The organism is Atlanticothrix silvestris CENA357 (assembly GCF_016056295.1).
Lineage (GTDB): Bacteria > Cyanobacteriota > Cyanobacteriia > Cyanobacteriales > Nostocaceae > Atlanticothrix > Atlanticothrix silvestris.
This window is the reverse complement of record NZ_JAECZB010000022.1, coordinates 1-57,671: the sequence shown is the minus strand read 5'-3', so window position 1 is coordinate 57,671 and position 57,671 is coordinate 1. Positions and strand designations below refer to the sequence as shown.

General features: G+C 40.7%; 58 protein-coding genes and 3 pseudogenes (1 of these 61 running past the window's edge). 19 read left to right on the top strand and 42 right to left on the bottom strand.

The genetic code is table 11. The features are described from left to right. The 3 genes from I8751_RS11400 to I8751_RS11390 all read right to left on the bottom strand — a co-directional run. Window positions 1-60 carry the 5' portion of a DUF5331 domain-containing protein gene (locus I8751_RS11400; protein ID WP_214439274.1) on the bottom strand. Its footprint begins 696 nt before the window's first position, so the window shows 60 of its 756 coding nt (coding positions 1-60); it begins with the start codon at window positions 58-60; the stop codon falls past the left edge of the window. 30 nt (window positions 61-90) lie between these two features. Beyond that, window positions 91-957 (bottom strand): ferredoxin:protochlorophyllide reductase (ATP-dependent) iron-sulfur ATP-binding protein, encoded by an 867-nt coding sequence (gene bchL, locus I8751_RS11395; RefSeq protein WP_214439273.1) that lies wholly within the window; start codon window positions 955-957, stop codon window positions 91-93. 561 nt (window positions 958-1,518) lie between these two features. Next, entirely contained in the window at window positions 1,519-1,770 is a 252-nt protein-coding gene (locus tag I8751_RS11390) for a TIGR02450 family Trp-rich protein (RefSeq protein WP_214439272.1), read from the bottom strand. Window positions 1,771-2,053: 283 nt separating this feature from the next. On the opposite strand from I8751_RS11390, the gene I8751_RS11385 reads away from it, so the two are divergent. Next, a complete protein-coding gene (locus I8751_RS11385) occupies window positions 2,054-2,899 on the top strand; it encodes a hypothetical protein (protein WP_214439271.1) in 846 nt (281 codons plus the stop codon). A 31-nt stretch (window positions 2,900-2,930) separates the two neighbouring features. Here the strand turns inward: I8751_RS11385 and I8751_RS11380 are convergent, their stop codons facing one another. Next, on the bottom strand, window positions 2,931-3,170 hold the full coding sequence (locus I8751_RS11380; RefSeq protein ID WP_214439270.1) for a hypothetical protein: 240 nt from the start codon (window positions 3,168-3,170) through the stop codon (window positions 2,931-2,933). Window positions 3,171-3,641: 471 nt separating this feature from the next. Between I8751_RS11380 and clpB the strand changes: the two genes are divergently transcribed. After that, on the top strand, window positions 3,642-6,260 hold the full coding sequence (gene clpB, locus I8751_RS11375) for an ATP-dependent chaperone ClpB (RefSeq protein ID WP_214439269.1): 2,619 nt from the start codon (window positions 3,642-3,644) through the stop codon (window positions 6,258-6,260). 106 nt (window positions 6,261-6,366) lie between these two features. On the opposite strand, the gene I8751_RS11370 is transcribed toward clpB, so the two are convergent. The 6 genes from I8751_RS11370 to I8751_RS11345 form a co-directional block, all read right to left on the bottom strand. Continuing rightward, a complete protein-coding gene (locus I8751_RS11370; RefSeq protein WP_214439268.1) occupies window positions 6,367-7,701 on the bottom strand; it encodes a DUF2254 domain-containing protein in 1,335 nt (444 codons plus the stop codon). Then, complete coding sequence (locus tag I8751_RS11365; RefSeq protein ID WP_214439267.1) at window positions 7,698-8,702, bottom strand: mechanosensitive ion channel family protein; 1,005 nt, start codon at window positions 8,700-8,702, stop codon at window positions 7,698-7,700. Before I8751_RS11365 ends, I8751_RS11370 begins: the two co-directional genes overlap by 4 nt. Before the next feature lie 218 nt (window positions 8,703-8,920). After that, window positions 8,921-9,589, bottom strand: coding sequence for a glutathione S-transferase family protein (locus tag I8751_RS11360; protein WP_214439266.1), 669 nt, complete (start codon window positions 9,587-9,589; stop codon window positions 8,921-8,923). A 137-nt stretch (window positions 9,590-9,726) separates the two neighbouring features. After that, window positions 9,727-10,116 (bottom strand): tautomerase family protein, encoded by a 390-nt coding sequence (locus tag I8751_RS11355; RefSeq protein WP_214439265.1) that lies wholly within the window; start codon window positions 10,114-10,116, stop codon window positions 9,727-9,729. 4 nt (window positions 10,117-10,120) lie between these two features. Beyond that, window positions 10,121-10,708: a TetR/AcrR family transcriptional regulator gene (locus I8751_RS11350; RefSeq protein WP_214439264.1), complete on the bottom strand. Its 588-nt coding sequence runs from the start codon at window positions 10,706-10,708 to the stop codon at window positions 10,121-10,123. Between the two features lie 95 nt (window positions 10,709-10,803). Next, entirely contained in the window at window positions 10,804-11,958 is a 1,155-nt protein-coding gene (locus tag I8751_RS11345; protein ID WP_214439263.1) for an iron-containing alcohol dehydrogenase, read from the bottom strand. Here I8751_RS11345 and I8751_RS30050 point away from each other — a divergent pair. Further along, window positions 11,957-12,085 carry a hypothetical protein gene (locus I8751_RS30050; protein WP_263973499.1) on the top strand — a complete coding sequence of 43 codons (129 nt, stop codon included), beginning with the start codon at window positions 11,957-11,959 and terminating at the stop codon, window positions 12,083-12,085. The two genes, I8751_RS11345 and I8751_RS30050, sit on opposite strands and share 2 nt — an antisense overlap. Before the next feature lie 119 nt (window positions 12,086-12,204). On the opposite strand, the pseudogene I8751_RS11340 reads toward I8751_RS30050, so the two are convergent. Together I8751_RS11340 and I8751_RS11335 are read right to left on the bottom strand one after the other, a co-directional pair. Beyond that, window positions 12,205-12,618, bottom strand: a pseudogene (locus I8751_RS11340) (twin-arginine translocation signal domain-containing protein); the annotation flags it as partial. 749 nt (window positions 12,619-13,367) lie between these two features. Further along, window positions 13,368-14,516 carry an alanine--glyoxylate aminotransferase family protein gene (locus I8751_RS11335; protein WP_214439262.1) on the bottom strand — a complete coding sequence of 383 codons (1,149 nt, stop codon included), beginning with the start codon at window positions 14,514-14,516 and terminating at the stop codon, window positions 13,368-13,370. Between the two features lie 365 nt (window positions 14,517-14,881). On the opposite strand from I8751_RS11335, the gene I8751_RS11330 reads away from it, so the two are divergent. Then, a complete protein-coding gene (locus tag I8751_RS11330) occupies window positions 14,882-15,277 on the top strand; it encodes a DUF1499 domain-containing protein (protein WP_214439261.1) in 396 nt (131 codons plus the stop codon). Window positions 15,278-15,435: 158 nt separating this feature from the next. Here I8751_RS11330 and I8751_RS11325 read toward each other — a convergent pair whose 3' ends face one another. Then, window positions 15,436-16,521 carry a glycosyltransferase family 4 protein gene (locus I8751_RS11325; RefSeq protein WP_214439260.1) on the bottom strand — a complete coding sequence of 362 codons (1,086 nt, stop codon included), beginning with the start codon at window positions 16,519-16,521 and terminating at the stop codon, window positions 15,436-15,438. Window positions 16,522-17,450: 929 nt separating this feature from the next. Between I8751_RS11325 and I8751_RS11320 the strand changes: the two genes are divergently transcribed. The 3 genes from I8751_RS11320 to I8751_RS11310 all read left to right on the top strand — a co-directional run bounded on the left by I8751_RS11320 (window position 17,451) and on the right by I8751_RS11310 (window position 22,083). Then, window positions 17,451-18,176: an ABC transporter permease gene (locus I8751_RS11320; protein WP_214439259.1), complete on the top strand. Its 726-nt coding sequence runs from the start codon at window positions 17,451-17,453 to the stop codon at window positions 18,174-18,176. A 428-nt stretch (window positions 18,177-18,604) separates the two neighbouring features. Next, on the top strand, window positions 18,605-19,930 hold the full coding sequence (locus tag I8751_RS11315) for a hybrid sensor histidine kinase/response regulator (RefSeq protein ID WP_214439258.1): 1,326 nt from the start codon (window positions 18,605-18,607) through the stop codon (window positions 19,928-19,930). Window positions 19,931-20,235: 305 nt separating this feature from the next. Then, window positions 20,236-22,083: a bifunctional serine/threonine-protein kinase/formylglycine-generating enzyme family protein gene (locus I8751_RS11310; protein ID WP_214439257.1), complete on the top strand. Its 1,848-nt coding sequence runs from the start codon at window positions 20,236-20,238 to the stop codon at window positions 22,081-22,083. A 679-nt stretch (window positions 22,084-22,762) separates the two neighbouring features. On the opposite strand, the gene I8751_RS11305 is transcribed toward I8751_RS11310, so the two are convergent. The 3 genes from I8751_RS11305 to I8751_RS11295 all read right to left on the bottom strand — a co-directional run bounded on the left by I8751_RS11305 (window position 22,763) and on the right by I8751_RS11295 (window position 23,838). Further along, a complete protein-coding gene (locus I8751_RS11305) occupies window positions 22,763-23,254 on the bottom strand; it encodes an orange carotenoid protein N-terminal domain-containing protein (RefSeq protein WP_214439256.1) in 492 nt (163 codons plus the stop codon). A 183-nt stretch (window positions 23,255-23,437) separates the two neighbouring features. Continuing rightward, window positions 23,438-23,617, bottom strand: a complete 180-nt coding sequence (locus tag I8751_RS11300) for a hypothetical protein (RefSeq protein WP_214439288.1) — start codon at window positions 23,615-23,617, stop codon at window positions 23,438-23,440. 32 nt (window positions 23,618-23,649) lie between these two features. Further along, the gene (locus I8751_RS11295; RefSeq protein WP_214439255.1) at window positions 23,650-23,838 is read right to left on the bottom strand and encodes a hypothetical protein; all 189 of its coding nucleotides are present in this window, start codon (window positions 23,836-23,838) and stop codon (window positions 23,650-23,652) included. A 247-nt stretch (window positions 23,839-24,085) separates the two neighbouring features. Here I8751_RS11295 and I8751_RS11290 point away from each other — a divergent pair, with 247 nt between their 5' ends. Beyond that, window positions 24,086-24,589, top strand: coding sequence for an Hsp20/alpha crystallin family protein (locus tag I8751_RS11290; protein WP_214439254.1), 504 nt, complete (start codon window positions 24,086-24,088; stop codon window positions 24,587-24,589). 171 nt (window positions 24,590-24,760) lie between these two features. Here I8751_RS11290 and I8751_RS11285 read toward each other — a convergent pair whose 3' ends face one another. The 8 genes and pseudogenes from I8751_RS11285 to I8751_RS11260 form a co-directional block, all read right to left on the bottom strand. After that, entirely contained in the window at window positions 24,761-24,949 is a 189-nt protein-coding gene (locus I8751_RS11285) for a helix-turn-helix domain-containing protein (RefSeq protein WP_214439253.1), read from the bottom strand. A 387-nt stretch (window positions 24,950-25,336) separates the two neighbouring features. After that, a complete protein-coding gene (locus I8751_RS11280; protein WP_214439252.1) occupies window positions 25,337-26,359 on the bottom strand; it encodes an SDR family oxidoreductase in 1,023 nt (340 codons plus the stop codon). 382 nt (window positions 26,360-26,741) lie between these two features. Further along, window positions 26,742-27,062 (bottom strand): alpha/beta fold hydrolase, encoded by a 321-nt coding sequence (locus tag I8751_RS11275; protein ID WP_225894098.1) that lies wholly within the window; start codon window positions 27,060-27,062, stop codon window positions 26,742-26,744. Between the two features lie 9 nt (window positions 27,063-27,071). Continuing rightward, entirely contained in the window at window positions 27,072-27,221 is a 150-nt protein-coding gene (locus tag I8751_RS29590) for a hypothetical protein (RefSeq protein ID WP_225894097.1), read from the bottom strand. Beyond that, window positions 27,202-27,753 (bottom strand): general stress protein, encoded by a 552-nt coding sequence (locus I8751_RS11270; RefSeq protein ID WP_214439251.1) that lies wholly within the window; start codon window positions 27,751-27,753, stop codon window positions 27,202-27,204. The genes I8751_RS29590 and I8751_RS11270 overlap by 20 nt, the downstream gene beginning before the upstream one ends. A 247-nt stretch (window positions 27,754-28,000) precedes the next feature. Then, a pseudogene (locus I8751_RS29585) lies at window positions 28,001-28,207 on the bottom strand (high light inducible protein). A gap of 255 nt (window positions 28,208-28,462) precedes the next feature. Then, window positions 28,463-29,917, bottom strand: a complete 1,455-nt coding sequence (locus tag I8751_RS11265; protein ID WP_318780315.1) for an amidohydrolase — start codon at window positions 29,915-29,917, stop codon at window positions 28,463-28,465. Window positions 29,918-29,964: 47 nt separating this feature from the next. After that, window positions 29,965-30,528: a PEP-CTERM sorting domain-containing protein gene (locus I8751_RS11260; RefSeq protein ID WP_214439250.1), complete on the bottom strand. Its 564-nt coding sequence runs from the start codon at window positions 30,526-30,528 to the stop codon at window positions 29,965-29,967. 776 nt (window positions 30,529-31,304) lie between these two features. Between I8751_RS11260 and I8751_RS11255 the strand changes: the two genes are divergently transcribed. The 4 genes from I8751_RS11255 to I8751_RS11240 all read left to right on the top strand — a co-directional run bounded on the left by I8751_RS11255 (window position 31,305) and on the right by I8751_RS11240 (window position 35,714). After that, on the top strand, window positions 31,305-32,315 hold the full coding sequence (locus I8751_RS11255) for an ABC transporter ATP-binding protein (protein WP_214439249.1): 1,011 nt from the start codon (window positions 31,305-31,307) through the stop codon (window positions 32,313-32,315). Beyond that, window positions 32,316-33,128, top strand: a complete 813-nt coding sequence (locus I8751_RS11250; protein WP_214439248.1) for an ABC transporter permease — start codon at window positions 32,316-32,318, stop codon at window positions 33,126-33,128. A 160-nt stretch (window positions 33,129-33,288) separates the two neighbouring features. Continuing rightward, complete coding sequence (locus I8751_RS11245; protein ID WP_214439247.1) at window positions 33,289-35,010, top strand: GldG family protein; 1,722 nt, start codon at window positions 33,289-33,291, stop codon at window positions 35,008-35,010. Between the two features lie 80 nt (window positions 35,011-35,090). Beyond that, window positions 35,091-35,714, top strand: a complete 624-nt coding sequence (locus I8751_RS11240; protein ID WP_214439246.1) for a DUF4340 domain-containing protein — start codon at window positions 35,091-35,093, stop codon at window positions 35,712-35,714. A gap of 86 nt (window positions 35,715-35,800) precedes the next feature. Here the strand turns inward: I8751_RS11240 and I8751_RS11235 are convergent, their stop codons facing one another. Then, window positions 35,801-36,073, bottom strand: coding sequence for a hypothetical protein (locus tag I8751_RS11235; RefSeq protein WP_214439245.1), 273 nt, complete (start codon window positions 36,071-36,073; stop codon window positions 35,801-35,803). 307 nt (window positions 36,074-36,380) lie between these two features. On the opposite strand from I8751_RS11235, the gene purU reads away from it, so the two are divergent. Further along, a complete protein-coding gene (gene purU / locus I8751_RS11230) occupies window positions 36,381-37,235 on the top strand; it encodes a formyltetrahydrofolate deformylase (RefSeq protein ID WP_214439244.1) in 855 nt (284 codons plus the stop codon). Window positions 37,236-37,317: 82 nt separating this feature from the next. Here purU and I8751_RS11225 read toward each other — a convergent pair whose 3' ends face one another. The 7 genes from I8751_RS11225 to cysE form a co-directional block, all read right to left on the bottom strand. Next, window positions 37,318-37,872, bottom strand: a complete 555-nt coding sequence (locus tag I8751_RS11225; protein WP_214439243.1) for a (2Fe-2S) ferredoxin domain-containing protein — start codon at window positions 37,870-37,872, stop codon at window positions 37,318-37,320. Window positions 37,873-38,004: 132 nt separating this feature from the next. Continuing rightward, a complete protein-coding gene (nifT, locus tag I8751_RS11220) occupies window positions 38,005-38,208 on the bottom strand; it encodes a putative nitrogen fixation protein NifT (protein ID WP_214439242.1) in 204 nt (67 codons plus the stop codon). Next, window positions 38,183-38,470, bottom strand: coding sequence for a nitrogen fixation protein NifZ (locus I8751_RS11215; protein WP_214439241.1), 288 nt, complete (start codon window positions 38,468-38,470; stop codon window positions 38,183-38,185). The genes nifT and I8751_RS11215 overlap by 26 nt, the downstream gene beginning before the upstream one ends. Beyond that, the gene (gene nifV, locus I8751_RS11210; protein WP_214439240.1) at window positions 38,457-39,590 is read right to left on the bottom strand and encodes a homocitrate synthase; all 1,134 of its coding nucleotides are present in this window, start codon (window positions 39,588-39,590) and stop codon (window positions 38,457-38,459) included. The genes I8751_RS11215 and nifV overlap by 14 nt, the downstream gene beginning before the upstream one ends. 395 nt (window positions 39,591-39,985) lie before the next feature. Beyond that, entirely contained in the window at window positions 39,986-40,183 is a 198-nt protein-coding gene (locus tag I8751_RS11205) for a DUF2949 domain-containing protein (protein ID WP_214439239.1), read from the bottom strand. A gap of 172 nt (window positions 40,184-40,355) precedes the next feature. Then, a complete protein-coding gene (locus tag I8751_RS11200) occupies window positions 40,356-40,601 on the bottom strand; it encodes an Asr1405/Asl0597 family protein (RefSeq protein WP_214439238.1) in 246 nt (81 codons plus the stop codon). Between the two features lie 135 nt (window positions 40,602-40,736). Then, entirely contained in the window at window positions 40,737-41,483 is a 747-nt protein-coding gene (gene cysE, locus I8751_RS11195; RefSeq protein WP_214439237.1) for a serine O-acetyltransferase, read from the bottom strand. 711 nt (window positions 41,484-42,194) lie between these two features. Here cysE and I8751_RS11190 point away from each other — a divergent pair. Beyond that, window positions 42,195-42,467 (top strand): GlsB/YeaQ/YmgE family stress response membrane protein, encoded by a 273-nt coding sequence (locus tag I8751_RS11190; protein ID WP_214439236.1) that lies wholly within the window; start codon window positions 42,195-42,197, stop codon window positions 42,465-42,467. Between the two features lie 192 nt (window positions 42,468-42,659). On the opposite strand, the gene I8751_RS29580 is transcribed toward I8751_RS11190, so the two are convergent. Together I8751_RS29580 and I8751_RS29575 are read right to left on the bottom strand one after the other, a co-directional pair. Beyond that, complete coding sequence (locus tag I8751_RS29580; protein WP_225894096.1) at window positions 42,660-42,944, bottom strand: hypothetical protein; 285 nt, start codon at window positions 42,942-42,944, stop codon at window positions 42,660-42,662. Then, window positions 42,902-43,387, bottom strand: a complete 486-nt coding sequence (locus I8751_RS29575; protein ID WP_318780314.1) for a methyltransferase domain-containing protein — start codon at window positions 43,385-43,387, stop codon at window positions 42,902-42,904. Before I8751_RS29575 ends, I8751_RS29580 begins: the two co-directional genes overlap by 43 nt. A gap of 444 nt (window positions 43,388-43,831) precedes the next feature. Between I8751_RS29575 and I8751_RS11180 the strand changes: the two genes are divergently transcribed. The 3 genes from I8751_RS11180 (at window position 43,832) to I8751_RS11170 (ending at window position 46,672) form a co-directional block, all read left to right on the top strand. Beyond that, entirely contained in the window at window positions 43,832-44,806 is a 975-nt protein-coding gene (locus tag I8751_RS11180; RefSeq protein ID WP_214439235.1) for a cysteine synthase A, read from the top strand. 332 nt (window positions 44,807-45,138) lie between these two features. Continuing rightward, entirely contained in the window at window positions 45,139-45,465 is a 327-nt protein-coding gene (locus I8751_RS11175) for a (2Fe-2S) ferredoxin domain-containing protein (RefSeq protein WP_214439234.1), read from the top strand. Between the two features lie 181 nt (window positions 45,466-45,646). Beyond that, window positions 45,647-46,672, top strand: coding sequence for a DUF5331 domain-containing protein (locus I8751_RS11170; RefSeq protein ID WP_214439233.1), 1,026 nt, complete (start codon window positions 45,647-45,649; stop codon window positions 46,670-46,672). 258 nt (window positions 46,673-46,930) lie between these two features. Here I8751_RS11170 and rtcA read toward each other — a convergent pair whose 3' ends face one another. Together rtcA and I8751_RS11160 are read right to left on the bottom strand one after the other, a co-directional pair. Beyond that, window positions 46,931-47,974, bottom strand: a complete 1,044-nt coding sequence (rtcA, locus tag I8751_RS11165; RefSeq protein ID WP_214439232.1) for an RNA 3'-terminal phosphate cyclase — start codon at window positions 47,972-47,974, stop codon at window positions 46,931-46,933. A 156-nt stretch (window positions 47,975-48,130) separates the two neighbouring features. Continuing rightward, window positions 48,131-49,480, bottom strand: coding sequence for an FAD-binding oxidoreductase (locus tag I8751_RS11160; protein WP_214439231.1), 1,350 nt, complete (start codon window positions 49,478-49,480; stop codon window positions 48,131-48,133). A gap of 233 nt (window positions 49,481-49,713) precedes the next feature. On the opposite strand from I8751_RS11160, the gene I8751_RS11155 reads away from it, so the two are divergent. Continuing rightward, on the top strand, window positions 49,714-50,310 hold the full coding sequence (locus I8751_RS11155) for a Uma2 family endonuclease (RefSeq protein WP_214439230.1): 597 nt from the start codon (window positions 49,714-49,716) through the stop codon (window positions 50,308-50,310). Between the two features lie 122 nt (window positions 50,311-50,432). Here the strand turns inward: I8751_RS11155 and I8751_RS11150 are convergent, their stop codons facing one another. The 5 genes from I8751_RS11150 to I8751_RS11130 all read right to left on the bottom strand — a co-directional run bounded on the left by I8751_RS11150 (window position 50,433) and on the right by I8751_RS11130 (window position 56,551). Then, on the bottom strand, window positions 50,433-53,606 hold the full coding sequence (locus tag I8751_RS11150; protein ID WP_214439229.1) for an efflux RND transporter permease subunit: 3,174 nt from the start codon (window positions 53,604-53,606) through the stop codon (window positions 50,433-50,435). 213 nt (window positions 53,607-53,819) lie between these two features. Next, window positions 53,820-55,169 carry an efflux RND transporter periplasmic adaptor subunit gene (locus I8751_RS11145; RefSeq protein WP_214439228.1) on the bottom strand — a complete coding sequence of 450 codons (1,350 nt, stop codon included), beginning with the start codon at window positions 55,167-55,169 and terminating at the stop codon, window positions 53,820-53,822. Between the two features lie 120 nt (window positions 55,170-55,289). Continuing rightward, window positions 55,290-55,589, bottom strand: coding sequence for a nucleotidyltransferase family protein (locus I8751_RS11140; RefSeq protein ID WP_214439227.1), 300 nt, complete (start codon window positions 55,587-55,589; stop codon window positions 55,290-55,292). A 107-nt stretch (window positions 55,590-55,696) separates the two neighbouring features. Continuing rightward, entirely contained in the window at window positions 55,697-56,278 is a 582-nt protein-coding gene (locus I8751_RS11135; RefSeq protein WP_214439226.1) for a Uma2 family endonuclease, read from the bottom strand. Between the two features lie 60 nt (window positions 56,279-56,338). Next, window positions 56,339-56,551 (bottom strand): restriction endonuclease subunit S domain-containing protein, encoded by a 213-nt coding sequence (locus tag I8751_RS11130; protein WP_225894095.1) that lies wholly within the window; start codon window positions 56,549-56,551, stop codon window positions 56,339-56,341. Between the two features lie 219 nt (window positions 56,552-56,770). Here I8751_RS11130 and I8751_RS11125 point away from each other — a divergent pair, with 219 nt between their 5' ends. After that, a complete protein-coding gene (locus tag I8751_RS11125; RefSeq protein WP_214439225.1) occupies window positions 56,771-56,953 on the top strand; it encodes a hypothetical protein in 183 nt (60 codons plus the stop codon). Window positions 56,954-57,407: 454 nt separating this feature from the next. Here the strand turns inward: I8751_RS11125 and I8751_RS11120 are convergent. Then, a pseudogene (locus I8751_RS11120) lies at window positions 57,408-57,671 on the bottom strand (IS4 family transposase); the annotation flags it as partial.

Below are 57,671 nucleotides of genomic sequence, written 5' to 3'. Positions count from 1 at the left end.
CTGGAAGAATTGCAACCACTTTTGTCTTATTGAATCTGTAAAGCTATTGAAGAAAGCCATATTGTTCCTCATCCTGAGAACTTGATGATGTTATACAATCATCAAGTCTAGTTCCTCTTCTGAATTAGGAACCTGGGGTTTACCCGGATTTAGATAAAAATCGGATAACAAAGAGAACAATTCACGATCTGGTGAGTCGTTCGGTACAACTCCTTCTGGACGCGCCAAAATCTGGTCGGCGATGTTGAGGTAGTAATCGCAAACATAGCTCAGAGATGGATCAGACTCTGCCATTTCAAACAAAGTTTTACCCTTAACGCGAGAAACACGGATGTCTTCAATTAGAGGCAAAACTTCCAGAACTGGCATTGGTACGGCTTCTATATATTTCTCAATCAAGTCGCGCTTGGAAGTACGGTTGCCGATTAAACCAGCTAGACGCAGTGGATGAGTCCGGGCTTTTTCCCGCACTGAAGCCGCAATTCGATTGGCAGCGAATAAAGCATCAAAGCCATTATCAGTAACTATCAAGCAGTAATCTGCATAGTTGAGTGGCGCTGCAAAACCGCCGCACACAACGTCACCTAATACATCAAATAAAATGACATCGTATTCATCGAAGGCGTTGAGTTCTTTAAGTAATTTTACGGTTTCGCCAACTACGTAGCCGCCACATCCAGCACCTGCTGGTGGCCCACCTGCTTCCACGCAATCTACACCGCCATAACCTTTATAAATTACATCTTCAGGCCAGACATCTTCGTAGTGATAGTCTTTTTCTTGAAGAGTGTCGATAATTGTCGGAATCAAAAACCCTGTGAGGGTAAAAGTGCTGTCGTGTTTAGGGTCGCAACCAATTTGCAGGACTTTCTTGCCGCGTTTGGCTAGGGCGACTGAGATGTTACAGCTAGTTGTGGATTTGCCAATCCCACCTTTTCCGTAAACTGCTAGTTTCACTGTTGTTTGCCTCTTATAGTTTTTTGTCAAACTCGTGGCTCAAGCATTTGCCTTCACCTAGCCTCAGATGTCGGTATGAGGTACGTAAGTGTCATTATTGTCGAAATCACAGGGAAAAGAAAGGGGGCTGTAATCTCTAAAACGATTTTATTCGACTTATACAAGATTAAAAATGATTTTATTTAGACAAAAACCATTCAAAAACGCTAATTTAGTTTTTAAATCAATTAAAAATGTTTTTAGAAAACTTTTTTTATAAAAATAGTTACAAAAAAAAACGCTCTTAAATTGCTTGTAATATATGCTTTTCATAGATTTAGCTTATGCTTAGACAAATAGAAACCAAGGAAGATAAGCTGGATCTCAAGGTGATATGAGATCTTGGCAAACCCATACTGCAAATACTGCCGCACCTTTGTACAGAAGGATTTTCTTGGCAGGTTTTATTTAACTGTCAAGAATATATGATTGCTGTCTTTTAGATATCTGGGGCGATGGTGTAAAAAATTATTAATTTTGAAATATTAGCTCAATTTAATTAAAAGCTTTGACTGCAAGACATCAGGGGATCAAGTTAGAGTGTTCAATTTCTTGTAACGATTGCCAACCTGGCTGCCATTGGGAGCTGTCTTGTAATAGTTTGGCGTTGACCCAAAAGCGGACTTTGGGGTCACAGGCAGCGACCATTTCGGCATACACCCATTTACCTTGATTTTTACGGTTGACAACTTGAAAGTGTCTCCAGCCGTCTATTTTTTGCTGGGTTGTCCACTTAGAGCCAACTAGGTAAGGAAATTTCTGTTTTTTGGTCATTAGTCAAGCCTTCCCTTCGAGCATCACGCTGTATTTATTTTGACTTTTAACTTTTTACACCTCGGCTTCCCTACAGGACGCTTACGCGAACGCTCGGTGTAACCTTGAGCATAGTCGAAAGGTTACTTTTGACTTCCGCCTTGCGGTACTAGTTCTTAAAGACAATTATCTAGTCAAACTTACTGCCAGTGAAATCATGCAAAAAGCAGGTTTATGTTGTTAACATAAACTTGACAGGGAAAATTAGATTAATTCCTTCCTCAGCCAAAGATAATCGGCAACTATGGCATTAAATCTACCAATAATTCCAAATTGGGCAAAATTAGCTAGTTTCCTAGGTACATTACTGATTATTGTTATTAATGGTATTGTTGGAAACAGAGCAGACGAGTTTTTTCTCCAAGTACTACTACCATATTTAAAACAAACAATTAGGCTGGAATTGTGGTGGGCTGTTCTAGGCTTATTGATTGGTGTTTGCCCACTTTTAATTATCTTGAGGTACTACTATAAGGCTCATCAAATTGCAATCAAGTTGAACAAGTTGGATGAATCATTACTCTTGTTACTACCTGAATTATCAGCCAATCCTGACATTAACGAAGCTTTAAAGCGACTTTTTGAAGATTTTATTAGTAGAACGCTTGATGTGCTGCAACTTTTGGATGGTTGTGGGATTGCGGTTTATGCTCCTGATCCTAATGATTCAGATTTTTTGAATACTTGGTGTCAATTAGAATCACCCAATGAGAATAAAGAGAAAGCGCGTTTTTATATTGGTAGTGATACCAGCAGAAAAAGAGGAGTTGCAGGAAATACTTTTTTAGATAAAAATCGGAGAGTTGTACACTTAACCAGAAAAAATGGTGCTTGGCAAGCTGATAGTCATGAGTATGTTTTCTTAGTAGATAGTCGCAGCCGTCGCCGCCTGTCTTATAGAACTTTAATCACCATACCAATTAGCGGTGATGCCAATGATAATTTAGGTGTTTTGTGTCTCTATAGTAACAATATAACGGCATTTGACTCAATAGCAGTTCAAGATTTGTTGGTGGCGATCGCTGGTCGTCTGTCTGCTGCTATGCTACTCGCAAGAACTTATCGTGCCCAACCCATGACTACTATTTAGACATGAATTGTCAGTACTGTTAGCGAAATACTTAATTATGCTTTTGATTACCTGAACGGCAAGTTGACACCAAAAATTGCCATATTTTTGGCATAAAATGACTTCTGCTAGCTAATCCTAGAGTTACGGAACCATAGTCTGTGCCATATTTACGTTCGGCTTCTTGTAACTCAATATGGCTTATTTTGCCGCGCATATATTCTTTTGAGATATTGAGAAGAATAGATTGGCGTTCTTCAGCTGTTAAATTATGATGCCCTATAGCTTTCATCTTTGCCATTTACTGATATATACAGTTATTTAATGTATATTTTTTTATTTTAGGCTAGTTTTCATTTACTAGACTCATTTCTTAGCACAGAATTGTATTCTAACCAGAAATATTGCTTATTTACAATAATAATACATCTCAAATTCTATAATCTTAATATACTTATCAGTGATTACACAAGTAAATTTGCATATATCATTCTTAAATTTAATTGTCATACATCACCAATTACGTAAAGAAGGGAGTATATTTAGCTATTTAAGGTATAAAATATTGAATTTTGGCTTTGATTAATTATCCCTAGAAAAGAAAAATTGAACGTGAACGAAGAAAAGGTAATACTACTACTCCATGAAGACGTGAAGACCGATCCAGCTAGTTGTACGCCTATCCTTACAATTACCATATAAGAACAAGGCTGACTCTTGTTCTCTCTGCACTTATGCGTCTAGAGTGGTTCTCAATCAGCCTATGCAACCTACTAATCCCAATCAATTTACAGAAAAAGCCTGGGAAGCGATCGCCCATACCCCAGATATTGCTAAACAATACCAACAACAGCAGATAGAAAGTGAACACCTGATGAAGGCGCTGCTAGAACAAGAAGGTCTAGCTAGCAGTATTTTGACCAAAGCGGGTGTTAATTTACAAAAAGTCAGCGACCGCACCGAGCAATTTCTCCAACGTCAGCCAAAAGTCTCAGGTAACAGTACTTCCGTATACTTGGGTCGCAGCTTGGATACACTTTTAGATCGAGCTGACACATATCGTCAGGACTTTAAAGACGAATATATTTCAATTGAACACTTATTGTTGGCTTATGCCAAAGATGATCGCTTTGGCAAAGGTTTATTCCAAGAATTTGGTTTAGACGAAAACAAGCTCAAAAATATCATTAAAGAAGTTCGTGGGAGCCAGAAAGTGACCGACCAAAATCCAGAAGGAAAATATCAATCGCTGGAAAAATATGGGCGTGACCTCACAGAAGCTGCTCGTAAAGGTCAACTCGATCCAGTAATTGGGCGAGATGATGAAATTCGTCGCACTGTGCAAATTCTCTCTCGTCGCACCAAGAATAACCCTGTACTGATTGGTGAACCGGGTGTTGGTAAAACTGCGATCGCCGAAGGACTAGCACAGCGGATCATTGCTGGTGATGTACCCCAATCTCTCAAAGACCGCAAGTTGATTTCTTTAGATATGGGTGCTTTGATTGCAGGGGCAAAATTCCGGGGCGAATTTGAAGAACGCTTGAAAGCAGTATTAAAAGAAGTTACCGAATCCGGCGGCAATATAGTTTTATTTATTGATGAAATTCACACCGTTGTTGGCGCTGGTGCGACTCAAGGGGCAATGGATGCTGGCAACTTGTTAAAACCAATGTTGGCGCGGGGTGAATTGCGCTGTATTGGGGCAACAACTTTAGACGAATACCGCAAGTATATAGAAAAAGATGCGGCTTTAGAAAGACGTTTCCAGCAAGTTTATGTCGATCAGCCCAGTGTCGAAGATACTATTTCGATTTTGCGCGGACTGAAAGAACGGTATGAAGTTCATCACGGGGTGAAGATTTCTGATAGTTCTTTAGTTGCAGCCGCTACATTATCAAGTCGTTATATTAGCGATCGCTTCTTGCCAGATAAAGCGATCGATTTGGTAGACGAAGCCGCTGCCAGATTAAAAATGGAGATTACCTCCAAACCAGAAGAACTCGATGAAATCGACCGCAAGATTCTCCAATTAGAAATGGAGAAGCTATCTCTGCAAAAAGAAAGTGATGCTGCTTCGCGTGAACGCTTGGAAAGATTAGAAAAAGAACTTGCGGATCTCAAAGAAGAACAAAGAACCCTAAGCGCCCAATGGCAGTCTGAAAAAGATATCATCACCAAAATTCAGTCAGTTAAAGAAGAAATTGACCGAGTTAATGTGGAGATTCAGCAAGCAGAAAGAAACTACGACCTTAACCGCGCTGCGGAATTGAAGTATGGCAAGCTAACCAGCTTACATCGCCAATTAGAAGCGGTAGAAAACGAATTAGCAAATGCCCAAAGAACTGGCAAATCTTTGTTACGTGAGGAAGTCACCGAGGCTGATATTGCCGAAATTATTTCTAAGTGGACGGGAATTCCCATCAGCAAGTTGGTGGAATCTGAAAAAGAAAAACTACTGCACTTAGAAGATGAACTGCATCGCCGAGTGATTGGACAAGATGAAGCAGTTACAGCTGTCGCCGATGCCATTCAGCGATCGCGCGCAGGATTAGCCGACCCTAATCGTCCTATCGCTAGCTTTATCTTTCTTGGCCCTACAGGTGTAGGTAAAACCGAATTGGCCAAAGCACTAGCGGGATATATGTTCGACACCGAAGATGCACTGGTGCGAATTGATATGTCAGAGTACATGGAAAAACATGCTGTTTCGCGGTTAATTGGTGCGCCTCCAGGATACGTAGGTTATGAAGAAGGCGGACAATTAACTGAAGCGATTCGTCGTCGTCCTTATGCTGTGATCCTCTTCGACGAAATCGAGAAAGCGCACCCAGATGTATTTAATATCTTCCTGCAAATTCTCGATGATGGTCGTGTCACTGATGCCCAAGGTCGAAAAGTCGACTTTAAGAATGCAATCATTATCATGACCAGCAACATTGGTTCGCAATACATTCTTGATGTCGCCGGGGATAACTCCCACTACGACGAAATGCGCCGTCGGGTAATGGAAGCGATGCGAAATAGTTTCCGTCCAGAGTTCCTTAATCGGATTGATGAAATCATTATCTTCCACGCCTTAGATAAAAAGGAATTGCGGCAGATTGTGCTATTGCAAGTAGAAAGATTGCGGCACAGATTAGGCGATCGCAAAATGTCTCTCAGACTCTCGGATACTGCTGTTGACTTTTTAGCGGAAGTAGGATATGACCCTGTATTTGGGGCGCGTCCACTGAAGCGAGCAATTCAGCGGGAGTTGGAAACTCAAATTGCCAAAGCTATCCTGCGTGGCGATTTCAATGATGGCGATACCATATTTGTTGATGTACAAAATGAACGCCTTTCTTTCAGCCGTCTACCTGTTCAGGTCTTTACTAGTTAATCCCAGGCGGGTGGTCAAATTCTGGGTATGTCTCAGCAAAGCAGGAAAATAAGGGAAAAATTAGAATAAAAGAACGCTTATCCTCTTATTTCTCTTTTTTTCTGCTTTATCTATCTATCTCATGTTCTTGCTCCAAAGCTTGAAGTGCTTTATGATACTGTTCCTGGACATCCTGGCGGTCTTGCTCCTCTGGTAATCCCTCATGGCTACCTCGTTCAATCATGTCTGCATGACGACGCAAATTTTCTCGGTCTTGGGGGTTATGGGCGTAATTAGCAACAATAGTTATGGCTTCTAGTAGATGAATGGTGACTGCGGCATCAGAACGGCCGTACTGCCGAATTTGATTAAAGGCATCATTAACCATTCCTGCAAAAGTTATGGGTTCGGCAATCACTCGCAGTTTGTTGTCTTCATCATAGCGGTACGGTGAGGGAAATTCCCTTTGTACTAAATGGCATAATCCAGCGCAAAGTCGATCAATACAACGCATCGCTGTAAACGGATCGTTAATTCCAGGAGAAAGGGCGCGCATGGCAATTTCTACTAATTGATTAATGGGAAACGCTACATCCTGTTGTTCAGTGCGTTCTCTACCTAAAATAAATACCTGTTCAATTTGCTGAGTGAGTTTTCGATTCACTCGTTCACCAGGCCAAGCCATAGCCAACTCATTACCCTGGAATACAAACTTGCTTGGTCGAGACTTAATGTGAATTAAAAGATTGTGCTTAGTAGAAATATCCATTAATTTTTGATTATCAATTGCTTGGAGATAACCATCACCATTAGCTCTAATTGGGTAAGCCTGTAACTCGAAAGCAGTGGGAATTTCTCCTAGATGCAACTTGTGTTCTGGAGGATTAAGTCCAATTCTATTTGGAAATAGCCGATCAATTGCTTTATCTAGATCGTGACTAACACTTTCAATAACATGGGATGCTTGAATAATAGTTGATGCGTGATGAATAAAGTAAATTAGCACACCGATACTAACGATCGCTAGTATTAGACCGATTGTTACCGACAGATGGGGAACAAACAGATCATAATCTTCTCCATAAATAGTCCGCAGCACAATCAAGGAATAAATGAAAGTGGCAATAAATGTGCCTAAGACTAATTGATTACCTGTATCTCGCATAAAATTACGCAACAGCCGTGGCCCGAAATTGGCCGAAGCCAGTTGTAGAGCCACAATTGTGATCGAAAAGGCTGTAGCAGCAACGCTCACCATTGAACCAGCGATCACAGAAAGAACTGCTCGCGCTCCATCAGGGCCACCAGTGTAAATCCAACTTAAGCCATCAAAGCCGATTTGGCGGTCAAGGGTGATCATGGCAAACGCCAGGATGATTGCTCCTAGTGCGATGATTCCTGGCAAAAACCAGTAACTAGAGTGGAGTGCATCCCAAAGTTTTGCCAACTGCACGTTCTTCATGATTTGCTGTCAGATTTGTGGGGATCTACCTTGTTGTTGCCATTCTGCATTTGCACCAGTTGCTTGAGTGAACCACTGATGCTGCGTGGTTTGGGAACTTCGCTTTTACCTGCGGGCCAGCCTTCACGTTGACGAGAGCGATCGCCATCTGTCTCTTCGGTTTGGTCGTGGAATAAAACTTGTGTGGTAGGAAAGGGTAAGTCGATGCCGTTTTCTACAAGTTTGCGCTTGATTGCAGAGATCACCTGATCTCTTGAATCTAGAGAATCTGCCCGGCGCGGCGGACTAATCCACCACCGAGCGCGGATATTAACAGTGCTTTCGGCAAGTTCCATCACCAATGCATCAGGTGCTGGGTCTTTGAGTACAATATCTACACTGTGCATTGCTTCAAGCATTAACTGTTTTGTCCACTCCAGGTCATCGCCATAGCCAACGCCGATATCATATTCTAAGCGGCGGTTCTCGAAGGCAGTGTTCACCGTTACCGAATTGGTAAATAGCTCAGAATTGGGAATCACAATCCGGCGACCATCGTAAGTTCTAATGGTTGTAGCTCGTGTTTCAATATTTTCTACTGTACCTTCAAAATCTTTAAAAACAATTTGGTCATCGATTTGAAATGGCTCTGTCAACAATATTAAAATGCCAGCCAAGAAGTTTTGGAGAATATCACGAAAAGCAAAACCAATTGCGACCCCACTAATTCCCAATAGTTGCACTAAATCAGATGCCTTGATTGAAGGAATGACAATAGACAGGGCAATAAATAGACCAACCAGAATTGTAGCCCCTTGTGCTAATCGACCTAACACCATTCCCAGATTACGGGCTTGGCGGCGACCACGGGTCAAGCGCTTGACCAGTCTTTTAATTGACCTGCCAATAATTATAAATATTGTAAAAACAATTAATCCCAGCACAATATTGGGCAGCAGAATCAGGAAGTCGTTAGCCATCTTCTGCATTTTGTCCAAAAGTGCTGATATCTCTGCGTTCATCCAATTTCCTCACTCATCAGTCGTTGCTGATGATAGTCAAAAATGATGAATTTAAATTCCTCCTGAAGTCTGTATATTAGTGTTCTGTAAGATAGATTCTTGAAGCAATTCGTAATTCGTAATTCGTAATACTTGTCTTTGGTGAGAAGCAAGCTAGGTAATTAAGAAATTCAGATTTTATCTGGGTTTAATTGAGATAATTGGTATGGTGCGATCGCCTAATTTTTTATTTTGTTTTCTTGACTGAGCTTTCGTCTACGCATAATTCTCAAAACACGCTTGAATTTTTCAAAGTCTTCTTGATTTAATTCAGTTCTTTGCCATATTTCCCGCTGCATCAAACGCTCAAACCAATCTTTCAGTTTGGGATAATTATTAAAACTAAATCCCGACTTTGATAATAAAGACATATCTGTTCCGGCGACAATATCTGCTAAAGTCAACTGTTCGCTAGCAAAATAAGGACTATTTCCTAAACATTCTGTTAAAAAATTTAGGACTTTATCGATATGTTCTTTTGCTTGTAAAAGTTTTGGCGAATCTTCAGTTTCAAACATTAAATAAATTGCTTTTGGCAAGAGTTCATTTGTAACTGTCATTTGCACCATTCTGACTATGGCTAAAGCCTCAGCTTCTGTTGGTAATAACGCAGGTGTAGGATATTTAGTCTCTAAATAGTCCAAAATAGCCAGAGATTCTATTACTCGAAAACCTTGATCAACGATCACTGGAACATGATGAAATGGATTAATTGCCAAAAACTCCGATTGTAGTTGATCGCCGTTTAAGTTTAGTATAACTGACTCGAATGAAATTTCCTTTTCTAGCAAGGTTCTCCATACACGGCGAGCCATCGGTGAGCGCGGATTATAGTAAAACTTCAGCATGAATCATTGCTCCTAATATTGACAAACAAAAAGACCGAACGGTCTGTTAATGCCTAAAAAAATTTGCTTTTGGGAAATTCAGTTGTTATGAGTTACTTGTTGATAATATTTTATTGCAAATTTAATGTAACTAAATTTCAAACATCCACCTTGTAATTTAAGTTTAATTCATCACCAGTTAAACCCCGAATTCCCCAGTTAGCTGGAGACGTTTCAAAGATTGTAATTTCAATATCATTAACAGCGATATTTAAATTTTGATTAATATTCTTAATTAATCCATAAATTAAACGCTTTTTGGTTTCTAATGTGCGTCCCTCAAACATACTAATTTCAATGATTAAGTAATTTTCTGACCTATCTGATGGATAGTAAAAGTCAGTTTTATCCAGGGGAAAAAATCTCTGAAATCGTTTATCATGGGGAAGTTGCAACACCTCGATAATAGAGCTATGAATAATTTTTGCAAGCTCTGTTTTAATAGAGTTAAGTTTTTCTGCTAAACCGTAAACCTTAATTTGAACCATGAATTTAAAGGTAGCTTTCTATATATTGATTTAAATGATTAACTGCTCTTTGCATGTGAATAGAGTCTCCATAAAGCTTACTGATCATAATTGCTCCTTCTAAGGTTGCAGTTATAATAGTTGCCATTTCATCAGCATTAACTTCAGGGTGAATTTCACCCTTTGCAATTCCTGTTTCAATAATTCGCCGAATTAAATTTAGCCAAGAGTTCATCGCCTGTTGGGTTCGTTTTCGTAGCGCTGGGTGAGCATCATCACTTTCCACAGCAGTATTAAGTAATGGACATCCTCCTTGGATGGGTGGGTTGTCTGCAAAATTACTAAATACGCCAATAATTGCTTTTAAGCGCTCAACTGCATTACTTTTGCTACGTAAGGCAGATCTGTAATGCTTGCTGACACAAGCGATCGCAAAGTCAAAAGCTTGTAGTGCTAGCTCATCTTTACTGGGGAAATGATTATAAATTCCTCCTTTTTGCAATCCCGTTACACGCATAATGTCGGACATAGACGAGCCAGCATATCCCTGTTGGTTAAACAGTTCGGCGGCTTGTTGAAGAATCCTGGTTTTTGTGTGTTCGCCTTTAGACATAAAAGGTTTACCGACCGATTGGTCTGATTGATTTTAATACGAACTTTGTTTGAGAGTCAATAGCAGGCAAAATGCCTGCTAGAAGTTATAAATTCCTAAGCACAAAGAGTCAAAATCTTCTCGACAACCTCAAGACTGACATCTTGCTGTTCACCCAAAGGAACAAAACCACGTTTTTCAAAGCGCTCAATAATCACGGGAATCGTGTCTAGTCCGACACCATAATCAGACAAACGAGTTTGTACACCAACAGATTCAAAGAAGTTACGAGTTTTAGCGATCGCTTCCGTAATTCGTTCTTCTTCGGAACCATCAACAAGATTCCAGACTCGTTGTGCATACTGTAGAAGTTTTTGCCATTTGCGATCGCGTCTAATTGAGAGAGTGCTGGGTAAAACAACAGCTAAAGTTTGAGCATGATCTAAACCATGCACTGCTGTTAATTCGTGACCAATCATGTGGGTTGCCCAATCTTGGGGAACTCCTGCGCCAATTAATCCATTTAATGCCATCGTCGCGCACCACATCACATTCGCCCTAGCATCATAATCTTGCGGATTAGCTAAGGTTTTTGGACCTTCTTCAATCAGCGTTTGCAGGATAGATTCAGCCATCCGGTCTTGCAATGGCGCATTGACTGGATAAGTCAAATACTGTTCCATGACATGGGTGTAAGCATCGACAATACCATTGCTAATTTGTCTTGGAGGTAGGGAAAAAGTTGATTCTGGGTCGAGAACAGAAAATCGGGGAAACACTAAGGGACTAGCAAAGTAGAGTTTTTCTTGAGTTGCTCCTTTAGTGATAACCGAGGTCGGATTCATTTCCGAGCCGGTTGCTGGTAGAGTTAACACAGCACCAAAAGGTATAGCAGTTTTTATAGACGCTTGCTTGGCCAAGATATCCCAAGGGTCGCCTGCAAAATTAACCGCAGCGGCAATAAACTTAGTACCATCAACAACCGAACCACCACCAACGGCTAGTAAAAAGTTTATACCCTGACTCCGCACCACTTCAGCTGCTTTTAATAGTGTTTCTAAGTGGGGGTTGGGTTCGATACCGCCAAATTCAGTGACATCAAAGCCAGCCAACGCAGACTTCACCTGGTCATAAACACCATTGGTTTTGATGCTACCCCCACCGTAGGTCATGAGGATTTTGGCATCAGCAGGAATTTCGCCGCTAATATGGGCGATTTGACCCTTGCCAAACAGGATTTTGACTGGGTTGTAAAAAACAAAGTTTTCCATGAGTGATCAGACAAGGGAATCGGATTTTACCTTGAGTATTGTAATCACTTTCTTTATGTTCTCACCTGTACCCTTAGTTAAGGTGGTGTTTTTGATTTGCGATGAGTTGCAGGCGATCGCTATATAGCTTTTAACCACTACGACGGGTTATATTTTTCGATACCGAGAAATCCGGTTGAGAAAGTGATCCATACTTCGTTCTGCCAGAGCAGCAATAGTCAGTGAAGGATTTGAGCAAGCAGTTGAACCAGGAATAAGCGAACCACCTCCAACACCTGCGCCTCGATAGGCATTGATACCATTACCTCTTTTGACATCGAGAACGCCAGTATATACATCAATGGGAACTTCTGGAACTGGTGCGGGTAAAACTGTAGTGGAACTCAACCACGCAGCACGACCATCTGGGTTATCTGTTGTAGCGAAAGTATCACCTGCGTCAGTAATTCGCCATCGTCGCCCCCGTTCCAGTACTATTGTTTCAATTCCTGCCTGACCAAGGCGCAATGATGCGACTGCGCCACCAAAACCACTACCAATCACTATCGCCTCAACATACTCGTCAATACCAGTAGCAGAAGTACGAATAGCGGATACACCTACGCTGGCCGCCGCCGCCGATGCCTGAAGAAATCGACGACGATTTAGCATTTGGGACATGTTTTATCTTTCTCCTAATTTTTTGCTTGCCATGTTTGCGCGATTGTAAATCGTAGGTAGTTAGTCCAGCGACTTTGCAATTTTTGGTAGTCGCAGGCAAAAATTTTCAATTTGGGAAATTTGAATTGATTTACAATAATCATTACTACGAGTATCAGGTTAATACCCAGTAAGCAACACTGCTTATTTAAGTAGAATTATGGGTATTTTTTGTTAAAGAAAAGGTTAAGCTTCGGCAATGTGTTGACACGAACGCTTGACTGTTTGATGAAATGATCACTTTCTCAGCTATTATGCCTTTAAATTACACAGTCACTTCCTAAGTTTGTTAATTGCTGATCGTTAACAGTCAAGGCTTCGGCTTCGCTCAGCCTTGACCCTGAGCGCAGTCGTTCGCGTAGCGTCTCGCAGAGAAGGGTCAACAATCCATACGAAAAGATGTGCAACTTAGATGCATGACAGCTAAATTTGATCAACAACACTATACTTTCAACCTCAAGGGGTTTGGAAATAGGAACAAATATCCTTTAGGCTGAGTTAATGTATTTTTTCACAGAGAATGTGACAAATGAGCGATCCACAGAAGAACCATATCAAGATTGATCCGGCAACCCTCGTTTTAATTGTGTCTGTTCTGATACTTCTGCCTCTGCTGATTACTGGCTTTTTCTTTCAATGAGGTTGACAGTTTACGAGTTGAAAATGAAATAGGTGCGTTATTGCTGTTAACGCACCTAATCAAGCTCAAATTATTTTGGTAAAACTAGCCGTAGTGCTGCTAAGAGTTGGTCAACGCTTTCTTGACGGCTGTTAAAACCCATCAATCCTACTCGCCAGACTTGACCAGCGAGTTCGCCTAGACCGCCGCCAATCTCAATATTATATTCATTCAGTAACTGTTGAGCGATCGCTTTACCATCTACTCCTGCTGGAATACGGACTGTGGTTAGGGTTGGCAGTCGGTACTCCCGTTCAACATGCATACTCAGTCCCAAGTCTTCTAAACCTTCCCAGAGATACTCTACATTTTTTTGATGACGCTGCCAGCAGTTTGCTAGTCCCTCTTCTGCCACCAAACGTAGGGCTTCCCGTAGACCATAGTACAGGTTAATGGGTGCTGTATGATGATATGTGCGTTCTTTGCCCCAATACTTACTCAGCAACGACATGTCCAAATACCAGTTTGCCACTTTTGTACTGCGTTGCTGTAACTTCTCAACTGCACGCGGACTCATGGTAAAGGGTGAAGCACCAGGAGAACAACCCAATCCTTTTTGGCTACAACTATAAGCCAAGTCAACTCCCCAAGCATCCAAAAATATCGGGACACCACCAAGACTTGTTACCGTATCTACCAATAACAAAGTGCCAAACTCACGACACAGTTCACCAACTCCTTCTAAAGGTTGACGTGCGCCTGTGGAAGTTTCGGCATGAACTAAAGCCAAAATCGTCGGACGATGAGTTTCTACAGCAGTGCGGAGTTCATCTAATGTGAAGACTTGCCCCCACGGTTTGTTAATAGTTCGCACATCTGCACCATATCGTCCAGCCATATCTACGAGGCGATGACCAAAGTAACCAGCTACACCAATCAAAACTACATCACCGGGTTCTGTGGCGTTGGCAATGGTTGCTTCCATAGCGGCTGACCCTGTACCGCTGACTGCAATGGTCAGGGGGTTTTCTGTTTGCCAGACATATCGCAACAAAGATTGAATTTCATCCATGAGTGCCAGGAAAGCTGGGTCAAGATGCCCAACTGGTGAGGTATTCATCGCCTGGAGTACTGCGGGATGGGCATTTGAAGGCCCTGGCCCTAAAAGTAACCGCGATGGAATTTCTAAAGGTTGGAGTTGCAAACGCTGAGTGTCATTAATTGAGATTGTTGGCATCATAATTAGGTTCTAGCCTAGACGATACTTACCGGATCATAGAGCGATCGCATCACCAATGTTTTAGTCAAACTTTTGTTTATAGGAAAAAGCTATATCTAGCAACAAGCTGATGCACGTCTTTGCGATAAAGCTTTACAGTGAAGTTAAAGGGGGAAATAATAGCTCCACATCACAGCATAATGAGCCAACGATTTCTGAATTTACTTGCGTAGGTAGGGAACACAAAAGAAGTGATATGAGGTTTACTGAGTTTTTTCACGCAATCAAACCTGAGTCCCATAGATAAAATTTATAACTTATCGTTTATAATTCAAACTTAATATAATAAATTAAATATATTAGCAGTCTATTTTAATAGAAAAATCATGATTTTTGCAGGCAAACGACCAAATAATTTAGGTGTTAATAACGGCAAATTAGCACCTTGCCCTAACTCTCCTAATTGCGTGTCTAGTCAGAGTTTAGATACAGTCCACGCAATTGCACCATTAAGTTTTACTTCAACTCCAGAACAAGCTTTAACTAAGCTCAAAAGTGTCATTGAGTCTTTACCTAGAACTAAAATTATTACTGAAAACCAAGATTATTTATATGCAGAATTTAAGAGTAATTTGATGGGATTTGTAGATGATGTAGAGTTCTATTTAGACCGTAATGCGAATGTGATCCAAGTTCGCTCAGCCTCGCGCTTAGGTCAGAGCGATTTAGGTGTCAATCGTCAACGCATAGAGACGATTCGTGCCAAATTAAAAGAAGCTTAGATTAATATCGCGCTTCTCGGTTGTGGGCAGTATATTCCTGTGACAAAAAAAGATTAGTAACTAGAGATTAGTTCATTTACTTTGGTTCCATTCACCTTGCAGGTAATTGGTAATGGGTTTCTTTAAACTACCCATTATCAATTAATTATCTAAAAAAACTAACCGCGGCGGCTACCTAAACCAACTGTATTGCGGACATGCCCATTATTAGCAAATCGCTCTTCCAGAATCTGTTGATAAACTGCTTCATAACCATCGGTCATCCGCTGAAGACTAAAACGATCTTCAACATGCTTGCGACAAGTGTAGCGATCTAACTCGGTTATTCTGCCGATGGCGCTGATGCACTCTTCAATATTATTGCAGAGAAAACCTGTTTTTTCGTGGGCAATTACTTCTGTTGTAGACCCCAGTTTCATAGCTACAACTGGTGTTCCAGCTGCCATTGATTCAACCATCACTAGCCCAAATGGCTCTCGCCAAGTGATCGGGAAGAGAGTTGCAACTGCACCTCCCATCAGAGCATTTTTTTGTGTATGGTTAGCTTCACCCAAATATTTAATTTGCTTACCGTCAATTTGTGGCTTAATTTCCTGCTCAAAGTATTCCACATCCACAACATCTACCTTCCCGGCGATTTTTAAACGCCAACCCGTTTGTTTTGCAATGGCGATCGCTAGATGTGTTCCTTTTTCTGGAGAGATTCGCCCTAAAAATGCTAGATATGGGGGATCTTCCGGTTGGGCATGAAATTTATAACTGCTGACATCAATTCCGTTGTAAACCGTTTTTACATAGTTTAACCCTAACCTCAGTTCTCGCTGTGCATCAGAAATACTGACAAAAGGTTGATGTTTAGCGTGTTGAAACATCTTTTCATTATCAGGGGTAAAAATTCCGTGCAAAGTATGAACTGTGGGAGTTTTTACCAGATTCGCATAAGGTAGTGACGAGCAGCACAGATGGGAATGAATAATGTCAAATTCCTCTGCCCGTTCATATACTAGACCTAATTGCAGCATTTCGTAGATACCCCGTTCCTTGACATTAGGATCGAGTCTGAGGGCACGAGGATGAACTGATACTAACTCTGCCAAACTCAGAGAATCTCCCGATGCAAATAGTGTGACTTCATGTCCACGTCTGACTAACTCATCAGTCAATAAAGCCACTACTAGCTCTATTCCTCCATAAGCTAAAGGTGGAACTCTTTCTGATAATGGGGCTACTTGAGCAATTCGCATCACCAACCTCCTACAAAATAAAATTTGAATTACAGGTATCTGTTTTGATTTCAAATGTGTTTATAAGTTATTAATGTCGCACAATAAAATAACTTCAAACACCAACTTTGTTTTTAATAACTTCCAAATACTAGTCTTTGATGGATGATTTATTTGTCTACCTTAGTAGGGAAATCAGCCTCTTCTTAAGAAGGAAAAAACATTTTAATTAAATAAACAATGTTAAAGTTAAGATTTTCTGGCTCTTATCCCAAAATATTGCTGTAATTAGTCAAATTTGCCGCATCATATAATGTCTAACAAAAAGTCTGAGTATTTGTAATCCTTGATTTTTGAAAATTTTTATTAACGCAAGTTGGGCAATTAAATAAAATTACCTCCTTACTTAGGAGGATGTTTGTAAATATATGCTTTCTGGTTGCATAAGTCTGGTAGTAGAGGAGTCTAGCTGTCTGCTTTGATTTGAAGCAACTATCTCCCCATGAGCGACTGACCAAGAAGCGGAGGAGCAGGGAGCAGGGGGAGCAAGCCCTGCCCAAAGCCGTGGAGTAGAGCGGAACATGGGTATCAAGCCCCGTCTTCCTAAGACGTTCTGATTGGTCGGGGTACAAGCTCCGTCCAATCCTTCCCCCTGCTAAGCGCTCCCTGCTCCCCTGCCTCTTTTGATGGACGAATCTTTGTCCATCGGGGAAGTAAGCTACGCGCAGTGTCTTTGACAGTAGAAAGACAACAGGGGAGAAAGAAATATGAGCTATATTGAATTTTTTAAAAAATAAAATACTAGTCTTAATATATTGATTTTTGCATAAAAATAAGCTACATTTACTAGCCATACAAATAAAATAATAGTAAGCGTGAATACTTCTCCTTCTCTAAAAAGACCGCGTGTCGCATGGCAGGCGGTTTTCTCAGTAATTATATTTATATTTATGTACCTGCCTATACTGGTACTTGGTTTTTATAGTTTTAATCAATCGCCTTATAGTGCGAGTTGGCAAGGTTTCACCCTTGATTGGTATAGCAAATTGTTCAGCGATGAAAGGATTTTATCAGCTTTAAAAAACAGTTTGATAGTTGCCTTTTGTGCGGTAGGTATTTCCGCAGTCCTGGGAACTTTAATGGCAGTGGGATTGGCGCGTTATCAATTTCCAGGTAAGAAATTGTATCGTGGTATTTCTTACCTACCATTAATTATTCCTGATATTGCGATCGCTGTAGCCACACTAGTATTTTTAGCAGCATTTGCCATCCCTCTAAGTTTGTGGACAATTGTGGCGGCTCATCTGGTTTTTTGTCTAGCTTACGTCGGGCTTGTGGTTTCTTCACGGCTGACTAACTTAGATCCCCACTTAGAAGAAGCAGCATTGGATTTAGGAGCCACACCAATACAAGCCTTCACAAAAGTATTACTGCCTCAATTAATGCCTGGTATTATCGCAGGCTGTTTGCTGGCCTTTGTACTAAGCTTAGATGACTTTCTCATCGCTAGCTTTACTGCAGTTAGTGGAGCTAACACCCTACCAATGGAAATTTTTAGTCGTATTAGAACCGGAGTTAAGCCTGATATTAATGCTCTCAGCATTCTCTTAATTTCAGGATCTGCAATTGTTGCGTTGATAGCTGAATTAATTCGCGCTTTTGGAGAGAAAAAGTAATAATATTTGTGGATGCATAAGTCAAGAATATTTTTAGTGATTTTAATTGAGTATTAAAAATGCATATTCAATTATTACAATGAAATTTTAATTGTTCAATATTACCGTAATAGCACTGAGGTCAATTAATCAATATCCTTAATAAGATAATGTTGCTTTTATGATTAAAAATAAGAATAATTTTACATTTTTATGCTTGCTTAAAAGTAAGTTATTCTAGATTCAAAAAAATTGACGTTTACATACAATAATTGCTATTAGAGACAGAATTGCCTGTTCGACTAGAAGTTAGAGGCTATTAAATCCGCCTGCGCGGCTTTCTCGTACTCCTAGGTCGAAGCAAGCTACGCATAGCATCTCCATCAGGAGAAGAATAGCCAATACTAGCGTCTAGTTTATATAGCTGCGATTTTTCAGGGTGATCTTCTATGAATCAGATATATTTTGACAATATCACTATCTTGATTGTTGATGATAATAAGACAAATTTACAATTAATTTCTGCTGCGATCGCTGATTCAAGATGGAAAATTTTGGTAGCTAATGATGGTAGAAGTGCCCTTGAACAAGCTGAATTTTACCAACCACATCTAATCTTGTTAGATATCATGATGCCGGGTATTGATGGATTTGAAACTTGTCAAAGGCTCAAGGCAAATTACCTTACGCAAGATATACCTGTAATTTTCATGACCTCTTTATCTGACACAACTGATAAAGTTAAAGGTCTTTCTATAGGAGCCGTAGATTACATTATTAAGCCTTTTCAAACCGAAGAATTTTTAGCGAGGATTAACGTACATTTAAAGCTGCATTTTTTAACCAAGCAACTTGCACAGCAAAAGGTAGAACTAGAGCAACGAGTCCAAGAACGTACAGCAGAACTTTCTCAGGCGTTGCATGATTTAAAACAATCTCAATTACAGTTAGTACAAAGTGAAAAAATGTCTGCTCTTGGCCAGCTAGTTGCTGGCGTGGCTCATGAAATTAATAATCCTGTTGGTTTTATCAAGGGTAATTTAAACTACATTTCTCAATATACATCTAACCTAATTCAGCATTTACAACTTTATCGTTACTACTATTCAAAACCAGTATTGGAAATCGATGATCATGCTCGAACAATTGATTTAGAGGAAATGATTCGAGATGTGCCAAGAGTGCTGTCTTCTATGGAAGTAGGTGTTGAACGCATTTGTGAAATTAGTCAAAGTTTACGGAATTTTTCTCGTTCTGATACCTCTAATAAAGTAGCAATTGACATTCATCAAGGTATCGAAAGTACATTAATGATTCTGAAGCATCGATTGAAAGCAAATAATCAACGTCCCCATATTGAGCTTATTAAAAATTATAGTGATTTGCCCCTATTAGAATGCTATCCTAGCCCTATAAATCAGGTATTTATGAATATTATTGCTAATGCAATTGATGCATTAGATGAATCTACTGGTGTTTCAAAAAATCCACATATTGATCAAAAATTCAATCAAATCATTATTTCTACTAACTTGGATTCTTTAAATCAGAATATCATCATCTCAATTAAAGACAATGGTGATGGTATGACACCAGAAGTTCAAGAACACGTATTTGAACAATTTTTTACTACTAAATCTGTAGGTAAAGGCACTGGGTTAGGATTATCGATTAGTCGGCAAATTGTAGAAGAAAAACATTTGGGAAAACTCGACTGTATTTCTAAATTAGGAGAAGGAACAGAATTTATTATCAAACTTCCACGTTTCGTTTAATACAGATCCCCGACTTCTCAAAGAAGTTGGGGATCTTAGCCTCGTGGTTACTATGGCAATACCCTTGACAAATTTTATGGTTAGTAATATTATTCTTTTTGTAAATAAAATGTTTGCACTCACATATACTCTTATTTAAAAAGTACCCAGTAGAGAGTAACAAATAAATCAAACTTCTTAATCTGTAGTTTCTAATGTAAGTATCTACACAGATCAAAGATAGAGTGTTTTATTTGTTTAAATATCTATTTTAAATTTGATAATATTGGGGCTAACTTGGGACAAGATGCTATTTCCCCCTCATTATGCAAATCTGCCAAAATCCCAATTGCTCAAATCCATTTAATCCCGACGGCAATAGATTTTGCATAAGTTGCGGACAAAGCAGCTTTGGCAAACTTCTGAGAAACCGCTACCGCGTATTAAGGCTCTTAGGCGAAGGCGGATTTAGTAGAACTTATGCAGCAGAAGACGCAGATAGATTAGACGCGCCTTGCGTAATCAAGCAATTTTTCCCGCAAGTTCAAGGAACACTACAACGTACTAAAGCAGCAGAATTTTTTAAAGAAGAGGCGTTTCGGTTGTATGAATTAGGAGAAAATCATACCCAGATTCCTAGATTATTGGCTTACTTTGAGCAAGGGTTAAGTTTGTACCTTGTTCAAGAATTTATTCAAGGACAAACTCTCTTACAAGAAGTTCAGCAACAGCCTTTTAACGAAGCACAAATTCGCCAACTTTTAGCTGATTTATTACCAGTTTTAGAATTTGTTCACTCTCATAACGTGATCCATCGGGATATTAAACCAGAAAACATCATTCGCCGGGACGTTGACGGCAAACCAGTATTAATCGATTTTGGTGGTGCAAAGCAGGTAACACAAACTAGTTTAGCCAGACAGGCTACAGTTATTTATACTATTGGTTATGCTCCCGCCGAACAAATGGCTGGATTTGCTTGTAATGGTAGTGATTTATATGCTTTGGGTGTAACTTGCGCGCGCCTTTTAACTCAATGTTTGCCCTCACAAGATAACTTCGGCAATATTAATGATGGTCTTTATGATGCCATGAATGGCAAGTGGTTGTGGCAAGAGTATTTACAAAAAAAAGGTGTGGTCATTAGCGATGATTTAGGCAAAATTTTAGATAACTTACTCAAAAATTTGCCTAGCGAAAGATACCAATCAGCAGCAGCAGTTTTTAATGATTTAATGTCTAGCAAAACATCAACTGCTGAACCGCAACTTGTAGAAACTACTCAAAAGACATTACTACAATTACCATCGTTACAAAAAGTAAATTCTCCATTACCCCCCTTACAAACCTTTGAATTTGAAGTAGTGACAATAGACACAGCTGGTCGAGAAGTGAGCCGCGATCGCCCCAGTGCTAAATTCTTTGCAGAAGAATTGAGTAAGGACGTAACACTAGAAATGGTGGCAATTCCTGGTGGTACTTTCATGATGGGTTCACCAACTTTTGAAGGAGATGCTGACGAACGTCCTCAACACCAAGTCACCATTAAACCTTTTTTTATAGGTAAATTTCCCGTAACCCAAGCACAGTGGAGAGTTGTAGCAGCTTTACCAAAAGTCAAACAAACCTTAAATCCTCACCCTTCCAAGTTCAAAGGTACCAATCGACCAGTAGAAAACGTTTCTTGGCACGAAGCTGTAGAATTTTGTGTCAGACTGTCACAAAAAACTGGACGCGAATATCGTTTACCCAGCGAAGCCGAATGGGAATATGCTTGTCGTGCTGGAACTACTACATCTTTCCACTTTGGTGAAACGATTACCCCCGATTTAGTAACCTGTAGCAGTAGCGATACTTACTCTGTTGAAGCAAAAACCAGATACCGTAAAGAAACAACCGATGTAGGAAGTTTTCAGGTAGCTAACGCCTTTGGGTTGTATGATATGCACGGGCTAGTTTGGGAATGGTGTGCTGATGCTTGGCATAATAATTATCATGGCGCACCCGCAGATGGAACCGTTTGGGAAGATGGCGGTGATGTGCATCGCCGGGTATTGCGCGGTGGTTCTTGGAGCTTCAGTGCAGAACTTTGTCGTAGCGCCAGTCGTAGCTGGAACGAGTCAGATGGTGGACTGAGAGTATGTGGTTTTCGGGTTGTGTTTTCGGCTACGTAGATTCATAGCAGTATTTAAATATAGATTTCTACCAAATCCACAGTATTTTGTGTTGCTAAGCTAGCTGTAAAATTGTCCAAAATGTGTTTGATAATAAAGCATTTTTTACAACTCAGATAGGATCACTGTATATTTAAATATATTAATATTTGATACATAATTTCTTAGATAATCAATATTTACATAAATCATTAAAGCCTTTAAAACTAACATTTTTAGCTTTATTAAGTACGGTTTAACTAATGTGCATTATGCTTTATTTTTTAATTAAATATTTTATTATTAAGTATATAAATCTACAACATAATAATTTTAATTGTTACCGATTATGCTTTTAGTTATATTAGATATCTTGTCTCTAGATATCACACACTAAAAAGATAGAGTATTACTTCAAAAACAAATATATTTAAACTAGTCGTAAGACAGATGAAATTATTAAACATTCAAATTAAAATATAAAATACAAAACAAAGGGCGTTACGAATTTAGGGTGTTTAGGGTGCAGCTATCCCAAAGAGCAACCTAAAACTAACACAGAGTAAAATTAATGAATTTTACTCTGTATTTATTTATAAATTCAAGATTAATACTTATTGAACAATAGCCATGATCCATAAGGGATAACGGCTACAGTTCAAAACTTTATTAGCTTATAGTTCTAAAAAATTACAAAAGCTTAAATTTCAGCACCTGCTTTAGCTTCAGCACCCATTGGCGAAACATAATCACGAAAAAGGTTGAGTTGCTTATCAAAAGGTAATGCTTTGATATTGTTAAACAGTGTTTCTGCTTCTGAAGAAAGCTGATAGTCAGAAGGCATAGGAATAATAGTTGAGTTTTCCATACCTTGAGCTAAACGATACCAAAATAGAAGCTTTGTAGTGTCACTTAAAGAACCATATTCGCGACTAATTTGGGTATCTACCTTGTTAATCAAATCGCGCTGGATTTGCAATTGTTCTTCGTGAGTTAATTCTTTAACTTGATTGAACAAACCTTCAGCAATTTCAGGAGAAACAGTACTGGCGTTGGGGGCTGCTGGGGTAATAGAATTACCAACTTCTTCATAAATAAACCAAAATAGAGCCAACTGTTGGTCTACATCCAAATTTTGCCATGATTGCACAGATTCACGAATAGCTGGATCGTTTGTTTGGGTATAAGTCATAAACAATTTGATTGCAATTAATTAAGTGTCAACAATAACCGTAACAAAATCTATTTAGTGTTCCACCCCACTGAGGACAGATGTATCCAAATCACAAAGATAACCCTGAGAAATACAATTACTATATAAATATAGAGACGCGATCGCTCGCATCTCTACACATCGGTTTAATTCCATCCCAACTTAGGCGATATGATCAATGTGCCAACTATCAGCCGCGATCGCAGGTACTTCAAATTGGCTGATAGGGGCGGGTTTCATATCCCGGTAGTCTAAAATTTGCACTAGCAGCAAATAGGCGATCGCTAAAAGAACAGAAATCGCACCTGTAATAATGGCAACTATTTTTGATCGGTTCATCATTGTTTCCTATAATGTCAGCTATGATTCTGTGCCTATATCCACATTGCCACATTTGGCAGGCAGAGAAATTTCTCTGTGATACGCAGATCACCCCAGCTTAACCAGCGTACTGCTGTAAGTAAAAAATTCCTCTGCATACTTAAGGTTCCTAAAGGAGCGATCGCAGGCTGGACGCTGCTTTTTGAGTTCTTGAGCGTAATGCTGGGGTCATCTTCGATCAATTTAGGCGTAATACCCTTAATATTTAATACGGTAAACGTAACTGCTCATTGTACGGTTTACCCGATTGTCTTTAGATTTTTATTTAATTAAATTACTTAGCAGAGAGAAGAAACAAAGCAACTAAGACTTCTCTCTAAAAAACTAGAGTTTCGGTAATTGCTTAAATATCCGAAACCTCCAAACACCTCTAAAAACTTTGTTCGATTACTCAAAAGTGAATTAGAAAGTTAAGGAGAGAATTAAGATATGGCACTTATTCGTTGGGAACCATTCCGAGAAATGGAGATTCTGCGTCGTCAGATGGATCAACTCTTCTCTGATCTGACAGCAGCCGAGCAGCGCGGTAATTCAGATGTTTCTTCGTCACAGCGAACAACGTGGGTTCCTGCTGTTGAACTCCATGACAATGGATCTGAGTTGTTATTAAGAGTTGAGATTCCAGGTCTGGAGGGTAAAGACCTAGATATTCAAGTGACTCAAGATGCAGTTTCAATTGCTGGTGAGCATCGTTATGAAAAACGCTCCCAATCTAACGGTAAAGTTCATTCTGAATTTCGTTATGGCAACTTTAGTAGAGTAATCCCTCTACCTTGCAAAGTTCAAAATCAACAAGTGAAAGCAGATCTCAAAGATGGGATTTTAAATTTGACTCTACCCAAACTGGAGCAAGAGCAAAACAAGGTATTTAAAGTCAATCTAGGTCAATCCCAAGCAGCAACGGCCATAGAGGCTGGTAATAGTAACGGATAATCTAACACTGGCTCACAAAAAAGCTTTCAATCTATTTAATAGAGATACTAAATTATCACTTAATAATCGATGTATCTCTGTACTAAGTAATTTTTGAAAAAACCCCAGTTAACATCGGCTGGGGTTTTTGCTATGTAAGCAAATTCAATTCGATTAAAAAATTTCCTGAAATTAGAGTCTGTAATCAGAGATAGGAGTAGATCTGATTTGATATTCTGTTAATGCTCCTGGACGAACTATAGTTCTTCCATCTTTTCTAAAAGTCGGGATTTGTCCTTTTTGAACAGCTACATACAAATCGCTCTGACTCATGCCTAAACGCTTTGCGGCTTCTGCAAGTGAAACACCCTGCCTTTGCATACCTATTACTCTCCTTGCAATCTTAATTAGATTGCTATCTAATACTATTCTAAAGTAATATGTAGAAATATTAAAATAAGTAACGCTATTACTGTTAATGTAATCAATATATTTTGTATAAATACATACTTAAATTTTTGGTTTGGTAATGAATTAGTATCCTGTAATAACCTTTAGGCTTGACTTGGGGAAAAATAAAGCGCTCATATATATGTAGCTTTTTAATCATTAATAAATTATAAATATTTTAAAAATCACTAATGAGCGATGCTTGGGGCAGGCTACGCCTAGGCTAAAAACTATATTTACCATGAACTACATGGTAAATTATTGAACCTCTCCCCAACCTCTCTCCGACGCGGAGAGGGGCTTAAATATCTTTAATTATCAACGAAAAATTAAGTCTTTAAAGCCATTCTGTTTGAATTCTTGTGCTACCAGTAACGCCAATAAAGCTCCTACTCCCAACTGAAACAGGGGTAATTTACCCAATAAATCAGTAATGCTGGGTATGACTAAGTTTTGATAATCTCCATCAATTCTGTCGTCTTCTGGAACAGGTTGGTAAAAATTGTTGGGTGCATCTTCAGATTTTAGTTCATTACTGCGTTGTAGATTAAAACCAATAAGTAATAACAACGAATCTACTAACGAAGGCGATATTTTTTGGGCTAAATCTAGTAATTTAGCTATATCTCCAACTAAAAGGTCACGAATTGGGTGTTCAGCTGCGTAAAGGATGGCATCGGACACAATTCTTGGGTCATAGTAAGGTGGTATTCCTGATGGCTTCACCCCTAACTTTGTCAAGCCATTATTCCAGAACGGAGTGTTGATCACGGCTGGCTTAACACTTGTGACACTAATAGGCCATTTCTCATGTATCAATTCGACCCGCATCGCCTCGATAAAGCCCTCGACCCCGTGCTTAGCTGCCGAGTAGGCACTTTGGTAGGGGAGCGATCGCCTACCTTCCATTGAAGAGACATGAATCAATGCCCCGCGTCCCTCACGTTTGAGATGGGGTAATGCCGCCATTGCACCATACACCTGTCCCATCAGATCGACATCAATAACATGCTTAAACTCTTCTGGTGTTGTATTGTCGAAAGTGGCAAAGATGCCGATAGCGGGGACATGTACCCATGTATCGAGTCGCCCGTAGACTTCTACAGTTTTATTTGCGATCGCCTTTACTTGGTCAAATATTTCCACATCAGCTACGCAATAAGTTGCCTCGCCGCCAAAGCTGCGAATCTCCTCTACTAAAGACTTTAGCTTCGACTCACCACGAGCCGAGACTACCACTTTTGCCCCGCGTCTAGCAAACTCAAGAGCTGTGATCCGTCCGATACCGCTGGAGGCTCCAACGACGGAAACGACTTGCTGATTGATTGGCTTTAATTTCATAAGTATTATTCCTTAAAAGGGATTGGGAATTAACATTCATTCCTAGATAGAGCCCCTAGTTACCACTCACATAAGCTTCTTCCATACTTCTCATCACTTTGGGAAATTCAAAATTGAAAATAATGAAATAAATGTAAGTAAATTCTTCAATAAATTTCTATTGAGAGATTTTAAGAATTGCTTTTTATTGGATTATTTATTTTGTAAAATCCGGCGTATTTAAAAAAATAAAATTAATTACTTAACAATACTTTACAATGACTCTTTCCCCAATAAATCAATCTTTAGAAGTAAATAATGGTATGGCCGTCCACCTAAATAAAGGAGGTTATATTAAACAATTTTGTATTTTATAGTACAAAATTTTTGAAAAATCAATATTTTATTCTCGCGCCTTCAGCCAAGGGTAAAAGGAACTGTAGCAAAGAAAGATTGAAGCTTCCCCCTGGCAAATTCCTAATAAATTAATCTGCATTAATTTGTGGCGATCGCGGATAAAATCTACACAGTTATTGATATACCTATTGATGTATTTATCAATAGTGAGCCAGCGAGCGTCTTGGTTAGGATATCCCCAATCAATTAAGTAAACATCTAAGCCCAGGTTGAGTAAATTAGCAACAAGCGATCGCCCCTCTTGTAAATCTACAATATGGGGACGGTTAACTAAGGCATAAACGATTAGTATTGGAATATTAAACAAGTTTTCCGCCTATGATTGGAAGTGATACAGTACTACCTTGTCTTCTCGATAGACCTCTTGCTTGGGTGTCACCTCAATCTGAATTTCTTGTTGGCGTAGGCGGTTGAATATATCTATGCCATTAACCAGCTTTTCGATTTTAAGCCTGGGGGGAATCATAAACGCCCCAATATTCAATACCCCGATCACGTAATATTGGTTCAGCGCGATGAATTTCTTCTTCTGAGCCTTCTAGTATGAGCAAATAATAACTCTGCTGGAGGCGATCGCTATAAACTCTGGCTCTGTCTTCGGGTATGCCTAAATCGCCTAGTGCCTTGAGTAGATTCTGATTTGCTGCCGCCCCCACAGCAACGCCTGCAACGCTACTGACTAATGCTACACCTACAGAACCGGCTGCTAGCACGGCTCCTAAACCGGGAAGTGCCAGACTACTCAAACCAAATAACACGCTACCCCAAGTACTTGCTGCTAGTGTGTCTCCTACTGCTCCGGTTGTATCAACATCTTGGTTGCCAATGCGATCGCTTATCTGCGCCTCACCTAAGCTTTCACCTTGCTCTACATCTTTAGCAATGACAGAAACTTTCTCCATAGGAAAGTTGGCAGTTGTTAATTCATTAATTGCCTGCTCTATTTGTTGAGAATTAGCAAATACTCCTAATGCACGTACAGTGTCTTTAGTTATCATATTTCCCTCGTTCATAATTGTATTAATGCGCCCATCTATAACCCTAGTATTTCGCCTCATACCAATTCACAAAAATCTTGATACATATAGATTTCTCGTAGGGGCACGGCAATGACCCCCTACCAACGTATTTGTATAACTTTTAAAGTTAAATGGTATCACTTGACGAATAGATTAAGTATTAAAAGGCTACTAAGTTGTTTATTAAATTGATTTTCCTAAAAGGGGATAAATCATCGCTGGAGATTTAACGAATCAAGTGGAGTACGTCACGCACGACACTATAGCCGGCTAAATCCCAAAGTAGATAAGCAACAAAACCTATCATCGCTAAAGGGCCATTCCACAACTCTTGTTGGGGATTCCACCCAAGAATCTAAGCATTGCGATCAACACCGTTATAGGCTTTAGCTTCAGTAGATAATTCAATCGCTTGGTTAGTTTCAGTTGCCATTGAAAATATTCCTTAATAACTCTCCTACACTCACATCTTAGTTACTATTACGGTTGCAGTTCTCTGTCTATTGGGGAATCTGAAAGCGTCACAGGAAGTATCTGTAAGGATTTTATAGTTTTGATCCTTTCGGCAAAGAAGCATCAAGAACTTGCTCAAGAAACCTCTGCCGTTTACCTACTTCAGACTCAAATTTCAAATGAAGCAATGCAAAACTGCTCTAGGTTGAACCTAGAGCAGCCTGGATTTTTCTGGTTAATTAGAAGGTCTAAACTCAGCTTTGATCTTTTCGCCAATAGAGACAACTTCACGGCGAATCTTATTGATATCAACCGTTAGCATTTCCCGTTTGTGCATTAAAACTTCCCCATTCACAATTACAGTATCAACATCCTTGGCATCTGCTGCGTAAACTAGATGTGAGGTGACATCATAAAGTGGAAGCAAATGTGGTTCTTGGAGATGAACTTGAATTAGGTCTGCTTGGAATCCTGTCTTAATCGCGCCAATTTTATCTGCCAAGCCGAGTGCTTGTGCGCCGCCTAATGTTGCCATACGCAGAACTGTCTTAGCCGGTACAGCCGTGGGGTCAAGAGTTGTCCCTTTATGAATCAGGGCGGTGAGGCGAATTGCTTTCCACATATCAAGAACGTTGTTAGATGCAGCTCCATCCGTCCCTAAACCAACCTTAATTCCAGCCTTGAGCATTGCTGGAATCGGTGCAAAACCAGAAGCCAGCTTTAAATTTGAGTCAGGATTGTGGATTACACCAACACCACGTTTTGCCATTAGGGCAATTTCACTTTCGTTAGGCCAAACAACATGTGCGGCAAATACGCGCGGATCTAAAAAGCCAAGATTTTCCAAATGTTGCACTGGGGTTGCATTATAGCGTTGCTGAACATCTTGAACTTCTGTTTGTGTTTCTGCCAAGTGAATTGTCAGGGGGACATCGTAATGACGCGCAGCTCGAATAGCCTGCGTCAGATGTTCGGGCGAGACAGTATAAGGAGCGTGGGGAGCAAGAGCTGGTATGATGCGATCGCTCTTGCCTTTCCAACGTTTGAGAAAATTCACTGAACTAGCAAATGCATCATCCCATCCTTGGAAGCCAGGGCTAGGAAAATCTATTGACGAAGGCGCAATCATGGCGCGTAAGCCGCATTCATCAACTACTTCGGCAGCGACCTCTGGCTCAAAGTACATGTCAACAAACGTCGTTGTTCCACCACGAATCATTTCCCAGCAAGCAAGCTGCTCACCAACACGGACAAAGTTTTCGTCAACAAACTTCCCTTCCGCTGGAAATATATAATTCTGGAGCCAATCCTCCAATGCTAAATCGTCCGCCAGACCGCGAAACAGAACCATTGCCGAGTGAGAATGACCATTGACAAGTCCAGGCATTAGCACCATACCTTCGCCTGGTAGTGTTCTCCTAGCTCTATAAGATGCTTTAATCTTGTCTTGAGTATCTATTGCAACAATTTTGCCATCCCTAATAGCAACTGCACCATTTTTAATGACAGGTTGTGCCTCGTCCATCGTGACAACGAAATCACTGTTGACAATCAGTTGTACGTTTTGCTTTCCTTGAGTGCCTAAATTATAGTTATTCTGGGCGATAACTATCTGAGTAAAAAAGACAAACAATGTCGTACAAAGAAAAAAGGCTAAGAGCTTATAGTATTTTGTAAGCTGGCGTTTCACAGTATTATCCTTGTTTAATTTTTACTTATGCTTTGACGATCGCTCGTTTAAAGTTTGGCTTTTTTAGCAGTGATTTGCTTACGTTTCATTAGACAGCCAATGCCAACAGCAACGACTGTTCCACCTATTGTGAGTGGTTCAGGAACTGAAGTTGTTTCTGTCACATTTATCAATCCATTATTCTGATCTATTGTTCCTTGAATAGGATTTCTCAGGCTCAGATTTAAACCAACAGTTTCAAACAAATAGTAATCTGTACTTTGCCCATCATCTTTACCGACATCAAAAAAACCAAAAAAAGATTTTATAGTTGTGTCGTAGTTGAAATCTAAGAAATCATAAACAATACTCCCATTAGTAATCGGGGCGAAACTATTTAACAACTTGTTACTTGGGTCGAAAAAATCAATTGTCAGTGATTGCAGTTTTGATTCGTCAACAATTGAGTAACCTTGAGTTTCATCGTAGGTAAAGTAGCCTCTAGCTGAATAGCCAGCATTGCCAGTCCACTCAAAGTTGAGTGTAACTGCATGGACTGAGGCGGATTTTAGAATACTCAAGTTGATCGCTACCGTGGCAGTAGCGATCCAAAGCCTCTGAGTTAATTTCATTAGAAAATGTTATTTAATTGAAGTTGGATAATTCCCGAATTAACCTGCGTTTCAACGCTTAATACATTACTACAATAATTGGAATTTTCAAACCTATTAGTAAACTTGTTTAACCTGATAAATTACTCTGAAAAAATAATAATAGTGAAATATTTAAGTAAGATCAAAAAGGCTGATTAAGAAGAATAAGCTGATGTAAAATTAATTTTTCAATTTATATTTTTGTAAAAAAATAGCAATATAAAATAACAAACAAGATATTGATTCAGGGTATAGGAATCTTATAGCGGGTGCATCCCAGTTTTTAAAATGCCCACAGGCTATAAGCCTGGGGCTACAAATACGAAGCCTGCCTTTCCTTTTGGAACGCTACGCGAACGCAGGCTTTGTTCGTGTAGCAATACCCTTCTAGGGTATTTATTGAAAAAGTGGAATGCTCCCTCTTATAGCTCTATATTATTGACAATAAACATTGAAATATTGCTATAAACTACAAGCAAAGCAAAATCATTTTTAATTGTGACTAAATATAGTCTTAATTTTCTCTATTGTCTTAGTAGAGTAGTCTGCTTAATACCAATCACAGAAGCACAAAAAAGGTCGTTGAAGCGATCGCCAAAAACGCTTAATTTTTAATCACAGTAATGTATTAATTTTTCGTTTAGCTTAAGTACTTTCACTATAAAAATATAATAAAGCTCTAGTCCCCAACCTCTCACCCCTTCATGATCTAAGATTGTTGGGTACTGTATATCTCAACGATCGCCACCAAACCGATGATTGAAGTTGAACATCTGAGTAAAACATACGGTTCGACCCCAGCCATTACTGATGTGACTTTTAGCGTCGAGCCAGGGGAGATTTTAGGGTTTTTAGGGCCGAATGGTGCCGGCAAAACCACAACCATGCGAATTTTAGCTGGTTATTTACCTGCTACAAATGGTTCAGCGAAGATTGCTGGCTTTGATGTCCACGAAAATTCTTTGGCGGTGCGTCAGCGAATTGGCTATTTACCAGAGACACCGCCGTTATATCCAGAAATGACGGTAGAAGGGTTTTTGCATTTTGTCACCCGAATTAAAGGTGTACCAGCAGGCGATCGCACTGCTAAAGTTCAAGCAGCGATTGAACGCTGCAACTTACAAGAAAAGCGGCGGGTAATTATTCGCAAACTTTCTAAGGGATATCGCCAAAGAGTTGGTATTGCCCAAGCCATAGTCCACGACCCACCAGCGATTATTCTAGATGAACCCACCGTGGGACTTGATCCGCGGCAAATTATCGAAGTGCGAAATTTAATTAAAAGTCTTGCTGGTACTCACACCATTATTTTGTCTACGCACATTCTTCCAGAGGTGAGCATGACCTGTAACCGTGTAGCTATTATCAATCGCGGTAACATCGTCGCCACAAATACGCCCGAAAACTTGATGACGCAGTTGACAGGCGGCTCAGGATACGAAATAGAAATTGCCGGATCAGCTAGTTTAGCGAAACAGGTATTGCAAAATGTATCAGGTGTGAGTTTAGTCGAATCAATTCCCACCGCTGGAGCGCACAATCATTTCACCCCTCAAGACAACCGTGCTTATTTACGAGTCATATCGCAACCTGGACGCGAACCAGGACAAGATATTGCCGCAGCTCTAGTGCGTGCAGAATTTGGTTTATATGAAATGCGACGTGTCAGCGCTACCCTAGAAGATGTGTTCTTGCAGCTGACTACAGAAGAAAAAAGATTTGATACTGAAGTAGATTCAACAGCCAACGAAGGAGAAGCCGCATAAATGGGTATAGTACTGAGCAATATTATTGCCATTTATCGCCGAGAATTACAGAGCTATTTTATATCGCCTCTAGCTTATGCGATCGCTGGCGTGTTTTGGTTCATTGCCGGCTTATTCTTTGTGATGATTTTGCTGGGGCCAGATGGGATTTTGGCAGCAGTTGCAGCCATAGATGTACAAGGACAACAGCTAGGAGTGCCTGTACCACCAATAGATGTTCCCTACGAATTTATTCGGGCATTTTTGGATCGGATGGGTTGGCTATTGTTGTTTATCTTGCCTATTCTCTCAATGGGATTGTATGCCGAAGAACGCAAGCGCGGCACATTGGAACTTTTAGCCACCTCACCAGTCACTAACTGGGCAGTAGCTATCGGGAAATTATTAGGAGTGCTAACATTCTTTACCACAATGATTTTGCCCTTGCTAATATTTCAAGCGATCGCGATTAGCGGTTCAAATCCACCAATGTCACCCTCTATTGCTTTACTAGGTAACTTTGGACTAATTTTGCTAGCAGCAGCAATTTTATCTTTAGGAATGTTTATTTCTTCTTTAACAGACAGTACAATTTTGTCGGCTGTCCTGACCTTCGCCTTAGTTTTATTACTGTTATTTGTTGATTTAATCGCTAAAGGTATTGGTGGCCCGATAGGAGAAACTTTAGGTCATTTCTCATTACTGAAACATTACAATACCCTCATTCAAGGGATTTTTGATACCAGTGCCTTAGTTTTATTTGCCACTTACATTTTTTTGGGCATCTTTCTCACAGCCCAGTCAATAGATGCACTACGCTTTCAACGTCAGTAGTCATTAAAAGAAAAGTTCGTAGTGAGGACTTTAGTCCTCTCTTAAGAGACGTTACACACTAAGCGTAGCCATGCCCGCAAGGCTTTACAAAAAAGGGCTAAAGCCCTTACTACGAAATCAATTACTACAATTTTACATTTTTGACTATTGACTAAATAACATGAAGACCATCAAAAGAAAGAAAATTTGGCAATATTTATTTTTATTTGGCCCATTCCTATTTGTTGTGGGCTTAACATCTGGTTTAGTTTCTGGAAACTGGGGAGCAATCTCCTTAGCATTTTTGATTGCGGGAATTGTCGTCAGCGGGTTGTGGGTATTGTGGCAAAGCCAAAAAAGTAACTGGTGGAAAAGTCGTTCTACTCAAGCTGGTACTAATGCCCTGGTTGCCATTTTGGCTGTATTAGTAATTTTAGGATTAATTAATTTTTTGGGTACTCGCTACCATTTACGAGCAGACTTAACAGAAACTCAGTTATTTACCCTTGCTCCCCAATCACGGGAATTGGTACGTGGCTTACAACAGCCTGTAAAAATATGGATATTTGATGTGAATCGTAATTCTCAAGATCGGGAATTGCTAGAAAATTACCAACGACAAAGTTCTAATTTTCAGTTTGAATATGTTGATCCGCAAGTTAGACCAGGATTAGCAGAAAAATTTGGTGTTAAAGATTATGGCGAAGTTTACCTAGAATCTGGAGATAAACGTCAATTAGTACAAACAGTAAATGAAAATGAACGCCTGTCGGAAGTCAGATTAACAAATCGCCTGCAACAAACTACCACTTCAACCACTGCACAAGTTTATTTTCTTCAAGGTCACGGCGAACATCCCATTTCCACAGGTGAAGGTGGAATATCACAAGCTGCTCAGGGTTTAAGCGATAAAAATTACACTACATCACCCCTGAATTTAACAGAAAATCCCAAAGTTCCTGAAGATGCTGCTGTGGTGGTAGTAGCTGGCCCCAAACGAGAACTTTTTGATGCCGAAGTTAAAGCCTTGCAAAATTATCTCAATGGTGGTGGTAATCTACTGCTAATGATTGATCCGAACACTGACCCCAACTTGAACAGTTTATTACAAGAGTGGGGAGTTCGTTTAGATAATCGTTTAGCCGTGGATGTCTCTGGCGCTGGCGTAGGGCTAGGCCCCGCTGCTCCCATCATCACAGAGTACGGGCAACACCCAATTACTAAAGATTTTGGTCAGGGTATTTCTTTTTATCGGTTAGCAAGACCTTTAGAAATTACTCCGGTGGCTGGCATTGAAGCTACTCCTTTGCTGCGAACGAAACCCTATCCCAACAGCTGGGCTGAAAGTGACCTGCAAAACGAAAAATTAGAGTTTAATCCTGATAAAGACCTCAAAGGGCCTCTAACTTTAGGCGTTGCTTTGCATAAAAAACTACCAGCTAAAGCTCAATCTAGCCCCACTTCCCAAGCTTCGCCCACTGCTTCACCGCTACCGTCACCGACAACCGAAGGTCAAGCGAGTCCTACTCCCAGTGCTGCACCAACCCCATCACCGACAACCGAAGGTCAGCCTAATCCTACTCCCAGTATTGCAGCTACTCCCTCAACTGAAAAAAAATCTGAACAACCTGCTACCGAAGCGCGGTTAGTAGTCTTAGGAAATTCTGATTTTGCCACTAATGGCTTGTTTCAACAGCAACTCAACGGAGATGTTTTCCTCAACTCCGTGACTTGGTTGAGTCAACAAGATCAGCAACCCCTTTCGATTCGCCCCAAAGAACCAAATAACCGTCGGATAAATTTGACAAACGTCCAAGCAAGTCTTTTAACCTTGTCGTCTCTCTTAATTTTACCCTTAATAGGGTTTGTAACTGCGGCCGTTATTTGGTGGCGAAGACGTTAAGAAAAAGCAGAGGATCAAACGGAACTATTTACCACTGACAACTGACCACTAACAACTGACCACTGACCACTAACCAAAAAATGAAATTTCCACGAACTACTCTAATTTTGATATTGCTAGCGCTGGGTTTGGGTGGTTTTGTCTACTTCTACGAAATTCAAGGTGCAACTCAGCGCCAAGAAGTAAAGGATCAAAAACAGCAAATTTTCTCTTTTACTGCTGATGATGTGCAATCTTTAACAGTCAAAACTAAAGATATGACTATCGATATAGAACGTAATAGTCAGTCTAATAGCCCCAAGTGGCTGCTGAAATCTCCAGTATCAGAGCCAGCAAATGATGCTATTGTTTCTTATTTGATGGATTTATTGGTCGAAGGCAAGAGCGATCGCACTTTATCAATCCCAGCCAATCAACTAGGAGAATTTAATTTAGATCAACCCTTAGCAACTATTGATATTAACCTAAAGAATCAAAAAAACCATCAGTTAATTTTAGGTAAATCTGACTTCAATAACCGTTTTTTATACGCTCAAGCCGATTCAGATACTCAACCAAATGAAAACGTCAATTTGTTGTTAGTCTCGACAGATTTTAACAATGCAGTGAATCGGGAGTTATCAGAATGGAAACAGCCTGTCGATAATAGTAATAAACTGCCCTCGCTTAGCCTTCCTCAACCGACTCCAGAAAATCAAAAATAATCCAGATATACATGTTTAGGAATTAAAAATTGCTAATAGTAAAAAATAAATGATTAATAAATTAGTAGATAATTATCTATTTTATATCAATCGTCAGTAATTCTACCATCTGCTTGATTGATTAATAGATCAATATCTTTCTTGTGTTTTTTATGAAACTTTAATAGTTCCAGGTAGGCGAATGGGACTACTATTGGCCAAAAGATAGTCATTACGACCAAAATTATCCGAGAAAAAGAGCGTTGCTCTAAACTCATTTCCTCATCTTGTAAAAAGAAAAACAACCATTCATTAAATAAATAGTAACCCATCACTAGGTAGACCATTACTACTAAAGAAAGGAGAAATAAATGTAACATAACGTTTACATAAATTATTTATCAATTAAGCTAAGTGAAGGAATTTAATTTTTCTAAAAAATCTAACTTTACGTCAGGATAGACAAATTTTACTTTATATGTTACTTCGACAATGTAATGTTTTATATTAATAAAATTAACGTTGGCTTAAAAGAAATATCAGTAAAATAGATTTCACTTTCATCCATAGGATGTCAAATATTGATTATTGTTGTTCAAACTGGTATTTAGGCCAATCTGAGAAAACTTTATTAAGAATCTTAATTAATAGCTGTCTTTAACAATAGAGCTAGTTTTCAGCATTAACATGACCAATCCTACCGCAACTTTGCTAATTTCCTGTCCCGACCAACGGGGATTAGTAGCGAAAATTGCCAATTTTATCTATGCTAATGGCGGTAATATTATCCATGCAGATCAACATACAGACTTTGCTGCTGAATTATTTCTCACCCGTATTGAATGGCAGTTAGACGGCTTCAATTTACCGCGAGAGTTTATTGCACCTGCATTTAATGCCATTGCCCAACCTTTGGGTGCTAAATGGGAACTGCACTTTTCCGATACTGTATCACGCATTGCTATTTGGGTAAGTCGGCAAGACCATTGTCTGTTTGACTTGATTTGGCGACAACGCGCTCAAGAGTTTGCCGCTGAAATTCCTCTAATTATCAGCAACCATCCTCATTTAAAAGAAGTAGTAGAACAATTTGGAATTGACTACCACCATATTCCTATTACTAAAGATCATAAAGCCGAGCAAGAAGCCCAACAATTAGAATTATTGCAACAGTACAAAATTGATTTGGTTGTTTTAGCAAAGTATATGCAAATTGTTAGTGCAGATTTTATTGCTAAATTTCCGCGTATTATTAATATTCATCACTCATTTTTACCAGCCTTTGTAGGTGCAAATCCTTATCACCGAGCATCTGAACGTGGTGTAAAAATTATTGGTGCAACGGCTCATTATGCCACTGCTGATTTAGATGCCGGCCCGATTATTGAACAAGATGTGGTGCGAGTTAGCCACCGCGATGAAGTTGATGATTTGATTAGAAAGGGTAAAGATTTAGAGCGAGTTGTGTTAGCTAGAGCAGTGCGTTTACACTTACAAAATCGGGTTTTGGTGTATGGAAATCGAACAGTAGTATTTGAGTAATTGAAAATTTGGGCGATAAAAATATGAAAAGTAGGGCAAGTAAAAACCTGTCCTACGATCGCGGAACGCAAATTTGTTTGACTTAGTCAATACCTAAATTATTGAAATGATTTTCTAACAGCGAGGCGATCGCCTCTGGACGAATTTTCTTGTATTTCTTTTTACCCACTTGTAGTACACAGTTAGGAGCGCTGCTGCAACGTTTTTGGCAACCAGTTTCTTCAATTGTAACTTTGTCTAACAGACCGCGATCGCACAAAGTTTTTTCTAATTCTGACAAAAACCCTTTACCGCCCCGCTTTAAGCAACCAGACTTTTGACACACCATAATCCGGGCTTGGGGTTGAGTTGATAAATCTTGACTTGGGCACGTAGCAACTGGTGTGACTCGATAAGCTTTAAGTTTTATTTCACCTGTATGTGAGTTTAACTTACTAATACCACAAATACTAATTGGTTCACCAGGCACTAAAGATACACTTAGTGACCGACGCAACTCTTTAGGCAGTTTAACTTGCACCTTTCCAGATGAAATCGCCAATTGCAAGTATTTAGATTTACCTGGTTTATCACCAATAAAACCTAAAAACTGTCCCTGAAGATTCAACTCCGATAAAGTCAGATATTTGTCACCCATGTTTAATTGTAGATTTTGAACAGTGAAGATTTAGAAAAAAACTCATAATACTAACTCTCTAAAAGAAAGCTACAGATGCTCTGCTTGGAGGCCAACATTACATCTGACTTTCTAAATTACGAATTACAAATACTATGCAAGACGTTTAGCTTCTACAGTTTGAGGTAAATTTCCTGGTTCAGGTAACTCACGAAATTCTAATTCCCAGCCATTTGCTAAAGTGAGAATCTTTCCATCGTTGCCGTCTGTTTGTTTAACTACTTCTTCTTCTAGGTCTTTTTTGGCAACATAGACAACTAAAGTACCAGCATCATTCATCCGTAACATTACTTTCATGCGTTTCCTCAACCGATTCTAGTTCTTTTTTTTGACAACCAACGACGAACCCTGTTTCTAAAAAATGCACAGCATAGATATAGGAACTTTGTAGATATGTGCCTATACTTGCTATGTAGCCAATATCTCCCTTGTTCGCTAAAACGGCCCCAACTTCTTTGCCGGGAAATGTACCATCGTTCTTAATCAGTTTGCGAAGTCTGACTTTTTCACCAATTTCAAAAACGGGAGCTAAATTCAGTTCTAATTCATCGCGTTGCATGAGAGTACCTCTGTTCACTGACCAAATTCAATAGTTCTTCGGTTGTGAGGCTGCGTTTTTTCTGTACCGACTGCTGGCGCACTGCATCCAAAACAGACTGGGTTTCTTCTGGGTTGAGGAAGATACCGTACTGCTCTAACATGTTAGAAACTAAATGCCGACCAGAATGTTTACCCAATACTAAACGTCGTTCCCAACCTACTTCTTCGGGTGCAAATGGTTCGTAAGTGAGGGGGTTTTGCAGTACGCCGTGAGCATGAATGCCAGACTCGTGAGCAAAAGTATTTTCACCAACAATTGCTTTCCAAGGTGGCACTTTAGAACCTGATGCTGAAGCCACTAATTGCGACAATTCCAATAAACGGCGAGTATCAATACCCAAATCAATGCCATAGATGCGTTTGACTGACATGACCACTTCTTCTAAAGCGGCATTTCCAGCTCTTTCGCCTAATCCGTTAACTGTAGTATTTACAGAAAAAGCTCCAGCTTTCATCCCAGCTAAGGCATTGGCAGTTGCCAAACCAAAATCATTGTGGGTGTGGATTTCTAGGGGAATTGATAAAGCTGCAACCAATCGCTTAACTTTGGTGTAGGTGCTGAATGGGTCAAGAACCCCTACAGTGTCACAGAAACGAAATCGTGATGCACCCCATTCTTGAGCATGAAGTGCTACATCCAAGAGGAAGTTTTCATCAGCTCTAGAAGAATCTTCTCCACCGACTGCTACCCAAAGACCGCGATCGCTAGCGAAGCTGATACAATCTTTGAGTCTTTGCAAACTTACCCGCCACTGACCATGAAATTTAGCGGCGATTTGGATGCCAGAAACAGGAATAGCAATATGCACTCGCTTGAGACCACAGGCGATTGAAGCCTTGATGTCTGAGATGACAGCACGGTTCCAGCCTAGTAGTTTGGCTTGCAACCCCAAGTCAACAATTGCAGAGATGGCGCGCATTTCTTCTTGTCCCATCGCCGGAATCCCAACTTCTAATTCGGGAACACCAATGGCATCTAGAAACTTAGCGATCGCTAATTTCTCCTCAAAGGTAAAAGCAACACCTGCTGCTTGTTCCCCATCACGTAATGTAGTGTCATTAATTAAGATTTCATTCATCTGAAATATCCCTCTTAGGAATTTTTCTTAATATCTTTATGGATTGTGAGCTGATCTTTCCGCAATTTCTGGTATTGGTTAGTGCCTAATACAAATGCTGAATGGTAAATGCTCTAAACTCACACAATTAATAGTTCATCTTCATGATTCTTTAATATTACCCAACTACTAACTTCACATCTGTATGACAGCAAACCAAAAACAGGTATAATTTAGAAATTGCTTTTACCCTTGCTAGGCAAAACTTTTTCTAGTAGGAGATAGCTAAAGTAGCTATTAGCAAGCCCTAAAGAAAATAAAATAAAAAATCCGGCAAGTAAACTAGAAATCATTGGGGTATCCTCATATAATTGAACGTTTTTTTCGGATGAGATTACAAACGAGTAGAAGTACTACTAATGTTGATCGTCTAGCCAATCCAAAATTTGCTCTAGTTGTTCTAGATTAACCAGCCCGTATTGCCACAGAAGCATTGGTAACGGCCCATTATCAAACTCACGGTGTCGCAGCGCTACAGAAATATCTGCATTTGAAAGAGCGAGTTCATTATGTAAAAAGTTGATAAACTTGATCTCGCTATTACGAGTCACCATAATTTGGAAGTACACCTTATTCAGATTAGGAAAAAATTAAAAGCTAGAGATTACCAATTTATTTTGGTAATTTCATTTTTTGAATTTTAGAATGTGTCAGGTAAACTAAATCTGTATCGTGCTTTGCTTAAAGTCAGCAGGATAAATCAGGAAAATGTATTTACTTTTTTATTTAGCACTCAGCACTATAATCCCAGCAACGCTCCAGCCAATCGAGTAATTCATGGCGAGTAGCCAGAAATTGTATAACAGTGCTACGGATTAGAACTGCTTCTAACAAAGTATTTACCTGTACTCTTAAAGAACCATCAGCAGGGCAAGAACAAGAAATTTTCAACTCTTGTAAACGGTGGTAGATTCGCCAGCGATCGCTCAAAGGTATCTGCAAAACTTGATCGTCTAAGGTGTTATTTGTCATCGGTTGTTAGTTGTTAGTGGTCAGTTGTCAGTTGTCAGTGGTTATACCAATTCTCTAAAATCCAACACATTCAAATTCTGAAATCCAGGCTAGAACTGGCTTTCTTAATTACGAATTACGAATTACGAATTGGTATTAGTGAGTCTTGGTTATTGACTCTTGAATGTTGAGTTTTTGTTCAAGCTGCTCAACGCGCGAAAGCAAAGAACGAATCACAGTTGCTTCGAGATCAGGGAGTTTTCCGTGTTCTAGGGGACAAAGGTTTGCACTATCTTGGCGAGAGATAATTCGACCGGGAACGCCCACAACAGTAGAATCTGTCGGAACATCGCGCAGAACTATTGAACCTGCACCAATACGGACGCGATCGCCTATTTGCAGATTTCCTAAAACTTTCGCACCCGCACCCACCACAACGTTCTTACCCAAGGTAGGGTGACGCTTACCACTATCTTTACCAGTACCGCCAAGAGTAACGCCCTGATAAATCAGTGTAAAGTCCCCCACGATCGCAGTTTCACCAATCACAACACCCATACCATGGTCGATAAACACGCCTTTACCAATCTCTGCACCCGGATGAATTTCAATCCCTGTCAGAAACCGACCCCAATGAGAAATCAGACGCGGGATCAAACTCACCCCCCGACAATGTAACCAATGGGCGATACGATGCAAACATAATGCGTGCAGTCCAGGGTAGCAAAACACCACTTCTAGCCAATTACGGGCGGCTGGGTCGCGTTCAAAGATAATCTGAAAATCACTCAATAATGGCTCAAAAATATTGCCAGAGAATAATTTTTTCAGCAGGGATGTATTTGGAGAATCCGCCGTGATTATAGTTTGGGAATTTTTGATACTTTTTAAGGACTGTTGCATCGGTAGTGTCTGGTTGAAAGAGCCATGTGTTATTTTTCTGCTTATATCAGGTGGCTCCCAACTGGACAGTACATCCAATGTCGATTGGATTTATTGGATTGATTAAGGTTGTACTCACACACCTCAAACCCTGATTTAAGGGAAATTTAAAATTCATCTTGGGGTAGGGGTGCTAGCGTTTCATGATAGGGGTACTAGTATTTTTAGGGTCAGGGGTTAAGAATTTCTGTACTCACTCTGAATTACCCTACCTGTAGGACTTGTAGCGATTTAAGCAAGGGATTTTAAGATATATTAAGTTGTACTCAGCTGTTTACAAATATGCAGTAGAAGAGATAACCAACTAAATATCTGTATCTTCAGCTACGATTACTATTTTATGATTTTGCAAGTAAAAAACAGGTTTCTTTATTTTATTTTAGGGTTTGTTGTCTGTATGTCTGTATACGTTTCATGCAGATATTGGGTTGTTCAATACGACGATCACAGACAGAACACTTCGATATAAGTTACTTTTCACAGCGTCTTATTTGTTGATACTGGAGGGGAGCTAAAAATCGCTAACCCATGTAACATTTCTACTTGAAAGCCCTAGTTTGGTGACAAGTATATCTTTAGGTCAACCATAGTTAATTCTGATGATAGATGTAATGCCCATAGACCTATTAATAATATTAACCATAGTTAAAAACGTTTATTCAACTAATAAAAATGAACATTCTTGCTTGGATTGTTTTAGGTCTAATCGCTGGTGCTATTGCTAAGGCTATCTACCCTGGTCATCAAGGTGGTGGAATTCTTGGAACAATTATATTAGGAATGATTGGGGCTTTCGTAGGTGGTAGTTTGGGCGTACTCTTAAGTACAGGAAGATTTGCATTAGCTGCTACAAGCCTCAGTATTCCTGGTATTATAGTGGCAGTTATTGGGGCAATTATTGCTGTGTTCTTGTGGAATTTGATTACTCGTAGTAGTGCTGTGTAAAAAGTTAATAAGTTGTAGTTAATTAAGAGTAAACTTCAGGGAACTCATTAACTATTATTTATCCCTGAATTAAATTAAAAATATAGCGCTAACCTGATTATGAGGTTAGCGCTATTATTTTTGACCAATCCAATAATCAAAATTAGTAATGTGATCGCACTTAGTGGATTTTTCAATGTGAGAATGTAGCAATTAAGTATAATATTTATCATTGATGATTTGTTTAGGAATCATCATTGTTGCAGCAGGGATAGGTACCAGTTTACGTCCGTCTTGTTGAGTTACCTTAGACGCTAACAGATATAAAATTTCTTCACGCTGTTCACGAGAAAGTAAATTCGAGTCAGCCTGACAGAAGAAATCCATTAACGCTTTCCCCCCATGAGAATTCTCTTCAAAGCAAAGCCTGACATCCATATATTCTGGATAATTTACTAATTCATACGACAATCCAAGTTCTTCAACAATTGTCTGCATTTTTTCCATTTGTAGCATTGCCGCTTCTCATGATCGGGCATGTGATACATTGAGTGGGTAAAGTGAATAATATCGAACTTTTCATCTGTCTGAAACTCTTCTATTTTTTCTGGATAAATCTTTAATTTAACATCGGCAAACTCTGGAACGTTGATTTTTTGTTCGTAACGCTGTCGATGTAAATGATTCGGTTCAACAGCTACGTAACGAAGTGTTAATTCTTTGGGTAGCTGTTGCTTCAGAGTACGTATTACCTGCACATCAAACTCACCCGGCCCAGCCCCTACACTTAACACTGCTACTTGTGGAGGATGTGGCTTCAGGTATTTTTGGATCAAATCGAGAGCAACTTGGCGATTTACCTGCCAGTTTTCCAGAAAGATTTGATAGCCTGCATCATAGGCTTCATACATTTTTAGTTCTAGCTCAGTAGGGGAAGTCACAAGCGTTATCCTAAATATAATTAAAGTACTGTTATAGACATCTAAAGCTTTAATTCACTCAAAAGATTTATGTAAGCATCACTTTAGGATATCCTCTTGGGATTATCTCACCAATTGCGTTTTTATCTGGCAAAACAACCAATTTTGCTATCTCTTGCTACCCTAAATTTAATCTTCTTTCCTTGCAAATACTCCACCTTCAGCCTGAAAAAACAGACACTTCATGAGGTTGCTTGTTGTCAAAAAGAATACATTCGTCCTACTCAAGCCAATAGGATTCCATGCGCCAAGCAGAGATCTCGGACTCTACAGTGTCCCAGTCTGCTTGCGACATTTAAGATAGAAATAGGCGATCGCATATTGGCATTTTAAGTGAAACATCTGTAAAACCTGCCACCCTTATAAGCCAAAATTTTTATAGACAAGAACTCAGGTACATTCAAAATGGATATCAAAGATGGATTTATCAGCACCATTGGCAACACACCGCTAATTCGCTTAAACAGCTTTAGTAAAGAAACAGGTTGCGAAATCCTTGGAAAAGCAGAATTTCTCAATCCTGGGGGTTCTGTCAAAGACCGCGCTGCACTTTACATTATTGAAGACGCAGAACAAAAAGGTTTACTCAAACCCGGTGGTACTGTTGTAGAAGGAACTGCTGGTAATACTGGCATTGGCCTGGCGCATATTTGTAATGCTAAAGGCTACAAATGCCTAATTATAATTCCCGATACCCAGTCACAAGAAAAAATAGACGCACTGACGACACTAGGAGCAGAAGTTCGTCCCGTCCCTGCTGTACCCTACAAAGACCCAAACAACTACGTCAAACTATCTGGCAGAATAGCTGGCGAGATGGAGAACGCAATTTGGGCCAATCAATTTGATAATTTAGCCAACCGCCGCGCCCACTACGAAACGACAGGGCCAGAAATTTGGGCACAAACAGATGGTAAAATTGACGCATGGACAGCTGCAACTGGTACTGGTGGTACTTTTGCTGGCGTGGGGTTGTTCCTAAAAGAACAAAATCCAGCAATCAAATGCGTTGTTGCCGATCCGTTGGGTAGTGGTCTTTACAGCTATGTCAAAACAGGTGAAATCAAAATGGAAGGCAATTCCATCACCGAAGGCATTGGTAACAGTCGCGTCACAACCAATATGGAAGGCGCACCCGCTGATGATGCCATTCAAATAGATGACACAGAAGCTTTGCGAGTTGTTTACCAACTCCTGCGAAAAGACGGGCTGTTAATGGGTGGCTCAACGGGTATTAACGTTGGAGCAGCTGTTGCCTTAGCAAAGCAATTAGGCCCAGGACATACTATCGTCACTATCTTATGTGATAGTGGTTCCCGGTATCAGTCACGGATATTTAACCGTGAATGGCTAGCTTCAAAAGGACTTTCAGTAGATTAGTTAAGAACATAGGAAGCAGAGGAGCAGCACTTCGGCTAAGCTCAGTGACCGAGGAGCAGAGGAAGCAGGGGAAGAGAATAACCCTCTTTTATCACTTTGGGAGAACCCAATCGCTGAAAGCCTTTCGAGGCTTTAATTTCTAAGTTTTGGCTATAAATTTTAGTTACTGTTAGAAAATAAAGCCTCAAAGCTTGGCTCAATCAAAGTTTCAGAATATTGCTTCGATTATTGTTTTCCGAGAGTGACAGAACAGGGATAATAACCTATTTCCCATGCCCAATGCCCAATGCTTTCCTCTAAGTATTTTGTGTATCTACCAGTTCACCTAAAAAATGACTCATATTATTCAATCATCAAACTTTCCCCAAACAGACCAAATTTCTTCTTCTAAATGCGTGCGTGTGTGCCAAAATCGCACCTGTAAAAAGCAAGGTGCAGTAAAGGTGTTAGCAGCTTTTGTAGAGTTATCAGTCCCTGAAATAGCAATAACAGCTAGTGGCTGTTTGGGACAATGTGGTAATGGCCCAATGGTTTTAGTGTTACCCGATATGGTCTGGTATAGTGGCGTTCGACCGCAAGAAGTACCTCTAGTGGTAGAACAACATCTATTAGGTGGCCAAAGGGTCAAACAGATGCTTTATTATCGGTTTCATCCCTAGTAATCTGTCAACCCGAAAATGACGGGTGAGGGCAGGTAGGGGAGGCAGGGGAAGCAGAGGAGCATGGGGAGAAAAGAACTAAATTTTCTACCATTAACCCAGCCAAGTTCCCTTGGCGAACTACTAGAGATAAAACTAATTAAACAGGTTTGCACTATCGTTGATTGAAGCGAGGCATCAAATGAATATTCAGCAGCTACGTCAATCTTTGAAACTGAAGTGGCTGAGTTACTACGAGCAAAATCGTTCTTGGCTAGCCAAAATACGAGTTTGGGGTACGTATGATCAACTGAGACGGCCATCGTCTGGGTTTATTTTGGCTACTCTATCTGTTTTAGAGCCACAGTTTGAAGAGATACTGCCTTTTATTCTGGATTTAAACAACAATCCCGATGAGATAATCACAGCTTTAGGTCTTAATTTTAATCCTGATGAAGAGTTAAGTTTATTAAAAGTAGAAGATTCTCTGGTTACAAACCACGCCGAAAGTGAGTTGTCACAGGAAAAATGTTCTGAGGGTGAATTGCTTACACCCCTCACTCCTGTTGAGATACAACACTCGGAAAAAATACCCGTCGAACTGCCCAACACGCAGCAGGCTGTGCCAACATTAATAGCTACAACAGAAGTTGCTCACCCACCTAGACCTGTACCATTAGTTACAGTTGCTGTAAAATCTGGTGTCAAGGCTCCACAGTTCGCCAAGTCACCCTCTGGGTTATTACGACAAAATGAACCAGTGCGCTATCTGGTGACAAACTCTATCCCTCAAGAACGCCAGGGGCGAACGAGCGACACTCGTCGACTGGCTAACACTGTACTATCACCTTTGGGACGGCTTCCCTCAGGAACATCCTTGATAATCACCACCGAGGTTTCCAGAAATGGTAAACATGTGCGACCCTGTGGACGACTTGCTTCAGGAGCATCGCTGACCATTACTACTGATGTTCCCATCAAAGCTAAAACTTTACCATCATTAGCATTAGCAGATGATCTGCCCAGTAATCACAAAGCCCTATCAACACTTACCTTAGCTAAAGAGGTGCAAAATAACGGTCAACATATAAACATGCAACGATCAGAAGTTCCCCAAAAAGTGAATATATCTACTAGCACTAATGCTCGTAGTTTAACTTCTTGGGTAGATGAATTTTGTCAAGGTAGTAAATGCGATCGCGAGTCAGCTATTTTGACACGATTTTAAACCAAAGTTTTATACTCCCATTACCCATTAGCACAATATAAGTTTGTGTGAAAGGGGTGTGGGCATTACTTTTGTGACTCAAGTGGAAGCAGATTCAACAAATGCATTGTTATAAACATCAGCCGCTTCCATACCAAAACCTCCAGCTTCGAGATCACAAACTAGCGAAATAGTACTTTTTACGGTACGTCAGAAGAGGCATTTCAGAGTTCAGCAATATATTTACACTAAATAATTTGTGTCGAGCTTCCTGAAATATCAATTCAGAGGCATCACTGCCACCGTTTTTTCCCTTTCATCTACTGTAATCTGCGCTAGCCCAAACTGTTCAATTACTGCTGCATTCGTTATCAAGTGCGTAGTTACTTCAGCCACTCTGTATTGACTCATCTGAGAAGCTAAAGCAGCAGGTAACAATAACTGATCAGCTAAATGTTCATCGACTGGTGCGCCGGTTTGATGAAACTTCAGCAATTGCTCGCAAGCTATTTCTGCCACTTTTTCGGATGTCAAGCGCAAACGCCCAAAGCCACCAAATCCAGTTAAGCTGTTCTGATACTCAGCAGTCAAAAAAATCCCTGCTCCTGGTGCTACACCCTTTTCTCGCAAAGCCTGGACAGCAGCTTTTAAGCCTGCTGTCCGTAACAAATTTTCGGCACGGCTCGCCATCCGTTGGGGAATATTTGAAGGCAGTTCTGTTGCTACTGCTAATCCTCGCACCTGCTGTAAATCTCCGCGTTCTAGCAAGTTGATACCGCCGAGTTTCCTATTACCACTCACCCGCATTTTGACCTCTCCTCCTCCTTGGGGATACCATCCCCAAGCACCTAATTGAACTTCGGCCTCTACCCCCATTCGCTGTAACATCGACAGATAGACCTGCTCAATGTATGTCATTGTTGGACTAAAGATGACATGAGTTCCACCTCTGAGGGTGACTTGAGAATCATTACCTGCCAAAGCCAAAGGCAAAAGAATTGTTTGTAAAACCAAAGTAATAGCACCAGCAGAAGCACCTTGTCGCGCTTCACTCACATCAAAGGTATAAGTTCCTGCTTGTACAGAACTGCCAGGAATAAATTCCAACATCATTGAACCCAAAGCATCACCACGTAGTTGGGCATGACAAATTCTTGCCGCAGCACGAACTGCTGTTAAGTGTTGCGCTGCTAGTCCTGGCTTTTTGCGTCCAGCGCGAATTCTGGTAATACGTATGGGTGCGCCTGTAATGGCGGCTAGACTTAGGGAACTGCGGAGAACCTGTCCTCCTCCCTCACCGTAAGAACCGTCAATGTCAATCATGAGCAATGTTGGATGTTGGAGCCACTTGTGCGCTGGGGTTTACCCGTTGCAGCGACTCCTGTCGAAGTGGCGTGATTTTTGGTTCTCCCCACAGCTGTTGAAATCAAAGCACAAATTATAAACATCTAATAGATGAATGTCTACATCTGTAGCTTCCTAATTTTTGATTTTGAATTGAAGAACCTTACTTTTACCAGGATTCATCAATCCATAAGGATCAACCATTTCTTTAAATTTTAACTGCTCAGGGTCAATTACTTTTCTGCCACCATCTTCAATAATATATGTATGGGGATTGGCAATCAATACACCTTGCTGCTCGTGGTAAGCGATAATCTCGTTGAGGCGTTTTTCTGTGGTGTAGCGTACTAGTTGTAAAGCACCGGCAATTACTTTCCCGTTGACTCGAAAAAATTCTAGATGCATCATTACTTCATCACCAAAGTAATTATATAGATGCTCTACTAGTTGCAACTGAGGATCAGCAGGAAACATACTTTGCAAGTAAGTAATAGAAGTATCTACAGTCCGGGCGTGTAGAGTAGTGTGATTCCAGGTAAATTCTCCTAAATTTGCGCCTTTTCCTGCTTCAAATGCTGGCTTTTGATAGGTAATTTGGCCGCCGTACTGCTGCACTAACCCTGGTAATGATTCCAAGCTGGATTCAGCAACCATTAAAAATGCTGGGTGAGTACCTCCAGGAAGATACTGATGTAAGGCGTGAAAGTATTGTGGAATCTGGGATGCAAAGATGGTAATTAATTTTTTGATCATGCCATCAGTATTGCCAAGGGCTTGTCCAAACTTGGCGGCGGTCATAAAATCATCAAAAGTAACAATGACTTCTACCCAAGGGTAAGCAGGCCCTAAGGGGATTTCTACTTCGGTGATAATGCCATTAATTCCCCAAGCATGGTTGACTTTTTGCACATCATCGCCACGTAACTCAATTACACGGGGTTCATCTTCTAAAGTTACAACTTTTAATGCTAAAAGATTACCGCGATCGCCTAATAATCCATATTGGATCGAACCAATACCCCCACTACCACCAGCAATAAAACCGCCAATTGTTGCTGTGCGGTACGTTGAAGGAGTCATCCGCATTTCCCAGCCGAGATCTCGCGCTTTTTTATCCAAAGCTGCTAATTTCACCCCTGCTTCGAGCCGCGCCACTCCCGGTTTCACCCAAAGAATCTCTTGCATTTTTGTCATATCGACAATTACGCCACCATACAAGGGTACACATTGCCCATAATTGCCAGTACCAGCACCCCGCACGGTTATAGGCACGCGATATTTGGCGCAAATTGCTGCAACTTTTAAAACTTCTTGTTCATTGGCAGGACGTACCACTATATCCCCAACTTTTCCTTCTAGTTTCGGTACTAGCACTGGGCTAAAGGTGTGGTAATCCTGGGACAATTTTGCTACTTGATGCGGATCTGTAATGGTCTCTATGCCTGCAAAAGCAGCTATTAGGGTATCTAAATTGATTGATCTCATAGCTTAATCCTTTTTTAAAGCATCCGTGATAAATTCAAAATGGAATTGCACCTGCGGAAGATATTTGAATTTTCTACCTTCAGTGAATTAGCTAATTATCTTGATACCTGCATTTGGGTTAATTCACTGACCGAAAGTATACAGCCTCTCAACTTCAACGGAGAGGAAATCGAATTTTAAAGTACTACGGCTGCAAACACGTCCTCAAGCAAAATTTATCTTTAACTTAAGCCATGATTGCCCTATCCGATAACAGTTTTCTTACTCCCGAAGCATACCTGCAACTAGAAGAAACAAGCGACATCAAACACGAATATATTAATGGTCAAATTTACGCAATGGCAGGAACAACTGACACCCATAACACCATTGCTCTCAACCTCGCTTTATTGATTCGTAACCACTTACGAGGGTCAGACTGTCGAGTTTACTTTGCCGATGTTAAAGCCCGGATTGAGAAACGTAACCGCTTTTATTACCCCGATATTATTCTCACCTGCGACCCTAAAGATCGAGAAACGCCCACCTATAAAAGCTTTGCTAAACTTCTTATCGAAGTCCTATCCGATTCTACCGAAGCCTTTGATCGAGGTGACAAATTCAACGACTATCAAACCCTTGACAGCTTAGAGGAATACGTTTTAGTTAATAGCAAACACCAACGAGTTGAAACCTTCCGCCGTAATGATCAAGGCTTATGGGTGCTACAAACCTATACACCCGATAACCAAACCTTTGAACTCCAAAGCATTAACTTAACCGCCCCTTTTACCGACCTTTACGAAAATGTAGAACTGGAAGCAATTGCCCAGAAGCCAGAACTGAGTTAAAAATTATAAAAACTCTCCAATTCTTACTATATGAGGAAGCATAGCAAGAACCCCACCGCCTGCGGTACCTCCTTTTGCTAAGGCTACGGTGTATACGAAACGTAAAGTAGTAGCTGATGGTACTAGCTAGTAGCTACTTTGTCTGGCTTTTTTGCAGATGGCGATCGCGGCGATTTACGCCCAGATATATCATGTAGTAAACCCATCAGTGCGGGTACGACGGTGGGAGTCAAAATCGTCGAAAAAGCTAGACCACCTGTTAAGACAATGCCTAACCCTTGATATAACTCTGAACCCTGACCCGGTAAAACTGCTAGCGGTAACATCCCCAACACACTAGTGCCGGCAGACATGAAAATTGCCCGGAGGCGATCGCTTGTCGCATTATATAAAGATGCATCAAAATCTTCACCTGCTTGCTGGAGTTGCAAGGCGCGATCTACTAGCAAAATGGCGTTGTTAACAACCACACCTGTAAGAATCACAAATCCCAAGGCTGTAATCATATCCAATGCCACATTCATTCCCGGAATCATGTTGGCAATTACTAAACTCAATAGTGCGCCACTCATACCCATCGGCACTGTTGCCATAATCACCACTGGGTAAAGGAATGAGCGATACAACGCCACCAGCAACAAGTAAGTAATCAAAATCGAAAATGCAAAGGCAGCAGCTAATTGACCAACAGTTGTTGCTAACTGATCTGCTGAACCTGCCAGTTCTAGCCGATAACCTGTTGGTAAACTACTACGCAGAGGATTCAGAATTTCTTCTTCGGCACGTTCTACCAGGGTAGCAAGGGGGGCATCGGGTGCAAGGGAAACTGTAAGGCTAATTGAGCGCTCTAAATTGACGTGGTTAATGGCATCGGCTCCCGTAGTTTCCACGACTTCGGCAATATCCCCTAGTTGCACTTGTCGCCCTTGTGCATATATAGGCAGTTGGCGCAGTTGTTCTGGGGTTTCCACCGCAGTATTTTGTAGTTCCACCGAAACATCTAATTCTTCTTTGCCATCAATGTAATCGGAGGCAACTTTACCACCCAATGCTGCTTCTACCATCGAACCAATTTCCGCTTCCGAAAGTCCTACTTCGGCGATGCGTTCGCGGTTGGGAATCACTTGCAATTCTCCTGCACCCAAGACAAAGTTTGAGCGCACATTCTGCACCCCTGGAAGCGATCGCAATTTGCTGGTAATTTGCTTTTCTAAGTCACCAATCTGATTTAAGTCAGCCCCAACAATATCCACTTCAAATTCTTTACCCGGATCGCGGAATATAGAAATTCGTGTTGGGATCACAAAACGGTATCCAGCAAAGTTACTACTTTGGGCACGTAACCGATCCACCATGTCAGCGAGTCCCGTAGTCGTGGCAAATTCTGGTTTTAAGATAGTTGCAATACCTCGTAGCGCCCCTGGACGGTCAACATACATGATGCGCTCAACTTCTGGTTGCGATCGCAGAAATTTTTGCACAGGTTCAGATTGCCGAATCGCTTCCGGTATACTGGTTCCCGGTAACGGTTCCGCCCGCAATACAACTAAGTTACGATTTCCTTCGGGTAGATAATCGGCAGGTGGTAAGAGAAAAATACTAGTCACGAGTAAAACAATCGGAATCGACAGCACAATTAACCTGCGACCAATACGCTTACGCCCCAATGACCAACTAACAGTAGCGGCGAGAAAGTTTTCCAGTTTGCTTTGGAAATGACGAAACACCGCTGAGGTTTTAGCTACCATTCGCTCAAACCAATTACCGCCGCGATATTCACCACCCTGCATCATTTGCATGGCTTCTGATTGTTTCAGGAACAATCCCGATAGCATTGGGACTAAAGTTAATGCCGCAAACAGGGAGAATAGAGAAGAAGCAGAAAGAGCGATCGCCATATCAGCGTAGAGTTGTCCTGCCTCACCCGTCACCATTAACAGTGGTACAAAGACCACTACGTTGGTTAAGGTGGAACCAAGCATCGCTCCCCAAACTTCCTGAGTTCCTTCAATGGCTGCCCGTATCGCACTTTTGCCTTGCTGGATATGGGTGAAAACATTCTCAATTACGACGATCGCATTATCCACGACCATACCCACTGCAAAGGCCAATCCTGCCAAACTGATGATGTTTAATGTGCGTCCAAACGCAGACATGACAATGAACACCATAATCAGTGTAACGGGAATTGTAATTGCCACCACTGCAACGGTACGCATGGAGCCAAGGAACAGAATCAAGACAATGGTTGCTAATAGCGCCCCACTAACTAAGTTGCCTTGGACAAATTCGATAGATTGATTAATATACTGACTCTCGTCATAGTTATAAACAAAGCGAATACCTTGGTTTTGCCGATCAAATTCAGTTTGCAGTGCAGCAATTTCCGCCCGAATGCCTTTAGCAACCTCCGGCACATTCGCCCCAATCTGCCGAATGACACCGACTGCTACCCCTGGTTTGCCGTTGAATACCAACGCACTATCTTGGGGTTTGCGTCCCATCTGTACTGTTGCCACATCTCGCAAGTAAACTGTGCCCGATTGGTCGCGTCGCAACACAAAGCCCTCAATTTGTGATAAATTTTGCGATCGGCTGATTGTGCGGACTCGATATTCCCGTCGTCCGAGAATTAATGGCCCACCCCGAATATCGCGGTTGTTTTCTTGAAGGACTCGTACTACATCGCCAATTGTGAGGTTGCGATCGCTTAATGCTTTCGGATCAACCTTCACCTCAACTTCTCGTTCTTGTCCACCCACTAACAAAAATTGTCCAGTTCCCTCGACTTGCCGCAAACGGGGAATCACCACTTCTTCTGCTAAGTCCCGATAACGGTCTGCATCCGGTTGAGATCCTTCTTTGGTATCAAATGGAATCCACATCATCGGTGAACTGTTACCGCCCACCAGTTCTACACTCGATTCTTGCGCTTCTGGCGGCAAACTTTCCACCTGTTGCAAACGGTTGAGAACATCTACCATCCGTTCTCTAGCGTTGGCATCCTGAGCAAATTCCAAGGTAATGCTACTGCGTCCAGCACGAGAGGTACTGCTAATTTCTTGGACACCTAGCACCTCTTCCATCTGTTCTTCGATGGGGCGGGTAATCAAGTCTTCTACTTCTGTTGGCCCTGCGCCGGGATATGTAGTTGTGATCGTAATTTCCGGGCGATCGCCTCCTGGTTGCAATTCTAGGGGTAAGTTTAGTAATGAGAACACCCCGAACATTGCTAGCAAGCAAAACAAAACAAAAGTTCCATGTCGCCAACGAACGGCAGTTTCGATAAAATTCATATTAATTGGTAATTCAGAAAATCATATTTAAATTGGGTTCCCAGTCTTTTGAAGGAAAGGTTAAAGGAGAAAGAGACGATTCTTCCTCTTTAACCAACTTCTGCAAGAAGTCTATGGAAGTGTGGTGCAACCTATGTTTTAACCAACTTTGGGGGTTTAAGTCCCCGTCACAAAACATAATTGCGAATTGCGAATTGCGAATTGCGAATTGTTTTAAGTTGGATCAACTATCTTTACAGGCGCACCATCTTGCAATCCATCACCGCCACGTAGCACAATGCGTTGACCGGTGCGTAAAGTGGGATGATAAATTGCGACATTTTTACCCATGTCAGAAACCATCTCGACTGGAATTTGTTTAGCTTTGCCATCTGCAACTGCAAAAACTAGCCACTCGTTTTGTCTTCTAGTTAATGCATCTCGTGATACCACAAAGCTGGAGCGATTCGAGGGCATACTTAAGTTGCCTGCGATCGCCATTCCTGGTATTAAGCCTGATGGAGGTTTGTTAATTTGGACACGCACACGCTGGCGACGAGAGGCAGTATCAGCAGAAGGAACTACAGCAGTAATAGTGGCGCGTTGTTTCCATTGCGGTAGGGCGCGAGTTGTGAGATCGATTGTCATACCTGGGTTAACTTTACCACTGAGTTCTTCTGGTAACTCTAGGAAAATATCGAAGCGATCGCCTGCTACTAAGGTGACAATTTGACCAGAACTTTGGACTAAATCACCATTACTGATATGGCGAGTTTGCACTATACCCGATTCCGATGCCAGAATCCGCGTGCGCTGTTGTGCTAATTCTGCTTGAGCTAAGGTGGCTTTAGCTGCTTCGACATTTGCCCGTTGGGCGGCGATTTCTTCTTTAATTGGCCCAGCTTTAGCTTCGGCAAGTTCTGCCTCGGCTTCTAACCGTTCTCCTTGGATGTTATTCAATTGTGCTTGAGCTTCCACTAACAATCTTTGAGATAAAGCACCCTCTTTGACAAGATCGCTAGTGCGTTTCAAGTTATCCTGTGCTTCGAGTTCTCGCGCCTTCGCAGATGTGACAGCCGCTTGCCGTTGAGCAATGATTTCAGGACGAGTACCAACTTCCAAACGTGCTAGATTGCTTCGTTGTTGTGCTAGTTGCGCTCGTGCTTGGCTAATTGCCAATTGCTGATCAGTATCATCCAGTAAAGCGATCGCCATTCCTACTTTCACGCGATCGCCTGGTTGCACTAAAATTTGCTTGACAATTCCACTAGTTTGAGCGCGGATTGTTGATTGCTGAGTTGCTTCTACTTGTCCCAAAAGCTGTACACTTCTTGTAGCACTTCCAGTTTCCAGGGAGATTGTTTCAATTGGCTTTGGAGGTGGCGGCCCTTGTTGTGCAACAGACGAGCGTTGTGCGCCACCAGGAGCAAGCATCCGCCATAGAATAATGCCACCGGTTGCCAGAAATAGAATCAGCAATCTCCAGAACCAAGGTTTACCCGAACGAGTCGGTGCTAACTTAGAAGGCACAGAACTATCTGGTTGGGTTTCAATAGCTGAAACTTGAGCTTCAGAAGTATCCATAGCGGTTGATGGTAGGCTACTGAGGTTTATGAGCTAACGATTAGCAGTTGAAAGTGAACAATAGTTACAGTCAAATGTTCGCTATCAACAGTTAATTATTTAGATAAAAGTAAAATTGTGTTACTTTTTTTGTAGTTTATTAGATAAATATGACAAATAAATGTCAGAGGCTTTAGCCATGTCGATCACAATCAAATCTACAGGTCGCTTAAAAATAGCTTGCAGTTCATCGCGCATTTGCAGAGTTTCGGTTAACCCCCGTTTCGCAGTTGGAGAAAAGGCGATCAACACATCAACATCGCTTTCGGGGCGAAAATCATCGCGTAAGACAGAGCCGAACAGGGCAAATTCGGTAACTTGCCACTTATGACAAAACTCACGAATCCGATCCATTAGTAGATCTATTGCAGTAATCGTCATGGCATTTCTACACCCAAAGCTTTAGTTGCTGGTTAATCCAAGTCGTTGCTGCCGCTTCGCTTCATCAGTTTCTATCGCCTGTTCTACTCCTGTTTTAGCCATTCAAATCAAACGGTCGAAAAATCAATATTTTCGTAAAGTGCTGCAATTTGAATTTGCACATCAAAGGTACTTAAAGAAAGGGTGACAGTTGGGTCGTCGTATTCTGAAAATAACCACTGATGAGCGCCTGTTTTAACATGATGCTCAACGTGTATGTGGTATTGATCAATCAGCAGATATTCTTGGAAGGTAGGAATTTTACGATAGGCAACAAATTTCTCACCGCGATCGTAGTTTTGGGTGGATTTAGACAACACTTCAGCGATAAAGCAGGGGTTCACCACAGTATCTTTGCGCCCGGTTTGAAGTTCTAAGGGTTTGGGCAAAACCATCACATCAGGGTAAGTATAGAGATTTGCATCGGGAATCCAGAGTCGCTGATCGACATAGAAAATCCGGTAGTTTTTGCTTTTTAGGGCAGATTTCAGCAAAATATATAAATTTCCAGCAATATCGTTGTGGTTGGGTGTCCCACCAGTCATAGGAATAATTTCTCCATCACAATATTCGTTGCGTATTGCTGAAGCGATTTCCAGTTCTAAATACTCATCAACGGTGTAACGTTTAGTCTCAGGTTGAGCAATCATGATCGGTTGACCTCCAAGGCTTTTAGTTGCTGGTTTATCCAAGTTATAGCGATCGCTTCATCAGTTGCTATCTCCTGTTTTAGCAATTTTTAGCAGTTGTTTGGATTGCTCCCGCGCTTTGCGAGATGCTCTGACTTTTTCTTTGATTTTCTGGCGAGTAGTTTCTTGCGGTAACGCGATCGGAATATTTAACAGATCCTCAGTGGAAATTGTCGGATACATATTGGCTGTTGTATGAAGATCAAGAATTTCGCAGACAATGGGCGATCGCAAACTGCGACAGCTTGTAATTTGAGTCTTTGAGGATATCGGCTAATTTCATCAGGGGCTATCAAGTTGACCCGACACATGTTTGTACAAGATGATGGAGAAAGTTCGTTAAGCACGTAAAATTTAGGTCGGTTGTTACACACACCAGCCTGATTGTAATTAGTGAGAATGTAGTGGTGCAATATATTGCACTGTTACAAAATCTAAGTACAGAGGTAAATTATGTTTCCTTTTTGGGGTAATACCTGTTATGGAAGCGAACCCATTTCGCACAAAGCTAGTTTAGAACGGAAATTAAAATTTTTGATTTGGATGCGAGATGATTTAGAGTCCAAACTGGCTGGCATTAATGCTTCTATTGATACCATTCGGCAACAAATAGAACGCTCAGATTCAGCTAATTAGAACTAAGTTATTGCAGACATTTGTACTTAAGCCCATTGCAACTTTTTTGTGACTGACTGAGCGCTGTAAATAGATCTGCATCAGTGTTGTAGGTCTTTGTGCAGCGCTCTGTCATCAATTGGCGCACAAAACAGACGGTCTTGAAAAACGAAGCCCAATCTTTTGTGCTGGTAGCTGTAGCGAACTGCAAACATAAACGCTTCAAACTGCAAACAAGGCAATTTTGAAACCACATTAACTGCAAATAAGGGCAGGGCTGATTCATTCGATCTCTTAGAGATTTTGTCAAGAGTATGAATCAGAAATTTGCTTGAGTGGGAAAAAGAAAAACTACCACCTCAACCAGCAAATTTAAGTGCGTTCACCATTTTCTTGCCCAATCAGATTTTTTAGTCACCTGCTTTTTTTGCTTGAAACGCTTGTAAATCAGCGCCCTGAAGGGGTGACAAAGAAGCTACAAAGCAGACTGGATAAGAGACATAGCACGTAGACCCTTGCGAAAATAGGGTAGTTTACTGGGCTTTAAACGCATTAAATCATGAGCTAAATCAGCCCAAAACTCCATTGCACCCACCCATAATTGGCCATACAAACCAACCCAAAATGCGCTATGTCGGCGATGTAGTCGGTTTAATTCCTTCAGACGACCAATATATTTTTGTAATCCCATTTGACGAGAGTTACGACCTGCTAAAACAGCACAAGTATAGGCGATAGC

Coding starts and splice junctions, on each gene's coding strand:
- I8751_RS11390 (WP_214439272.1), bottom strand. CDS start 1,770: ATGACCAAAAAACAGAAATTTCCTTACCTAGTTGGCTCTAAGTGGACA.
- I8751_RS11385 (WP_214439271.1), top strand. CDS start 2,054: ATGGCATTAAATCTACCAATAATTCCAAATTGGGCAAAATTAGCTAGT.
- I8751_RS11380 (WP_214439270.1), bottom strand. CDS start 3,170: ATGAAAGCTATAGGGCATCATAATTTAACAGCTGAAGAACGCCAATCT.
- clpB (WP_214439269.1), top strand. CDS start 3,642: ATGCAACCTACTAATCCCAATCAATTTACAGAAAAAGCCTGGGAAGCG.
- I8751_RS11370 (WP_214439268.1), bottom strand. CDS start 7,701: ATGAAGAACGTGCAGTTGGCAAAACTTTGGGATGCACTCCACTCTAGT.
- I8751_RS11365 (WP_214439267.1), bottom strand. CDS start 8,702: ATGAACGCAGAGATATCAGCACTTTTGGACAAAATGCAGAAGATGGCT.
- I8751_RS11360 (WP_214439266.1), bottom strand. CDS start 9,589: ATGCTGAAGTTTTACTATAATCCGCGCTCACCGATGGCTCGCCGTGTA.
- I8751_RS11355 (WP_214439265.1), bottom strand. CDS start 10,116: ATGGTTCAAATTAAGGTTTACGGTTTAGCAGAAAAACTTAACTCTATT.
- I8751_RS11350 (WP_214439264.1), bottom strand. CDS start 10,708: ATGTCTAAAGGCGAACACACAAAAACCAGGATTCTTCAACAAGCCGCC.
- I8751_RS30050 (WP_263973499.1), top strand. CDS start 11,957: ATGAGTGATCAGACAAGGGAATCGGATTTTACCTTGAGTATTGTAATC.
- I8751_RS11345 (WP_214439263.1), bottom strand. CDS start 11,958: ATGGAAAACTTTGTTTTTTACAACCCAGTCAAAATCCTGTTTGGCAAG.
- I8751_RS11335 (WP_214439262.1), bottom strand. CDS start 14,516: ATGATGCCAACAATCTCAATTAATGACACTCAGCGTTTGCAACTCCAA.
- I8751_RS11330 (WP_214439261.1), top strand. CDS start 14,882: ATGATTTTTGCAGGCAAACGACCAAATAATTTAGGTGTTAATAACGGC.
- I8751_RS11325 (WP_214439260.1), bottom strand. CDS start 16,521: ATGCGAATTGCTCAAGTAGCCCCATTATCAGAAAGAGTTCCACCTTTA.
- I8751_RS11320 (WP_214439259.1), top strand. CDS start 17,451: ATGTACCTGCCTATACTGGTACTTGGTTTTTATAGTTTTAATCAATCG.
- I8751_RS11315 (WP_214439258.1), top strand. CDS start 18,605: ATGAATCAGATATATTTTGACAATATCACTATCTTGATTGTTGATGAT.
- I8751_RS11310 (WP_214439257.1), top strand. CDS start 20,236: ATGCAAATCTGCCAAAATCCCAATTGCTCAAATCCATTTAATCCCGAC.
- I8751_RS11305 (WP_214439256.1), bottom strand. CDS start 23,254: ATGACTTATACCCAAACAAACGATCCAGCTATTCGTGAATCTGTGCAA.
- I8751_RS11300 (WP_214439288.1), bottom strand. CDS start 23,617: ATGATGAACCGATCAAAAATAGTTGCCATTATTACAGGTGCGATTTCT.
- I8751_RS11290 (WP_214439254.1), top strand. CDS start 24,086: ATGGCACTTATTCGTTGGGAACCATTCCGAGAAATGGAGATTCTGCGT.
- I8751_RS11285 (WP_214439253.1), bottom strand. CDS start 24,949: ATGCAAAGGCAGGGTGTTTCACTTGCAGAAGCCGCAAAGCGTTTAGGC.
- I8751_RS11280 (WP_214439252.1), bottom strand. CDS start 26,359: ATGAAATTAAAGCCAATCAATCAGCAAGTCGTTTCCGTCGTTGGAGCC.
- I8751_RS29590 (WP_225894097.1), bottom strand. CDS start 27,221: ATGATTCCCCCCAGGCTTAAAATCGAAAAGCTGGTTAATGGCATAGAT.
- I8751_RS11270 (WP_214439251.1), bottom strand. CDS start 27,753: ATGATAACTAAAGACACTGTACGTGCATTAGGAGTATTTGCTAATTCT.
- I8751_RS11260 (WP_214439250.1), bottom strand. CDS start 30,528: ATGAAATTAACTCAGAGGCTTTGGATCGCTACTGCCACGGTAGCGATC.
- I8751_RS11255 (WP_214439249.1), top strand. CDS start 31,305: ATGATTGAAGTTGAACATCTGAGTAAAACATACGGTTCGACCCCAGCC.
- I8751_RS11250 (WP_214439248.1), top strand. CDS start 32,316: ATGGGTATAGTACTGAGCAATATTATTGCCATTTATCGCCGAGAATTA.
- I8751_RS11245 (WP_214439247.1), top strand. CDS start 33,289: ATGAAGACCATCAAAAGAAAGAAAATTTGGCAATATTTATTTTTATTT.
- I8751_RS11240 (WP_214439246.1), top strand. CDS start 35,091: ATGAAATTTCCACGAACTACTCTAATTTTGATATTGCTAGCGCTGGGT.
- I8751_RS11235 (WP_214439245.1), bottom strand. CDS start 36,073: ATGTTACATTTATTTCTCCTTTCTTTAGTAGTAATGGTCTACCTAGTG.
- purU (WP_214439244.1), top strand. CDS start 36,381: ATGACCAATCCTACCGCAACTTTGCTAATTTCCTGTCCCGACCAACGG.
- I8751_RS11225 (WP_214439243.1), bottom strand. CDS start 37,872: ATGGGTGACAAATATCTGACTTTATCGGAGTTGAATCTTCAGGGACAG.
- nifT (WP_214439242.1), bottom strand. CDS start 38,208: ATGAAAGTAATGTTACGGATGAATGATGCTGGTACTTTAGTTGTCTAT.
- I8751_RS11215 (WP_214439241.1), bottom strand. CDS start 38,470: ATGCAACGCGATGAATTAGAACTGAATTTAGCTCCCGTTTTTGAAATT.
- nifV (WP_214439240.1), bottom strand. CDS start 39,590: ATGAATGAAATCTTAATTAATGACACTACATTACGTGATGGGGAACAA.
- I8751_RS11205 (WP_214439239.1), bottom strand. CDS start 40,183: ATGGTGACTCGTAATAGCGAGATCAAGTTTATCAACTTTTTACATAAT.
- I8751_RS11200 (WP_214439238.1), bottom strand. CDS start 40,601: ATGACAAATAACACCTTAGACGATCAAGTTTTGCAGATACCTTTGAGC.
- cysE (WP_214439237.1), bottom strand. CDS start 41,483: ATGCAACAGTCCTTAAAAAGTATCAAAAATTCCCAAACTATAATCACG.
- I8751_RS11190 (WP_214439236.1), top strand. CDS start 42,195: ATGAACATTCTTGCTTGGATTGTTTTAGGTCTAATCGCTGGTGCTATT.
- I8751_RS29580 (WP_225894096.1), bottom strand. CDS start 42,944: ATGCAGACAATTGTTGAAGAACTTGGATTGTCGTATGAATTAGTAAAT.
- I8751_RS11180 (WP_214439235.1), top strand. CDS start 43,832: ATGGATATCAAAGATGGATTTATCAGCACCATTGGCAACACACCGCTA.
- I8751_RS11175 (WP_214439234.1), top strand. CDS start 45,139: ATGACTCATATTATTCAATCATCAAACTTTCCCCAAACAGACCAAATT.
- I8751_RS11170 (WP_214439233.1), top strand. CDS start 45,647: ATGAATATTCAGCAGCTACGTCAATCTTTGAAACTGAAGTGGCTGAGT.
- rtcA (WP_214439232.1), bottom strand. CDS start 47,974: ATGATTGACATTGACGGTTCTTACGGTGAGGGAGGAGGACAGGTTCTC.
- I8751_RS11160 (WP_214439231.1), bottom strand. CDS start 49,480: ATGAGATCAATCAATTTAGATACCCTAATAGCTGCTTTTGCAGGCATA.
- I8751_RS11155 (WP_214439230.1), top strand. CDS start 49,714: ATGATTGCCCTATCCGATAACAGTTTTCTTACTCCCGAAGCATACCTG.
- I8751_RS11150 (WP_214439229.1), bottom strand. CDS start 53,606: ATGAATTTTATCGAAACTGCCGTTCGTTGGCGACATGGAACTTTTGTT.
- I8751_RS11145 (WP_214439228.1), bottom strand. CDS start 55,169: ATGGATACTTCTGAAGCTCAAGTTTCAGCTATTGAAACCCAACCAGAT.
- I8751_RS11140 (WP_214439227.1), bottom strand. CDS start 55,589: ATGACGATTACTGCAATAGATCTACTAATGGATCGGATTCGTGAGTTT.
- I8751_RS11135 (WP_214439226.1), bottom strand. CDS start 56,278: ATGATTGCTCAACCTGAGACTAAACGTTACACCGTTGATGAGTATTTA.
- I8751_RS11125 (WP_214439225.1), top strand. CDS start 56,771: ATGTTTCCTTTTTGGGGTAATACCTGTTATGGAAGCGAACCCATTTCG.